The sequence below is a fragment of the Vagococcus allomyrinae genome (genome assembly GCF_017829975.1).
Lineage (GTDB): Bacteria > Bacillota > Bacilli > Lactobacillales > Vagococcaceae > Vagococcus_D > Vagococcus_D allomyrinae.
The window spans coordinates 115,344-173,014 of sequence record NZ_JAEEGA010000005.1 but is presented as its reverse complement, the minus strand read 5'-3'; the positions used below and the strand labels follow the sequence as shown (position 1 = coordinate 173,014).

Annotated in this window: 52 protein-coding genes and 1 pseudogene (1 of these 53 only partly in view); 37 read left to right on the top strand and 16 right to left on the bottom strand. The window is 40.4% G+C overall.

Features of this window, described 5'->3' with window-relative positions; genetic code table 11:
- The first annotated feature begins 96 nt into the window (after positions 1 to 96).
- From I6N95_RS09365 to I6N95_RS09345, 5 genes are all read left to right on the top strand, one after another.
- Entirely contained in the window at positions 97 to 1,329 is a 1,233-nt protein-coding gene (locus I6N95_RS09365; protein WP_209526945.1) for a cation:proton antiporter, read from the top strand.
- A 374-nt stretch (positions 1,330 to 1,703) separates the two neighbouring features.
- Positions 1,704 to 2,786, top strand: a complete 1,083-nt coding sequence (locus I6N95_RS09360; RefSeq protein WP_209526944.1) for a FecCD family ABC transporter permease — start codon at positions 1,704 to 1,706, stop codon at positions 2,784 to 2,786.
- 3 nt (positions 2,787 to 2,789) lie between these two features.
- Complete coding sequence (locus I6N95_RS09355) at positions 2,790 to 3,554, top strand: ABC transporter ATP-binding protein (RefSeq protein WP_209526942.1); 765 nt, start codon at positions 2,790 to 2,792, stop codon at positions 3,552 to 3,554.
- 25 nt (positions 3,555 to 3,579) lie between these two features.
- Positions 3,580 to 4,602: an ABC transporter substrate-binding protein gene (locus tag I6N95_RS09350; RefSeq protein WP_209526940.1), complete on the top strand. Its 1,023-nt coding sequence runs from the start codon at positions 3,580 to 3,582 to the stop codon at positions 4,600 to 4,602.
- A 50-nt stretch (positions 4,603 to 4,652) separates the two neighbouring features.
- Positions 4,653 to 4,979, top strand: a complete 327-nt coding sequence (locus I6N95_RS09345; RefSeq protein WP_209526939.1) for a MazG-like family protein — start codon at positions 4,653 to 4,655, stop codon at positions 4,977 to 4,979.
- Positions 4,980 to 5,022: 43 nt separating this feature from the next.
- On the opposite strand, the gene I6N95_RS09340 is transcribed toward I6N95_RS09345, so the two are convergent.
- From I6N95_RS09340 to iolA, 10 genes are all read right to left on the bottom strand, one after another.
- A complete protein-coding gene (locus I6N95_RS09340; RefSeq protein WP_209526936.1) occupies positions 5,023 to 5,433 on the bottom strand; it encodes a hypothetical protein in 411 nt (136 codons plus the stop codon).
- The gene (locus I6N95_RS27025) at positions 5,430 to 5,873 is read right to left on the bottom strand and encodes a LytTR family DNA-binding domain-containing protein (protein ID WP_209526934.1); all 444 of its coding nucleotides are present in this window, start codon (positions 5,871 to 5,873) and stop codon (positions 5,430 to 5,432) included. The genes I6N95_RS09340 and I6N95_RS27025 overlap by 4 nt, the downstream gene beginning before the upstream one ends.
- Before the next feature lie 133 nt (positions 5,874 to 6,006).
- Positions 6,007 to 6,861, bottom strand: coding sequence for a class II fructose-1,6-bisphosphate aldolase (fba, locus tag I6N95_RS09330; protein ID WP_209526932.1), 855 nt, complete (start codon positions 6,859 to 6,861; stop codon positions 6,007 to 6,009).
- A 19-nt stretch (positions 6,862 to 6,880) separates the two neighbouring features.
- Positions 6,881 to 7,891, bottom strand: a complete 1,011-nt coding sequence (gene iolG / locus I6N95_RS09325; RefSeq protein WP_209526931.1) for an inositol 2-dehydrogenase — start codon at positions 7,889 to 7,891, stop codon at positions 6,881 to 6,883.
- Positions 7,892 to 7,950: 59 nt separating this feature from the next.
- On the bottom strand, positions 7,951 to 8,844 hold the full coding sequence (gene iolE / locus I6N95_RS09320; protein WP_209526929.1) for a myo-inosose-2 dehydratase: 894 nt from the start codon (positions 8,842 to 8,844) through the stop codon (positions 7,951 to 7,953).
- Between the two features lie 38 nt (positions 8,845 to 8,882).
- Positions 8,883 to 9,905, bottom strand: a complete 1,023-nt coding sequence (gene iolG, locus I6N95_RS09315; RefSeq protein WP_209526927.1) for an inositol 2-dehydrogenase — start codon at positions 9,903 to 9,905, stop codon at positions 8,883 to 8,885.
- Between the two features lie 89 nt (positions 9,906 to 9,994).
- A complete protein-coding gene (gene iolD / locus I6N95_RS09310) occupies positions 9,995 to 11,911 on the bottom strand; it encodes a 3D-(3,5/4)-trihydroxycyclohexane-1,2-dione acylhydrolase (decyclizing) (protein WP_209526925.1) in 1,917 nt (638 codons plus the stop codon).
- A gap of 25 nt (positions 11,912 to 11,936) precedes the next feature.
- The gene (gene iolC / locus I6N95_RS09305) at positions 11,937 to 12,902 is read right to left on the bottom strand and encodes a 5-dehydro-2-deoxygluconokinase (protein WP_209526923.1); all 966 of its coding nucleotides are present in this window, start codon (positions 12,900 to 12,902) and stop codon (positions 11,937 to 11,939) included.
- Positions 12,903 to 12,935: 33 nt separating this feature from the next.
- On the bottom strand, positions 12,936 to 13,751 hold the full coding sequence (gene iolB, locus I6N95_RS09300) for a 5-deoxy-glucuronate isomerase (protein WP_209526921.1): 816 nt from the start codon (positions 13,749 to 13,751) through the stop codon (positions 12,936 to 12,938).
- A 59-nt stretch (positions 13,752 to 13,810) separates the two neighbouring features.
- Positions 13,811 to 15,271, bottom strand: coding sequence for a methylmalonate-semialdehyde dehydrogenase (iolA, locus tag I6N95_RS09295; protein ID WP_209526918.1), 1,461 nt, complete (start codon positions 15,269 to 15,271; stop codon positions 13,811 to 13,813).
- A 422-nt stretch (positions 15,272 to 15,693) separates the two neighbouring features.
- Between iolA and I6N95_RS09290 the strand changes: the two genes are divergently transcribed.
- The 12 genes from I6N95_RS09290 (at position 15,694) to I6N95_RS09235 (ending at position 29,577) form a co-directional block, all read left to right on the top strand.
- Complete coding sequence (locus I6N95_RS09290; protein WP_209526916.1) at positions 15,694 to 16,449, top strand: DeoR/GlpR family DNA-binding transcription regulator; 756 nt, start codon at positions 15,694 to 15,696, stop codon at positions 16,447 to 16,449.
- A 300-nt stretch (positions 16,450 to 16,749) separates the two neighbouring features.
- Positions 16,750 to 17,706: a substrate-binding domain-containing protein gene (locus tag I6N95_RS09285; RefSeq protein WP_209526914.1), complete on the top strand. Its 957-nt coding sequence runs from the start codon at positions 16,750 to 16,752 to the stop codon at positions 17,704 to 17,706.
- 36 nt (positions 17,707 to 17,742) lie between these two features.
- Positions 17,743 to 19,263 (top strand): sugar ABC transporter ATP-binding protein, encoded by a 1,521-nt coding sequence (locus I6N95_RS09280; RefSeq protein ID WP_209526912.1) that lies wholly within the window; start codon positions 17,743 to 17,745, stop codon positions 19,261 to 19,263.
- A gap of 17 nt (positions 19,264 to 19,280) precedes the next feature.
- Entirely contained in the window at positions 19,281 to 20,294 is a 1,014-nt protein-coding gene (locus tag I6N95_RS09275) for an ABC transporter permease (RefSeq protein WP_209526910.1), read from the top strand.
- Positions 20,295 to 20,387: 93 nt separating this feature from the next.
- Positions 20,388 to 20,777 (top strand): tautomerase family protein, encoded by a 390-nt coding sequence (locus I6N95_RS09270; protein ID WP_209526908.1) that lies wholly within the window; start codon positions 20,388 to 20,390, stop codon positions 20,775 to 20,777.
- A 455-nt stretch (positions 20,778 to 21,232) separates the two neighbouring features.
- Positions 21,233 to 21,757, top strand: coding sequence for a hypothetical protein (locus tag I6N95_RS09265; protein WP_209526906.1), 525 nt, complete (start codon positions 21,233 to 21,235; stop codon positions 21,755 to 21,757).
- A 540-nt stretch (positions 21,758 to 22,297) separates the two neighbouring features.
- Positions 22,298 to 23,851, top strand: a complete 1,554-nt coding sequence (locus tag I6N95_RS09260; RefSeq protein WP_209526903.1) for a PTS transporter subunit EIIC — start codon at positions 22,298 to 22,300, stop codon at positions 23,849 to 23,851.
- 70 nt (positions 23,852 to 23,921) lie between these two features.
- Positions 23,922 to 25,295, top strand: coding sequence for a class-II fumarase/aspartase family protein (locus I6N95_RS09255; protein ID WP_209526901.1), 1,374 nt, complete (start codon positions 23,922 to 23,924; stop codon positions 25,293 to 25,295).
- A gap of 15 nt (positions 25,296 to 25,310) precedes the next feature.
- The gene (locus I6N95_RS09250) at positions 25,311 to 26,072 is read left to right on the top strand and encodes a carbohydrate deacetylase (RefSeq protein ID WP_209526899.1); all 762 of its coding nucleotides are present in this window, start codon (positions 25,311 to 25,313) and stop codon (positions 26,070 to 26,072) included.
- A 69-nt stretch (positions 26,073 to 26,141) separates the two neighbouring features.
- Positions 26,142 to 27,332: an NAD(P)-dependent malic enzyme gene (locus I6N95_RS09245; protein ID WP_209526897.1), complete on the top strand. Its 1,191-nt coding sequence runs from the start codon at positions 26,142 to 26,144 to the stop codon at positions 27,330 to 27,332.
- A 66-nt stretch (positions 27,333 to 27,398) separates the two neighbouring features.
- Positions 27,399 to 28,766 (top strand): class II fumarate hydratase, encoded by a 1,368-nt coding sequence (gene fumC / locus I6N95_RS09240; RefSeq protein WP_209526895.1) that lies wholly within the window; start codon positions 27,399 to 27,401, stop codon positions 28,764 to 28,766.
- Between the two features lie 64 nt (positions 28,767 to 28,830).
- A complete protein-coding gene (locus I6N95_RS09235) occupies positions 28,831 to 29,577 on the top strand; it encodes a MurR/RpiR family transcriptional regulator (RefSeq protein WP_209526893.1) in 747 nt (248 codons plus the stop codon).
- A gap of 172 nt (positions 29,578 to 29,749) precedes the next feature.
- Here I6N95_RS09235 and nagE read toward each other — a convergent pair.
- The 3 genes and pseudogenes from nagE to I6N95_RS09215 form a co-directional block, all read right to left on the bottom strand.
- A pseudogene (gene nagE, locus I6N95_RS09225) lies at positions 29,750 to 31,776 on the bottom strand (N-acetylglucosamine-specific PTS transporter subunit IIBC).
- An 89-nt stretch (positions 31,777 to 31,865) separates the two neighbouring features.
- Positions 31,866 to 32,711: a PRD domain-containing protein gene (locus I6N95_RS09220; protein WP_209526887.1), complete on the bottom strand. Its 846-nt coding sequence runs from the start codon at positions 32,709 to 32,711 to the stop codon at positions 31,866 to 31,868.
- 328 nt (positions 32,712 to 33,039) lie between these two features.
- Complete coding sequence (locus tag I6N95_RS09215; RefSeq protein ID WP_209526885.1) at positions 33,040 to 33,489, bottom strand: GNAT family N-acetyltransferase; 450 nt, start codon at positions 33,487 to 33,489, stop codon at positions 33,040 to 33,042.
- A 109-nt stretch (positions 33,490 to 33,598) separates the two neighbouring features.
- On the opposite strand from I6N95_RS09215, the gene I6N95_RS09210 reads away from it, so the two are divergent.
- Together I6N95_RS09210 and murB are read left to right on the top strand one after the other, a co-directional pair.
- Positions 33,599 to 34,546, top strand: a complete 948-nt coding sequence (locus tag I6N95_RS09210) for a TraB/GumN family protein (RefSeq protein WP_209526883.1) — start codon at positions 33,599 to 33,601, stop codon at positions 34,544 to 34,546.
- Positions 34,547 to 34,784: 238 nt separating this feature from the next.
- Complete coding sequence (murB, locus tag I6N95_RS09205; protein WP_209526881.1) at positions 34,785 to 35,690, top strand: UDP-N-acetylmuramate dehydrogenase; 906 nt, start codon at positions 34,785 to 34,787, stop codon at positions 35,688 to 35,690.
- A 40-nt stretch (positions 35,691 to 35,730) separates the two neighbouring features.
- On the opposite strand, the gene chbG is transcribed toward murB, so the two are convergent.
- The 3 genes from chbG to I6N95_RS09190 form a co-directional block, all read right to left on the bottom strand.
- Positions 35,731 to 36,495, bottom strand: a complete 765-nt coding sequence (gene chbG, locus I6N95_RS09200) for a chitin disaccharide deacetylase (RefSeq protein ID WP_209526879.1) — start codon at positions 36,493 to 36,495, stop codon at positions 35,731 to 35,733.
- A gap of 67 nt (positions 36,496 to 36,562) precedes the next feature.
- A complete protein-coding gene (locus I6N95_RS09195; protein WP_209526877.1) occupies positions 36,563 to 37,171 on the bottom strand; it encodes an ECF transporter S component in 609 nt (202 codons plus the stop codon).
- Positions 37,172 to 37,277: 106 nt separating this feature from the next.
- Positions 37,278 to 38,285, bottom strand: a complete 1,008-nt coding sequence (locus I6N95_RS09190; RefSeq protein ID WP_209526875.1) for a YhdH/YhfP family quinone oxidoreductase — start codon at positions 38,283 to 38,285, stop codon at positions 37,278 to 37,280.
- A 248-nt stretch (positions 38,286 to 38,533) separates the two neighbouring features.
- Here I6N95_RS09190 and I6N95_RS09185 point away from each other — a divergent pair, with 248 nt between their 5' ends.
- The 18 genes from I6N95_RS09185 to I6N95_RS09100 all read left to right on the top strand — a co-directional run.
- Positions 38,534 to 39,076, top strand: coding sequence for a helix-turn-helix domain-containing protein (locus I6N95_RS09185; RefSeq protein WP_209526872.1), 543 nt, complete (start codon positions 38,534 to 38,536; stop codon positions 39,074 to 39,076).
- Between the two features lie 82 nt (positions 39,077 to 39,158).
- Positions 39,159 to 40,250, top strand: a complete 1,092-nt coding sequence (locus I6N95_RS09180; RefSeq protein WP_209526870.1) for an ABC transporter ATP-binding protein — start codon at positions 39,159 to 39,161, stop codon at positions 40,248 to 40,250.
- 2 nt (positions 40,251 to 40,252) lie between these two features.
- Positions 40,253 to 41,065: an ABC transporter permease gene (locus tag I6N95_RS09175; RefSeq protein WP_209526868.1), complete on the top strand. Its 813-nt coding sequence runs from the start codon at positions 40,253 to 40,255 to the stop codon at positions 41,063 to 41,065.
- Positions 41,062 to 41,889: an ABC transporter permease gene (locus I6N95_RS09170; RefSeq protein WP_209526865.1), complete on the top strand. Its 828-nt coding sequence runs from the start codon at positions 41,062 to 41,064 to the stop codon at positions 41,887 to 41,889. Before I6N95_RS09175 ends, I6N95_RS09170 begins: the two co-directional genes overlap by 4 nt.
- Entirely contained in the window at positions 41,886 to 42,959 is a 1,074-nt protein-coding gene (locus I6N95_RS09165) for an ABC transporter substrate-binding protein (RefSeq protein ID WP_209526863.1), read from the top strand. Before I6N95_RS09170 ends, I6N95_RS09165 begins: the two co-directional genes overlap by 4 nt.
- A 1,115-nt stretch (positions 42,960 to 44,074) precedes the next feature.
- Positions 44,075 to 45,847, top strand: coding sequence for an oleate hydratase (locus I6N95_RS09160; protein WP_209526861.1), 1,773 nt, complete (start codon positions 44,075 to 44,077; stop codon positions 45,845 to 45,847).
- A gap of 172 nt (positions 45,848 to 46,019) precedes the next feature.
- Entirely contained in the window at positions 46,020 to 47,438 is a 1,419-nt protein-coding gene (cls, locus tag I6N95_RS09155) for a cardiolipin synthase (RefSeq protein WP_209526859.1), read from the top strand.
- 56 nt (positions 47,439 to 47,494) lie between these two features.
- Entirely contained in the window at positions 47,495 to 47,650 is a 156-nt protein-coding gene (locus I6N95_RS09150) for a hypothetical protein (RefSeq protein ID WP_209526858.1), read from the top strand.
- A gap of 35 nt (positions 47,651 to 47,685) precedes the next feature.
- A complete protein-coding gene (locus I6N95_RS09145; protein ID WP_209526856.1) occupies positions 47,686 to 47,946 on the top strand; it encodes a hypothetical protein in 261 nt (86 codons plus the stop codon).
- Between the two features lie 96 nt (positions 47,947 to 48,042).
- Positions 48,043 to 48,549, top strand: coding sequence for an HdeD family acid-resistance protein (locus tag I6N95_RS09140; RefSeq protein ID WP_209526854.1), 507 nt, complete (start codon positions 48,043 to 48,045; stop codon positions 48,547 to 48,549).
- 66 nt (positions 48,550 to 48,615) lie between these two features.
- Entirely contained in the window at positions 48,616 to 49,626 is a 1,011-nt protein-coding gene (locus I6N95_RS09135; protein ID WP_209526852.1) for an AI-2E family transporter, read from the top strand.
- Positions 49,627 to 49,944: 318 nt separating this feature from the next.
- On the top strand, positions 49,945 to 51,378 hold the full coding sequence (locus I6N95_RS09130; protein WP_245249330.1) for an amino acid permease: 1,434 nt from the start codon (positions 49,945 to 49,947) through the stop codon (positions 51,376 to 51,378).
- Entirely contained in the window at positions 51,353 to 53,776 is a 2,424-nt protein-coding gene (locus I6N95_RS09125) for a YhgE/Pip domain-containing protein (protein ID WP_209526849.1), read from the top strand. Before I6N95_RS09130 ends, I6N95_RS09125 begins: the two co-directional genes overlap by 26 nt.
- Before the next feature lie 250 nt (positions 53,777 to 54,026).
- Positions 54,027 to 55,028 (top strand): choloylglycine hydrolase family protein, encoded by a 1,002-nt coding sequence (locus tag I6N95_RS09120; RefSeq protein WP_209526847.1) that lies wholly within the window; start codon positions 54,027 to 54,029, stop codon positions 55,026 to 55,028.
- Between the two features lie 19 nt (positions 55,029 to 55,047).
- Positions 55,048 to 56,397, top strand: a complete 1,350-nt coding sequence (gene gad / locus I6N95_RS09115; RefSeq protein WP_209526845.1) for a glutamate decarboxylase — start codon at positions 55,048 to 55,050, stop codon at positions 56,395 to 56,397.
- A 16-nt stretch (positions 56,398 to 56,413) separates the two neighbouring features.
- A complete protein-coding gene (locus I6N95_RS09110) occupies positions 56,414 to 57,076 on the top strand; it encodes a hypothetical protein (RefSeq protein ID WP_209526843.1) in 663 nt (220 codons plus the stop codon).
- 158 nt (positions 57,077 to 57,234) lie between these two features.
- Positions 57,235 to 57,498, top strand: a complete 264-nt coding sequence (locus tag I6N95_RS09105) for a hypothetical protein (RefSeq protein ID WP_209526841.1) — start codon at positions 57,235 to 57,237, stop codon at positions 57,496 to 57,498.
- 18 nt (positions 57,499 to 57,516) lie between these two features.
- On the top strand, positions 57,517 to 57,671 hold the beginning of the coding sequence (locus I6N95_RS09100) for a cupin domain-containing protein (protein ID WP_209526839.1). It continues 1,009 nt past the right edge of the window; the window shows 155 of its 1,164 coding nt (coding positions 1-155); it begins with the start codon at positions 57,517 to 57,519; the stop codon falls past the right edge of the window.

Genomic DNA, 57,671 nt, shown 5'->3' with positions numbered 1-57,671 from the left:
CTTCAGTTATTGCTTCTTTCAATTTTTACTTCACCGTCTTTTTGTGTGTTAACACCCTGTCTCCCTTACAATCCAATATATGGAGAGGAAGAGTCTATGAATTTTTTATTAACACTAGCGCTTATTTTGATTTTGACAAAATTAGCAGATAGCTTAGCTATCAAAGTAGGATTACCTTCAGTTTTAGGAAGCTTACTTGTTGGGATTTTAGTTGGTCCCGCAGTCTTCGGCATTGTCCAGCAAAGCGAGGGCATTCACTTATTTGCTGAAATAGGCGTGATTCTTCTCATGTTCTTGGCAGGTTTGGAGTGTGATTTGAAAACCCTTAAAAAGTACTTTACGCCCTCACTAATCGTCGGTTTGTTAGGAGTATTTGTTCCTTTTGTTAGTTTTTATATTGCCTCAACTATTATGGGATTTTCAACCATGTCGGCCTTATTTATTGGGTTGATTTTTGGTGCTACGTCCCTGAGTATTACGATTCAAGTGTTAAAGGAACTGCACTATGTTAAAACGAAAGAAGGAGCTCTTGTTATTGGGGCAGTTGTTTTAGATGATATTATTGTCATCATCTTGCTCAACATCGTTTTAAACAGTTCAGTCTCAGCAGGAGAAAGTAAACCATTGTGGGTGATGTTAGTCAGCAATGTTTTGTTCTTTATCTTTATCTTTGCATTTCACAAGTTACTGATGCCACCAATCTTGAAGTTATTTAAGAAAATGAAGGCTCCAGAACGTAATTTAGGTTTAGGTTTAGCCCTGTGTTTCGGTTTTAGTTACTTAGCAGCTTTTATTGGCATGTCAGACATTATTGGCGCCTTTTTCGCTGGAGTTATTATCTCTCAAACAAATATCGGCCACATGTTAGAACGAAAAGTTGAAAGCTTAACTTTATCATTGTTTGCACCTGTATTCTTTGTAAGTATTGGCTTAAATGTCAGTTTTTCAAGTTTAAGTTCAAACATCGCGTTAATTGTTATTTTTAGCGTATTAGCGGTTATTACGAAGTTTGTCGGGGGCTATATGGGCGCCAGAGCAAGTCGCTTTGATCGGGATAGTAGTGCGATTGTTGGTACCAGTTTAATTTCACGTGGTGAGATGGCTTTGATTTTAGTAAGTCTGGGGTTAGAAAGTAAGCTGATATCTTTGGATATCTATGGCGCACTTGTTCTGGTCGTGATCATTACCACTATCTTGGCTCCAGTTATCCTGAAAACACTTATTCAACGAGTTGTTGCCAAGCGCGAAGCCAATGGTTTACCATCGACATCCCTTGATAGCCATGAAGCAGAACATGCCTCTGAACCAGAAGCTAGCTCGACTATGTAGTATCGTTATAAGAAACATGCTTTACGTCCTTAGCTCATTACACGTAACGATATAAGGAGATAAAACATCAAAAAATTATAATGCTTGGCGTTTTGAAAGAGTTTATCTCTAACAGAAACACCCTTAGCCACAAAAAGAGCACTTTTCCTTTGGGAAAGGTGCTCTTTTTGCGACTCACCTGAGTTGTCAAGTTTTAGGTTACTCTTAGTCTTCATATGTGTGAGAAACAGCACCATAAAGTTGCTTTTTCTGAAAATGAGAAGAAAATGAGGGAAAGTTTAAAAATTTGATTGTGTTATCTGTAACTTTCCCTTATAATTGAGAATGATTATCAGTATCAATTAGTAAATGGTGAAAATATATGGAGGCAAGTTATGGGAAATAGCCATGGAATTAGGTTTTTACAAAAAAGTAATTGGTATTATCTTTTTTTAGCGTTATTAGTGCTGGGAATTAGTTTATCAGCGGTCTATTCCATCTCGGTTGGCCAAGTGATGATTCCCTTTAGCGAATCGTGGAACATCATGATTTATAAATTATCTGGCGGTTTGTTGGGTTCAGTGGAACATCTGGCTAGTCAAGCATCGGTTAATATTATTTGGCAGCTGCGCTTTCCCCGAGTGATTTTTGCCTTATTAATTGGCATGGGATTGGCCGTCAGTGGAACAGTCTTACAAGCGGTTGTTCAAAATCCAATTGCTGATCCTTATATTTTGGGTATTTCGTCTGGAGCATCATTAGGTGCCACGTTTGCTATTTTAATCGGTTTAGGGACGGATGCTATTTTTTCCCAATTTGGAGTGGCTTTTGGTGCTTTCGCAGGAGCACTGGCAGCTTCGGTAGCTGTTCTAGTAATCGCCAGTGTTGGTGGAAGAATTACCTCGGTAAAACTGATTTTATCAGGTACCGTAATCAGTGCGTTATGTAGCTCATTTTCCAGTTTAATCATCTTTTTTGCCAATAACGCAGAAGGGATTAAAACCGTTACCTTTTGGTCAATGGGCAGCTTGGCGTCTGCCAGTTGGCAAAAAATTCCCATATTAGCGGTGGTCGTGATTTTAGGCTGTGGATTGTTTCTATTTCAGCACCGAATTTTAAACACCATGCTATTAGGAGATGAAGCGGCAATTACCTTAGGGATTGATTTAGGTAAGTATCGTCGAATTTACATGATGATGACCGCTCTTTTAACGGGAACGATTGTGGCATATGCAGGGATGATTGGCTTTGTGGGCTTGATAATCCCGCATATAACCCGTGGTTTTATTGGGTCGGATCATCGTCGTTTGATGCCAGTTGTGTTGTTGATTGGTTCGTTATTTCTGATTTGGTCGGACATCTTGTCACGAACGTTGATTACTTCAGTGGAATTGCCAATCGGGATCATCACCTCAGTGATTGGAGCGCCACTCTTTATTTACATGATCATCAAAAAATCTTATAATTTTGGAGGCTAGCAAATGGAACTAACTGTAGACGCAATAAATGTGAAAATTGGGCCACGCCGTATTGTGAAAGATTTACATTTGCACGTAAAGCCAGGCCAATTTGTTGGCATCATCGGTGCCAATGGCTGTGGGAAATCAACCTTGCTCAAAAGTATTTATAAGAGTTTACCAGCAAGTGGTGGCACGGTTTTTTTAAATCAGTTGGACGTTTTAAAGGCCCCAGCTAAAAAAGTGTCACAAAAGTTAGGGGTTGTTGGTCAATTCAATGAGATGAGTTTTGATTTAACGGTGATGCAAATGGTTTTACTAGGGCGAACACCACATAAAGGTTTGCTGGAACAAGATACTAGCAAAGATTTGGCGATTGTGGAAGATGCTTTGACACGAACCAATTTATTGGACTATAAGGACCGTAGTTTCTTGGCTTTATCAGGGGGAGAAAAGCAACGGGTGGTTTTGGCACGAACAATTGCCCAACAACCGGAGTTTATGATTTTAGATGAACCGACCAACCACTTAGATATTCGTTATCAATTGGAAATTTTAAATTGTGTCAAAGGTTTGGGAATTACCGTGTTAGCCGCTCTTCATGATTTGGAAATGGCAGCGGAATATTGTGACTATATCTATGCTATGAAAGACGGGGCAGTGCATACTCAGGGAACGCCAGAAGAGGTCTTTAATTCAGAAACCATTGAAGCGTTATACGATGTAAAGTGTCAAACCTTTACAAACCCGATTACCGGGCATTTAAATTTTGTCTATCATATTAAATAATTGGCTTAGCCAGGGGAGACTATCAATGAAAAAGAAATTATTAGCGGCAGCTATTTTAATTAGTTTAATCACCTTAAGTGCCTGTGGTAGCACTGAGAAAAAAACGGAAAGCAGCACGTCTGACAAGGCTGCGGCTTATCCAGTGACCATCAAAAATTACGGTCGAGCAGAAGCCACGGCAGAATGGAAAGACGTTGATCAAACCTTTGACAAGGCACCTGAACGGGTCGTTGCCAATACCCGTCCAGCAGCTGAGTTATTGTTACATCTAGGGTTAAAAGATAAAATAGTTGGGGTTGGAGCCGTATTTGGTGAACCAGATAAAGAAGTTGAAAAAGAGTTTGATCAATTACACTCTTTAGGCGAAGAATATATTAGCAAGGAGATCGCCTTAGGCGAAGATCCAGATTTAATATTTGGTCGTGGTGGCTTGTTCGATAATGCTGAATGGGGAAATGGAACGGTAAATACCTTAAACGAGATGGGCATGAAAACCTTTGTTTTGGCATCATCAGTAACTGGCGGGACATATGAATCGGTTTATGACGACATTGAGAACTTAGGCAATTTATTCGGCGTTCAAGATCAGGCAGAGGCGTTTTCAACGAAACTGAAAACCCGTCAAAAAGCGATTCAAGACAGCTTATCAACAATTAAAGAAGAAAAAGACTTTGCTTTATTATTTATTACAGATCCAAATGAGGTCTCTGTTTATGGGGCGAAAGACGAAACCTTCTTTAACGACTTATTTAAGATGGTCAAACTCAATAATGTTTATGCTGAAACTGAAGGAGATATCAGCATCGAGGCGTTGATTGAAACGGATCCAGAAGTTCTGATTATTCCTGACTGGACCACAACAGGTGGGGTTTCACCAGAAGAAGTTAAAGACGCTTTGTATAGCAATGCAAAACTTTCCAGTTTACAAGCCATTAAAAACAAACAAATTTATGCAGTGGATTATAACTACATGTTTGGTTATGGCTATATCGGCATTGAAGGCATGGAATTGTTGGCCAAAGAAATGTATCCAGCTGAATTTAAATAAGCCCCCGCTAACTATGCTAGAATAGAAGCATAGTTGGAAGGAGGTTTACGATGGAAGAATTACTTGCTGCAGTGAATCAGTTTAGAGATGAGCGCAATTGGCGCCAGTTTCACAATCCCAAAGATTTGAGTTTGTCATTGTCTCTGGAAGCCTCAGAACTACTGGAAAATTTCCAGTGGAAGACCAGTGAAGAAGCGGTTGCCACGACGTTGCCTAATATCAAAGAAGAACTAGCTGATGTCTTTATCTATGGTATGATGTTAGCGACGGATTTAGATCTGGACCTTTCTGAGATTATTTTAGCCAAGTTGGTTAAAAATGCTGAGAAATACCCAATTGAAGCTAGCAAAGGTCATAAAGGAAAAGACGGTATATGATAAAAAGAGCGACGAGAGTAATTTTAGAACTCTCGTCGCTCTTTTATTTAAGCAGTTTGTTTAAATGCGCCACATCACGATTATTTAATCGTTTGGCGTAGACGTAAAAGCCAAGAACATGCCCGATAAGTGAGAGCACTAGCATCCCGAGAGTCCAAGGGAAGATGCGTGTGAACATTTCTGGTGACAACAGCCAAACAGTTGCCAATCCTCCTACCAGATTTAAACTAGCTGAAATGATGATATTGGCGGTGGCGGGCAAGGTGAAATAACTCCATAAGCTGGTGTAAAGCACACCGAATAATAGAGCAGCAATCACTGCAATGCCGATGATTCGCCAAAGGAATAAAAGGTTAGGTTCCATCGACTGGGTAAAAAGACTAAGCAGTAAGGTTACCCAAATAATGGTGATGCTGAAGACCTGAAAAAATTGGTTTTTAAGTGTTTGATTCATAAAAAATTCCTCCTAAATTGTTTGAGATAATGGCGGCTGACATAATATTTTAGCTGGTTGGGCAGATGCAATTCAATGCGAGCATTGCTGGCTGAGACAAATTGTGTGACATGGTCTAAGTTAACCATCACTTGATTGTTGATTTGCATGACCCGAGTATTTGCGAGCGCCTCATTTACACTTTTGAGTCGTTGGTTTAACAAAAACATGGCACCGTCTAAGGTTTGAACGTTGCACATAGATCCTTCTGTTTCAATTGCCACGACTTGTTGCAATTCTAATTTTACGTGACGATCATTTTTAGCGTTAATGACAGTCAGTTGTTTTCGCTGGCTTAGGGCCCGCTCCATCTCTTGCCAGCTTGTTTGCTTATCTGGGTGAGTGGTGATTTTTGTCGTATCTCTTGCTTGTTCGCTATCGGTTGTAAAAAATAATTTCACGTGCTCTCCTCCTCGAAAATAACTATACCATGGGGACTTTGATCAGAGCGATCTTTTTTAGTTAGGATGCATAAAAAGGTCAGTTTGTTGCAAAAAAAGAAGCTTATCAGCGATAAGCTTCTTTTTTCAGTATTTAGGCTTTTCCAGCTGAGCCGAAAAGTCTGATTTTTTCACTGACAACATCTGAAATAGCAACAGTGGCTGGCGCCAATAACAAGCGTGGTTCGTGGTTCTTGGGAGCAGAAGCTAAAGACTCTTTAAGCGATTGAAACCATGCTTGATTAGCCTCGGTATTAATGTTTATTTTAGCATGTCCCAATTGTATTGCTTTTGTTAGATCAGCTTCAGGAATACCAGAAGCGCCATGGAGAACTAGTGGGATGCGACATTCTTCAGCGATCTCCGCCATTTCAGTGAAGCCCAGTTGAGGTTTGCCGACATATTCCCCGTGAACCGATCCCAGAGCGGCTGCTAGAGCATCAATCCCTGTTTCTTGGACTAGGCGCAAGCAGTCTGCTAGCCCAGCGTATTGAATCCCTGAGATTAAACCATCTTCATTGCCGCCAACCGTTCCAACTTCTGCTTCAACGGAGACACCATTTTTTTTAGCATAGTCAGTGACGATTTTTGTCAGACGGATATTGTCAGAAAGGGATTCATGAGACCCATCGAACATCACGGAAGAAAAGCCTGCGTCAATCGCTGCTAGACAGCTTTCTACTGATTGTCCGTGATCTAGGTGAAGGACGACAGGAACTGTAATCTCCAGCCGTGACATGGTTTCTTTGACGGCCAGAACAATCCAGTCAAAGCCACCTAAAAAATCAATAAGCCGATCAGAAGCCGCCACAATTACTGGCGATTGATTAAGTTGGGCGGCTTTCAAGATAGCTTCAATCCACTGGACGCTGTTGATGTTAAATTGTCCAACCGCGTAGTGCTCTGCTCGTGCCTTGATTAAGACGTCCTTTAAAGTGACAAATGCCATAGAACTTCCTCTAATCTTTCTATTGGATTTTTTTAACAGCAACTGGGCGTCCGGTTGTCAATGATTCTTTAGCGGCAGCTGCGATTCGTTGAGCCATAATGCCGTCTTCAAAAGTACAAGGGACAGCCGAGTCAGTTTGAATAGCCGTGAAAAATTGTTGCACTTCATCGATGTAGGCATGATTATACCGCTCTAAGAAGAAGTGAAGTGGTTGGTCTTCACTAACAGACTCATTAGATGAAAACTTCACGCGGGTTTCTGTTTCATTGGCACTTTCTGCACTGCCTTTTGAGCCGAAGGCTTCAATACGTTGATCGTAGCCGTAAACGGCTTGCCGGCTGTTATCAATAATCCCTAGAGCACCACTTTCAAAAGTTAATTGAATGAGGGCGGTGTCTATATCACCGACAGTCGCGATATCAGGATTGACTAATGCTGCGCCTGTCGCGTAGACTTCTTTTACTTCGCCAGCCACAAAGCGAGCCATATCAAAATCATGAATGGTCATGTCCATAAAGATACCACCAGAGCTTTTTACATAATCGAGAGTGGGTGGCTCTGGGTCACGGGAGGTAATGCGCAAAATATGGAGCTCCCCGATTTTGCCCGTCTCTACATAATTTTTCACCCGAGCGTAATTTTGATCGAATCGTCGATTAAAGCCAACTTGCATCTGAACGCCTGCTTCTTTGACAGCCTGATAGGCAGCCATGGTTTCCTCATCAGAAAAACTGATCGGTTTTTCACAGAAGATATGTTTGTTAGCAGCAGCGGAACGCTTGATTAAGTCCACATGAGTGTCAGTTGGTGAGCAAATAAAGACGACCTCAATCTCTGAATCAGAGAAAATCTCATTTGGATCTGTTACTAAGTGGGGGATGTGTAGCTTGTCTGCCCATTCTTGAGCGCGTTCGGCGAATGGATCGGCAATGGTTTTGACGCTAACACCGTCCATTCGCAACATGTTTTCAACATGTAATTTTCCGATTCTACCGGCACCTACCACACCTACTGTTATTGTGTTTGTCATGCTGTTTCCTCCTTCTATTTGGCGGAGTCAGTCTCCGTTATATTACCTCAGGGAGCCAGTTAAATCGCCCAAGTGCCTTTAATGTAGTTCCGAGCTTTAATGGCGTATTCCAATGGATTAGCTAATGCTGGGTCTTGCTCAGCTTCAACTACGACCCATCCTTCATACTGGCTGGCGTCGATGGCCTCACAAATAGGTTTAAAGTCAATCATGCCGTCGCCTGGGACGGTAAAGACGCCTTTTCTAACGCCAGTCAGAAAACTGTCCGCCTCTGCCACCACTTCTTTTGCCACATCCTCGCGAATATCTTTAAAATGAATGTGTTTAATTCGTTTTTGATGAGCTTGGTAAATAGCCAAAGGGTCCTCGCCTGAGAATACTAAGTGGCCTGTATCAAATAATAGGGAGACTTTGTCCGGGTGAGTTTCGGCCATTAAACGATCGATCTCTGCTGTTGTTTGGACGCCAGTTCCCATATGATGATGGTAGACAATCGCCATGCCCTTCTCGGCTGCTAAGTCACCAAGCTTTTCTAACCCCTCAGTTAAGCGTTGCCACTCTTCCTCAGTGAAGACCGGTTTTTTTGTGAAAACAGGTAAATCTTGTCCTTGAATGCTATGTCCCTGTTCTGAGACGACGATCACTTTAGCTCCCATCGCATGAAGGAAGTCACGGTGTTTAATAAAAGCGCCAGCCGTCTCTTCAAATGGTTGAGTGGTTAAAAAAGCACTGAACCAAGCACTGGCTACTTCCAAATGTCGTAAGGTTAAATAAGGGCGTAAAACATCAGGATCTTTCGGATATTTATTGCCGATCTCAGTGCCAGTGAACCCAGCTAGCGCCATTTCACTGATACATTGTTCAAAAGAATTTTCTTTTCCTAGTTCCGGCATATCATCATTGGTCCAAGCAATCGGTGCAATTGCCAGTTTAATCCGTGAAGCAGTTGTCATAAGTTTTCCTCCTCGTAGTGCTACTATCAATTCAACAGTTAGTCTATTTCAACAATTTCATTTGTCTCGAAAGATTGTTGACAAGCCGCGGCAATTTTCGTTGCCTGTAAGCCGTCAACTCCCGAGATAGGAGTGGGTAAATCTTCAATAATACTGGTGGCGAAAGCCTTCATTTCAGTGAGAAAGGCTTGACCAAAACGTTCAGGGAAATTTTGACTTGTGGGACGAACCACGCCTTGCTCGTTATAAAGAGTTACCAAATTTTTCTCAGGAGCGGCGCCAATTCGCAACATGCCTTTTGTCCCGATGAGTTCTGTCTCAACATGATAGCCGTGAGCTGCGTTACGCCCCGTCACTAGTAGTGCCATGCTGTGATCACTTAATTGCATCATCGCTGTGCCCGTCTCCAGCTCATTCACTTGATCCAACTCTGGGTAAGCAGCGTTTTTGCCTAGAGCCCAAACCCGGTTAATCTCTTGCTGACTAAACCAACGAATTAAGTCGATATCATGAATGGCCATATCAGCAAAAATACCTCCGCTGTTGCTGTTAGCTGCGAATTTTACAAAGCTTTCCATACCGCTACTAGGGTCAATGCCATAACACCTAATAACGGTTAGTTCGCCTAATTCTCCTGCATCTACCAGCTGTTTGGCATATTGATAAGAGTCGTCGAAGCGTCTCATAAATCCCAGCATAAACTTTTGGTGCGGATGGGTGTTAATCACAGCCAGCGTTTGATCAATTTCAGCTAGTGAGAGACCGATCGGCTTTTCGCAAAAGACATGGAGGCCCGCCTCTAATGCCAATTGAATCTGTTGGCAATGAAAACCAGAAGGTGAGACGATGACAATGGCGTCCAGATTAGGACTTGCCAACATGTCTTGATAGTCCAAATAAGTTTCTTTTACATCCAAGAGAGCTTGTGCGGTGGTTAATTCGTCTTGATTTAGACTACAGATTGCCACTAAATCCATCTCAGGAATATTTTTAGCAATATTGGTGGCATGAGTCATGCCTAATCGTCCAAGTCCAACCAGACCAATTCTAATGTTTGACATAGGGTGACCTCCTTGTGAAATATGAAGCATCAGTTTCTTAGTTGCGGTCGTAAAAACCCCAAATAATTAAGTGAGGTTTTTACGGAGTCTCAATATTTTTTTGCTCGTTTAAGGCTAGCAGTTTTCTCTTGAAAGGCTGTTTGAATACTTTCTTTTTCAGCGACTTCTGCTACACCGACATGCCACCAAGCATCGTAGCCATCAGTCATCGTTTTAGGCAACACTTTGATGTCAATCAAGGTGGAAACCTGTTGTTTTTCAGCGTCGGCTAAGGCAGCTTTTAGCTCTGCATAAGTGTGAACCTCATAGGTTTTAGCCCCATAACCAGCTGCGACTTGAGCGTAGTTAATGACCATCGGCTGATTGGTGTCAACATCTTTTAGCTCTGTGTAAAAACTACCACTGCCATTGCTCATTTGTAAGTTATTAATACAACCGTAACCCGCGTTATCAAAGAGTAAGACGTTAATTTTTTGATGGTACTGAAGACTGGTAACCAGCTCCGTATGCAACATCATAAAACTGCCATCGCCAACCATGGCATAAACTTCTGTCGTAGGATGAGCTAACTTAGCGCCTAAGGCTCCAGCAATTTCATACCCCATGCAGGAATAACCGTATTCCACATGGTAGGTATTTGGTTCCGAACTTTGCCAAACTCTCTGTAAATCACCAGGAAGAGAGCCAGCAGATCCGACAATCACACTGTTTTGAGGAATCAGCTCATTGATCATGATCAATGCCTTGGTTTGAGTCATTTCAGTGTTTAGCGCATCAGCGTAAGCGATGAAGTCTGTTTGCGTAAAATGACCTGCAACTTCAGGTGTAAATTGTTCCCGATTAAAAGTAATATCTGCCAAACGTTGGCGCTCTATGCGCCATTCTTCTTGATAAAGGGCTAACTGATCGCCGTAAGCGGACAGGTAGTTCCCCAAATGTTTGTCCAATAATTCAAGGGTCGCCTTGGCATCACCGACGACTTGAAAGGCATCCAGCTTGTAAGCTTGGGTCCGACTGACGTTAATATTAACAAAGGAGGCTGTCTCGAAATTGAAAACTGACTTTGAACCAGTGGTAAAATCAGTATAACGGGTGCCGATTCCGATAATTAAGTCGGCCTTGGCCGCGGCTTTATTAGCCGCAAGATTACCCGTTACCCCAAGACCGCCGAGATTGTTCTTGAAAGATGACTCAACGGTTGATTTTCCGGCCTGTGTTTCGACTAAGGGAATCTGATGTTTTTCGGAAAGACTCATCAAGATATCGCGAGCCCCTGAATATTTAGCACCGCCCCCTACTACAATCAGCGGATAGTGACTGTCTTTTAATGCCTTGATCAGGCCCTTTAGTTCCCGTTCTGTAGGTGTGGAGCGATCCAAATAATGAACTCGTTCCTCAAAGAAGCTAATTGGGTAGTCGTAGGCTTCGCCTTCGACATCTTGTGACAAGCAGATCGTGACTGGACCAGAGGTTTCTGGATTAGTCAACACGTCAAAGGCGTGAATCAAACTAGACATTAGTTGTTCCGGTCGGGTGATCCGATCCCAGTAACGGGAGACCGGTTTTAAGGCATCATTGGTTGTAATCCCCCCACTGTGAGCCTGTTCAATTTGTTGTAGCACAGGATCAGGCTGTCTCGTTGCAAAGGTATCTCCCGGCAAGAGTAGCACAGGCAAGTTATTGGCTAAAGCCGTTCCGGCAGCAGGAACGAGGTTTGCCGCTCCTGGGCCGACGGAAGTGGTCACAGCGTAAATCTTCCGTCGTAATTGTTCTTTGCCATAAGCGATGGCAGCCAAGGCCATGCTTTGCTCGTTTTTGCCTTGGTAAATCTTCAAGTGGCCTGGATTTTGCTCCAAGGCTTGGCCGATGCCGAGAACATTACCATGGCCGAAGATGTTAAAGACACCTTCAACAAAGGGCGTTTTTTCCCCATCGATTTCAATATATTGCTGTTGGATAAAGTTGATTAAAGCTTGAGCCGTCGTTAAGCGAATCGTTTTTTCCATAATAACGTCCTTTCTGCAGTTACAATTAGTTCTGGTCCTGCTCCGCAATCAAGGCTTCAATTTCCAGAGCGGTGGGCATGGCTTCAGAGGAGCTGTGTTTACTGACCACAATCGCTGCCGAAGCGCTACCATATTTAAGTGCTGTTTCGATGCCTTTGCCGCTATTTAAGGCATACAGAAAAGCGGCCGCATAGGAATCGCCTGCACCAAAAGTTTTTAAGACTTTGGTTTTATAAGCTTTGCCTCGATAAGTATCCCCTTCTTTAGTATACGCATAGGAACCTTCAACTCCGTGTTTAATCACAATCAGTTCTGGTTGATGCTTAAATAGCTGGGCAATCGTGACATCATTTGCTCCATTCTCGCTATTTTCCATCATATCATACTCATCTCGTGTTCCGATAACGATGTCTGACTGTTGGGCCACCAAAGAATAGTAGATGGCGGTTTCGTCTTTAGTTTGCCAAGTATACGGGCGATAATCCAATTCAAAGACGATTTTGATCCCATTTTTACGGGCTAAGGTCACGGCTTTTAGAGTTGCCTCCCGTGAAGGGCTTTGGGCTAAGGCTGTGCCTGAGATGACCAATGAATGACTTTCTTTGAGATAGTCTTCGTCGATTTCATCAGGTCTTAAATATAAATCGGCGACTTGTTCGCGATACATTAAAATACTGCATTCCTCTGGGCTCAAGATTTCAGTAAAAGCCAAACCAGTTTTATGTCCTTCTTGATCAACGATCATATTACTTGTGTCGACACCTGCTTTAGCCATGTAGTGCTCGATAAAACGGCCGTGTTGATCATCAGGAATCTTGCCAATAAACCCAACCTTAAGTCCTAATTTAGCCGAACCAATGGCAATGTTCGCGGGTGAACCTCCAACGTATTTTGAGAATGTCATGGTTTCTTCCATGGGACGGTTGTATTCAACCGCGTTTAAATCAACACAAGCGCGACCTAAGGCAATCACATCGTATTTTTTTTGCATGAGTTTCTCCTTCTTTCTAAGTCTCAGTGAGGCTTATCTGTTTAAAATCCATTCATGATCGGGATCGTTGTGAAATTGCCACTTGCGAACAGGCCCAGCCATGATATTTAAGTAATAGCTCGTATAACCATCAGGTACGCCAACAGGATGATACCCTTTTGGCACAGCAACCACACTGCCGTTTTCAACACTCATGGTTTCATCCAATGAGCGGTCATCTGTGTAAACCCGTTGGAAGACAAAACCTTGTGGCGGATTTATTTCATGATAGTAGGTTTCTTCCAAGAGAGACTCTTCAGGCAGATTGTCTTGGTCGTGTTTATGAGGTGGGTAGCTTGAAAAATTACCACCTTCAGTATAAACTTCCACAACTAATAAGCGGTCTGCGATAGTGGAAGAGTCAGGTAAAATATTGTGAACCAGACGTTGATTGTTTAGGATGCCACGGGCTTCAGTAGTATTGTCCTTAGCAGGAATAAAGGTCAGTTCTTTTGTGACAGTCGTCGGTGAATAGCAAAGGATCACCTTTGCTTTTGTTTGACTGGTTACCGTAAACTGACTTTCCCTTGGCAGGTAAACACTATCGGTTGGCACCTTGTCAAAAACGGATTCTCGAGTGCCGATATCGGTAAACTGTTGGTCACCAGAAGTGAGGGTTGCCTTACCTGTCAAAATGACCGCGCAACATTCAAATTCAGTTAAAGTTTCCTGATAGCTGCCTCCGGCGGTTAGTTCAATCAATTTTAATTCGATATAGGCCAGCGGGGCATTGGTTTTAGTTATTTCTTGTAATAAAGTCACCCCAGGACTAAGTGCTTGTGGGTGTTGAGGGTATAAAAGCTTGCTCATGTCAAAGGAACTCCTTTTAGATTATTTGTTGAGAATGGGGGTTGCCCCCATTCAGAGTCTTAAATAGATGCTTTAGGATATCTAGCGGTCACCACTTTTTTGCGGGTATAGAAATCGACGCCGTCTTTGCCATTGGCGTGCAAGGTTCCGTAGAAAGAAGATTTCCATCCTGAAAATGGGAAGAAGGCCATCGGCGCCGGAACCCCTAGGTTAATTCCCAACATGCCCGCATCGATAGTTTCTCTAAAATAGCGAATGGCGGCGGCGTTATTTGTAAAGAGGCAAGCCCCATTGGCAAATTCAGATTTATTCGCCGTTGCGATGGCTTCTTTTAAGTCTTTAACACGAATGATTGACAGCAACGGTGCAAAGACTTCCTCTTGCCAAATCGTCATTTCCGTTGTCACATGGTCAAAAATAGTCGGTCCAACGAAAAAGCCTTCAGAAGGAATGTTTTCGCGGCCATCAGCTAATAATGTCGCCCCTTCAGCAATCCCTTTTTCAATGTAATCAAAAGTTCGCGTTTGGTTTTCTTTGCGAATGACTGGCCCCAAGAAGACGCCATCGTCCAGGCCGTTGCCCATTTTGACTTGCTTGATTTCCTTAACTAATTTGGCAATAAACGCGTCAGCAATGTCTTCCTCGACAGTTACCACAGCGGCAGCCATACAGCGTTCGCCAGCCGAACCAAAAGCTGCCCCAATAATATTAGTGACCGTATCGTCTAAATCGGCATCCTTCAGGACGATGCTGTGGTTTTTGGCACCTGTTAGAGATTGGACGCGTTTTAAATGCTGGCTGCCTTTTTTGTAGATATACTCCCCGACAGCTTTGGAACCAACAAAGGAAATCGCTTTTATTTCAGGATGTTCCAGTATACCGTTGACAATATCATGAGCCCCATAAACCACATTAAAGACCCCTTTAGGTAAGCCAGCCTCTGTAAATAGCTCAACTAACTTTTCTGTTAACAAAGGCGTTCGTTCAGAAGGTTTTAGAATAAAACTATTCCCACAAGCGATCGCCATCGGAAACATCCAACAAGGAACCATCATCGGGAAATTGAAGGGGGTAATGCCACCAACAATCCCAATCGGGTAACGGTAGTTAACAGCTTCAACATCTGTCGCAATTGAAGAAAGTGAATCTCCCATCATTAAGGATGGCGCACCTGCCGCAAATTCGACATTTTCTAACCCTCTCTGAACTTCACCTAAGGCTTCTTTCGTATTTTTGCCATTTTCAATCGTAATTAGCCGGGCTAGTTCTTCGGCGTTTTTGGCAATTAATTGTTGGAAACTAAAGAGAATTCGCGCTCTTCTTGGAACAGCCACCTCTTTCCATAATTCAAAGGCCGTTGCAGCGGCTTGCGTGGCGGCTTCTAAATCTTCTTTGGTAGACAAGGGAACTTGGCAAATAATTTCACCAGTGGCTGGATTAAGCACATCTTCGTAGACTGTTGTAGCACTGGCCACCCATTCACCGTTGATATAGTTCTTTAACTTTCTTGGTTCCGTCATATCATTTCCTCCTTGAACAGCTTTCTAAATCCATGAGCTCCGACAACTAGTAGTCCATTGGGGAGAGATGTCAATTTAGAAAACTAGGCTTATTTTTAGATAACAACAAAAGAGGTTTTGGTTCTCTTTTGGTCATGTCTTGGTTACATGTTATCGCTAAAAAGGGAAATAGTCAATCTTTTTTTCTAAGATGATTGTAACATTTTTATGATTACTTCACTAGGTAAAATCGGCCTAAAAGAAAGGAATCGGGTTGTGTTGGTTGAGTTATAAAGAAAGGACAATAGCCCCTCAAGAATTATCAATTGATTAACTCTTGGTCATGTGTTATATTTTATACGTGTTAAAAGTGAAACAAGCTTAGAGTGAAAAAGACACTAAACAGGGGAATAAGCTGATAAAAAAAGGAAAGGAGGCAGAGTATGAAAGTTCAACGAATTCATGAAATTGAATCCTACGTCAAACGCCAAGGCGCTGCGTCTTTAAATGAGTTATGTGAGGCATTTGACGTGTCAAAAAATACAATCAGAAGAGATACTAACTATCTAATAAAAAAAGGGTTGTTTGAAAAAGTTTACGGTGGGGTTGTGCTTAAAGAGGACAACTTAGTCTCATTTGAGAACCGTCAAATAAAAAACCAAGAGGAAAAGCGATTGATTGGTAAAGAAGCGGCCAAGTTAATTGAAGAGGATGACTTGATTTATGTCGATTCAGGTACGACCACTAAGTATCTCATGGAGTTTGTGCCACCGGATATGAGTTTCACCGTGGTGACCAATAATTTGGATGTGATCAATACGGCAGCTCAATTGGAAAATATTCAACTGCTAGTTGTCGGCAGCAAATACAAACGTAAAACCCGCTCCTTTATTGAGATGCAGAATCATCAAATTTTGCAAAATTTTAACATTAATAAAGCTTTTATGGCGGCAACGGGCTTAACCTTACAAAATGGTCTGACGAACTCAGATATGTTGGAAACTCAAATAAAGAAAGTGATTTGTGAGAAGGCCAGTCAGATTTACGTGATGGTTGATGCTAGTAAATTTGGTCATTCCACCTTGTTGACCTATGCTCAGTTAGATGAGATTGATGCAATTATTAGTGGTGGAGCGATTAGCAAAGAATATCTCAGCTATTTTAAACAACAAAATATTGATTTACATACTGCTTATTGATTGTTCAATAGGCAGTTTTTTTCACTAACAAATGCATAAAATCTATTTGTTTAATAAAGGAGTTTAGTGTGAGTTAGTGAAAAAAATAAAAATATCTCTTGACTATCACTCAAAATGCAACTAAAATGTAATCAATACTTACTCATTATGTTAGCAAGCAGATGAGACAGACGTCAGTTTGCTTATTACCTAACTAAATATGTAAGAGCTTACTTTTGGGAGGGAAGAGACGTGTTGTGAAAAGTGATCTGAAACAGCATTTGAAGATGTAAGTTAACAAAAATTTAGGAGGAACAGTCAATGAAAAAAATAGTCAAGTTTATTGGTGTTTTGTTTGTAAGCCTTTTCTTGGTAGCGTGTGGATCAAATGAAAAAGATGCAGGAGATAATTCAAAAGAGCAAATCGGTTATGCCATCAACAACTTGAACGATACCTTTCAAACGTACATTTTGGACGCTGCCAAAGCGAGTGCTAAGGAAAATGACTATGGCATTCGTGTTGAAAATGCTAAAGAAGATTTAATCGCACAACAAGATCAGGTCAATACTCTTATTCAAAATGGAGTTAAGGCGTTAGTCGTCGTACCGGTTGACACAAGCGCCATGGAGCCTATTACGAAGGCTGCTCAGGAAGCGAAGATTCCTTTGGTTTATGTTAACCGTAACCCTTATGCCGGTAAAGAAAAAGACATGCCAAAAGACGTTTATTATGTCGGCTCAGAAGAAATTACCGCAGGCATCATGCAGATGGAATTTGTTGGCAAAGAGTTAGATGGTGAAGGAAAGATTGCTGTTTTAATGGGCATCTTAGGCAATGAAGGTGCGATGAAACGTACTGAAGGCGTAGAAGAAACGATGAAAGATCAGTTCCCTAAGATGGAGATCCTCAATAAAGAAACGGCGGAATGGCAGAGAGATAAAGCTTTAGCTGTTGCTGAGAACTGGATTTCTACTTATGGAAAAGATCTTAAAGCGATCGTCGCTAATAACGATGAAATGGCTTTAGGAGCTGTGCAAGCTGCTAAGAAAAATAATCGATCAGACATTATTATCACAGGGGTAGACGCTATTCCAGATGCGTTAGATGCTGTTGAAAATGGTGAGTTAGCGGCAACGGTTTTCCAAGATGCTGTCGGTCAGGGCTCTGGTGCTATCACTATTTTGTCAGAAGCACTCGGCGGTAAAGCACCGAAAGATCAAGTTACTTACGTCCCATTCAAGTTAATTACCAGTGAAAATGTCAGTGAGTTTAAATAACCTATTAGCTGATAGGCGTGAAAAGAGGGATGATAAATGAGTCATGATGATTATATGTTAGTGTTGGAAAACATGAGCAAAGAGTTTCCAGGTGTGAAAGCCTTAGACAACGTCCAATTAAAAATTAAACCAGGCGAAGTCCACGCCTTGATGGGAGAAAATGGTGCCGGTAAATCGACTTTGATGAAATGCATTATTGGGATGTATACCCCTACTTCAGGAAAGATTTGGTTCAATGGGAAATACATCACCAATTACACGATTATTCAAGCCTTAAACATGGGAATTTCAATGATTCATCAAGAACTGAGTCCGGTCATGGAAAAAAGTGTTATGGAAAATATATGGCTGGGACGAGAACCTAAAAATAAACTAGGGTTGATCGATCATAAAGAAATGTATCAGATGACCTTGGATGTGCTAGAACGAGTCAACGTTAACATCAATCCTAAGCGTTTGATGAAAGAATTGACTGTTGCCAATATGCAGATGATAGAGATGGCCAAAGCCATCTCCTACGACGCCAAAGTCATCATCATGGATGAACCAACCTCGTCTTTAACTGAGCGGGAAATAAAACAGTTATATAAAATTATTCGGCAGCTGAAAGAAGAAGGGCGAAGTATCATCTATATTTCTCATAAGCTCGATGAAATTCGTGAAGTTTGCGATCAATTAACTATCTTCCGCGATGGCAAATACATTACTCAGCGAGCAGTAGCTGAGACCACCGAACAGGAAATGATTAATTTAATGGTAGGCCGTGATATTGATCAGCTCTTTCCTAAAGGGAAAACGGAAATTGGCGAGGTTAAATTTTCAGTGGAAAACCTGTCTAACGGCAAAGATTTTTTTGATATCACCTTTGATGTCAAAGAAGGGGAAATCCTAGGGTTTGCTGGTTTAGTTGGCGCGGGTCGTTCTGAAGTGATGGAAGCCATTTTTGGTGTAAGAAGTAAGACCTCAGGAAATATTCGTTTAAATGGTCAGCCCTTAGTCATTAAAACAGCCGCAGATGCCGTTAAAAATAAATTGGCATTTTTGACGGAAGATCGTCGTAAAACGGGCATTTTTCCAATGTTATCCGTTAGTTATAACATTGTGTCCAGTTCAATCGAGTCATTTAAAAATAAAGCAGGTTTGTTGAATAATAAACGGCTAGATGATGAAGCCATGAATTATATCGACACACTAAATGTTAAAACCCCTTCCTATAAAACGGCCATTCGTAATTTAAGTGGAGGGAATCAACAAAAAGTGCTAATTGCCAAATGGTTACTGACTAAACCAGATGTCTTGATTTTGGATGAGCCGACACGAGGCATTGATGTAGGAGCTAAAGCAGAAATTCATCGCAATATCTCGACGATGGCTTACACGGGGAAAAGCATTATTATGGTGTCGTCTGAGTTGCCAGAAATACTGGGAATGAGTGACCGGATTGTGGTTATGCATGAAGGTCGTATTACAGGTATTTTAGACAATAAAAATTTAACTCAAGAAGATATCATGCTGTATGCCAGTGGCATAAAAAATGATTTTTCTGAAAAAAGCTAAAGTGGAGGGCATAATAAATGGAAGAAAGTAATAAAGCGCTGATGAAACAAAACTCACAATTAACCCGCAAGGAATTTATTCAGAAATATTTAATTATTTTTGTGTTAATTGCCATGTTTGTTGTTTTAACAGGGATGAACAGTAATTTTTTAACTTTAAACAATATTTTAAACCTATTGACCCAAACGTCAATTTACGGTATTTTAGCTCTTGGTTTATTTATTGCCTTAGTTTCCAAAGGCATTGATTTATCAGTTGGTTCAACCTTAGCCTTTGCTGGGATTATGGTGGGAACTATTAGTCAAACGAAAGATGCAGTGGACAAGATCTTTCCTTCTTTAGGACAGTCTCCTTTAATTGTGACCATCGTGTTAGCGTTAATCATTGGTGGTGTCATCGGGTTGATTAACGGTTCACTGATTGCCTATACAGGAATTCCACCCTTTATCGCCACCTTAGGAACCCAAATCGCCGTTCGTGGCGCGGCATTGATGGTTTCAAACGGTAAACCTGTTAGTAATATTAACCCGCAAATTAATTTGTTAGGAGATCGCCTCTTTGGCTTTTTGCCAGTTCCCGTTCTGATTTATATTGCAGTCATTATTTTTATGGCTGTTTTGATGAATTATACCTCATTTGGGAAGAGTATTTATGCCATCGGCGGCAATATCGAAGCAGCAGAAATCTCTGGTATTAAAGTGAAACGTAATATCGTCTTGGTTTATGTGATATCAGGTGTCTTAGCAGGAATCTCATCCTTGATTTATATCGGGCGGACAGGCGGTTCCATTCAACCAGCAGCTGGTACCATGTATGAAACAACAGCGATTGCCGCTGCTACCATTGGTGGAACGAGCCATAGTGGCGGGATAGGAACGGTTTGGGGCGTTGTTGTCGGGGCTCTGATTTTGGGAACACTAACCAATGGTTTCACATTATTAGGTATCGATGCCTATGTGCAACAAATTATTCAAGGGCTGATTATTGTCGGCGCTGTTGTCTTAGATATGAGAAAAAATAGAAAAGCTTAGAGATGAGAACATCACGAAAGAGGGCGAAAGTGGCCTTCTTTTGTTGGTGTTTCTCGCTTTTATAAGTTTAGAAACTTTTAGGAGTGTGCAGGTATGCCAATGATTCATTTTGATGTCTATAAAGGAAGAACGCCTAAAGAAATTGTCCACTTGTTGAAGGTGGCCCACGAAGTCTTTGTGGAAGTCCTGGAGATTCCGGAAGGTGATCGTTATCAAATTGTCACACAACACGAGCCATATGAAATGATTATTCAAGATACGGGACTAGGGTTTAGCCGCAGCGAGCAAGTTGTTGTGATTTCCGTCTTTAGTAAAGAGCGAACTGAAGGGCAAAAGAAACGATTGTATCGTCAATTAACGGACGCCTTGCAGGCGAAATGTGGCATTTCACCGCAAGACGTGATGATCTCGTTCTTTATTAACCATGAGGCTGACTGGAGTTTTGGATTTGGTCGGGCTCAGTTTTTAACAGGGGAATTGTAAAAGCGGAAGTTAAATATATCTTCTAAACTAATCGGACAGATAGTTCCAGAATCATAAGGATTATTTAGTCGCAACGTTGCCATATTAAGTGGTGGATTATGTCATAAACGAGTAAAGCCCCTTATCACAAGGGGTTTTTGTTTTGGAGAGTGTTGGAGATAGGCAAGGTAACTGCAGATAGCAAAGGTCTGTCGTCAGTTTAGTTTGTGGATGCTTCTTCAATGGTACCTACCGTTGAAGAAGCCATATTAAATAAAGAGGCAAGTGACAGATATACAATCTGGAACTTTTTTTAAAAAGTATTCAACCACGAGGGGGACGGACTACTTGGGATAATCGTATTTATGCTGACTTTTCGATTAAATAACGATCCATATTAGAAAAAATCTATAAAATAAAGATCAACTGTTGTATACTTAATCCGCTGTATTTATTTTAAAGGTGGTGCGAATAGATTGAAAAATAGATGGATTTGGATAGGAATTATAATGATAGTGATAATTGGAGTGGGAGGGAAACTCTATATGGATAAAAGAGCAAAAGAAAAACAACAAGAAGACTTACATGATATACAAGTAGATTTAGCTTATTATATATTTAATAATTATCAGCTTTATACAGTAGATGTCGAAAAAGATAAGAAATTAAATCAAGAATATAATCATGGAAATGGAACGTTGACTACTGCTGATTTTTTAAGGGAATCAGATGAATTAAAGGAATATTCAAAGGTTGAAAAAATAGAATTCACAGGCTTTTCAGTGGGACCGATGAATAATTTAGAAGTCCATTATACGATAAATGATGTGATTAATAAGGAAACGTCATTGGATACCATCTCAGCTGAAACGAATAAATTTCTCTATGGCATTGGAGAGCATTCTGGTGAAGGTCCCTATTATTTAGAAAAGAAAAAAAATGCTACCAATTTGTCTATTCCTGATGATTTAGTGGTCTATTATCATGGAGGAATTGATTAATGGATCAAAATAAGAAACTATTTCAAAATGTTAGATAACTTTTAAAACATAGAATTACATAGCTCGGAGTCAGAGTAACTGACAAAACCACGAATGAAAAGGATATGTCGATTTTAATCTGGTCTATTATTTTTTATAATCTGGGTGCAGTAAGATAGTTAAGTTTGTTTGGAAAACAATGTTTTTAGTGTAATAACCCAAGTCTTTAGTATCTGTTTTAACATCCGCAGCTTAATTTTTCAACTCTGTTACAGGCATGCTTACTCGATTTTTCTTTTTGACTTATACTTACGTCTGTGTGAAAGCAAGTGATTTTTTCGGTATAAAATTTAATGTCGTCCCTAAGTCAACACGGTTATCCATGTTGGCTTTTTTAGATGATCACTTTTCTAAAATGACCCAGGTCATTTTCTCTGACCTATGTCAGTCGAAATAAATTGATAACGCTTTTTCTTTATTATGCTTTAATGCTAAGATATGGCTATCAATTAAAAGTCCAACCTGTTAACTCAGATGAGGCTGTGGAAAAGGAGTTTGAGAATGAGTAAAAAAGGGAAATTTGGTGATTCGCTTCAAAAGTTTGGGCGAACGCTGTTGTTGCCAATTGGTGTTTTAGCACCTGTCGGCATGATTTTAGGAATCAGCGGGGCATTGGTTCAGCCTTACATGATTGAGCGGTTTGCTTTTTTAGGAAATGACAGTGTTAATGCAATTCTCTTGAGCATTCGTACCATTGCTAGTGCTATTTTTGATAATATTCCCTTATTGTTTGCCATGGGTGTGGCTTATGGCATGAGCAAGCGGGATAAAGGGATTTCGGTTTTTGCAGCAACGGCGGGCTATTTAACCCTGATTGTGACCATGAATGTCTGGTTGACCTTAACGGGCAACATGGCAGATCCAGAAGTCATGACTCAACTGGGACAGATTAGCGTCTTGGGGATTCAAACGATGAACATCAGTGCGGCAGGTGGGATTGTCACTGGTTTAGTGGCAGCTTGGGCGACGGATAAGTTTTATAATTTGGAATTGCCAACAGCATTTGCCTTCTTTTCTGGTAAAAAATCAGTGCCGATTATTACGATTGGTGTGATGATTGGCATCGGGCTGATCTTGCCCTTTATCTGGTCCTTTTTTGTCAGTGTGTTGATGCGCTTGTCTGTGGTTTTTTTAAGTGTTGTTGGGCCATTCTTTACTGCCGCAGGCGAACGTTTATTTATTCCGTTTGGCTTACACCACGTGTGGAATGTCCTCTTTAGGTTTACGGAAGCTGGCGGTACTTATGTAATTGACGGTGAAACCTTTGTTGGGGTCGTACCAGCGATGAACGAGGTGCTCTTTAATCAAGGTCCAAACAGTGAATACTGGGCAATGATGCCAGATTTGTCTCGTTTTATGGCTCAGCAACAAATGTTAGTAACCCTGTTCTTATTCCCAGCGATTGCCTTGGCGATGTATCGGACAGCGAAAGTTGAAAATCGTCCTGTGGTTAAGTCGATGTTAATTACGATGGTCTTAACGGCGATGCTGGGCAATGTCACAGAGCCTTTGGAGTTTACGTTCGTCTTTTTAGCGCCATTGTTGTACGTACTATACGCTTGTATTGTCGGGGTCGGCGCTGTGCTGTTATCACTGGCAGGGGTGGCCATTGGTTATATTCGCGGAACGATTTTTGATTTTGCAATCTTTGGTTTGTTGTACGAGAAGTCTAATTGGATCTTCTTAGTGATCATCGGTGTAGTCTTGGCTGTTATTACCTACTTTATTTTTTACTGGGCGATTGTTAAATTTGACATTAAAACACCTGGCCGAGAAGAAGAGCAAAGCTTAGACAATACCTTGATTAAGGAGAAACGGTATGGTGAAATTGCCGATATTGTGGTGGCTGCTTTAGGTGGGAAGGACAACATTACCTCAGTTGAGAATTGCATCACCCGTTTGCGGATTGATGTGACAGATGTCAACGTCATCAATAAAGACTTATTGCAGACGTCCGGTTGTACCGGGTTCTTTTTCCCAGCTGCTAAACACATTCACATCGTCTACGGTCCTTTAGTGGAATTTGTGCGAAACGCAGTCGATGAAAAACTATAAACAATGTATAAGAAAAGCAGGTTCGAGGGATCCCTCGAACCTGACTGGTTAACTATAGGAGGAAATACAGATGAGAGCATTATACGATTCAAAAAGCAAAACGATGGATGATCGAGGAATAAAGGCCTTATTTAGCCAAGAGGCAAAATACAATGCCTGGTTGCTCTTTGAGTCAGCCCTTGCTCAAGCCCAAGCGGAAGCAGGGTTTATTCCCGAACAAGCCGCCAAAGATATTGCCGAAGCGGCGAAGATTGACAACATTGATTTTGAAGAGATGGACCGAATTTACCGCCAAATTGGCCATGGCTTTGTGCCCTTTTTAAAAGTATTGGTAAAGGCTTGTCCAGAGGAAAGCGGCAAATACGTCCATTACGGCATTACCACGCAAAATATTCAACAAAGCTCACAGCTGTATATGGTGAAAAATGTTCACCATAAGTACATGCATATTTTAGGGGAGATTATCGCCAATTTAAGCCAACTAGCAGAGGATAATAAAGAGGCTGTTATGGCTGGACGGACTCATGGTCGTCATGCGATTCCGATTACCTATGGCTATAAAGTCTCTGTGTGGCTCAGCGATTTTATTGAGTGTTACGAACGGATGCAAGAAGTCGAGAAGCGGATGTTTAAAATTATGATGGGCGGCGCTGTGGGAACCTTTAGCTCCATGCCGGAAGTCGGTCCACAAGTTCAAGAACGGGTAGCCGAACTAACGGGGATGTATTCCATGGAAGTGCCCTCACGAAATTTAAGCACCCACAAAGTAGAATACATGATGAACTTGGCTTTAATGGCCAATATCTGCCATAAAATTGGCGAAGAAGTCTACAGTACAACCTTAGAAGAAATTGCCGAAGTGTCAGAAGGGTTCAGCAAAGGGACCGTGGGCAGTAGCACCATGCCGCATAAAATCAACCCGAAATTAGCCAAAGGGATTATTGCTAACTCTCAGAAGCTCTATGCTTTGCCAGGGGTCGGTATGTATTCAGCAGTCCGTCCCTATGAAGGCGATAGCAGTTCTTATATGTTGTTTGACGGTATTTTGGAAGAGGCCTTGGAATTGACGACGGAAGTTTTATTGCGTTGTGAAGAACTAACCCGAACCATCGTCCCTCATAAAGAGCGGATGTTGCACAATGTCAGACGCAATAAAGGCTTGGATAATAGTGAGTATGTCATGATGAAATTGTCGGAAAAACTAGGCAAAGATCAAGCCCACTCTTTGATGTATGAGATCGCCATGAAGACGGCTGATGAAGGGGAAGATTTCTATACGAATTTAATGGCTAACCCATTGATCGCCAGCGAGTTTTCAGAAGAGGAAGTCAAAGGTATGATTGACCCGCGGAACTATATTGGGTTATCGGTGGAACTAGCGGAAAAAGAAGCCGCCCGTGGTCGACTGGTGGCAGCGGCAATCGCTAAAGCTTACCCTAATTAAGAAAAGGTGGTCAACATGACAAAATTAGTCATCAATGCCGATGATTTCGGCTATTCCCCTGGGGTGAATTATGGCATCATCGACAGCCATCAACAAGGGGTGCTAACGTCGACGACTTTAATGGCCAATATGCCGGGATTTGAGCATGCTGTGGCATTGAGTCACGCTACTCCCACTCTCGGCATTGGCGTTCATTTGTCCATGACCTGTGGAAGTCCAGTTTTAGGGAATGTGGAAGATTTGCTGCAAAAGAACGGTCAATTTAAATCATTAGCGGAACTAAAAGCGGCCCCTGATGACGTCAACTTAGATCAGCTATACGCAGAATGGGATGGGCAAATTAACAAGGTCAAGGAAGCGGGAATTCGACCGACTCATTTGGATTCTCATCACTACACCCATTCTTATGGAAATAACAGTCAGGTCATGGAGACTTTGGCAACGAGACACGGCTTGCCCTTGCGCAATTGTTTTGAGGTTAGGGAAAAATTAAAAGATCCTTCTCTAGCGCCAGCTTTGGCCTTTTGGAATCTTTTTAATTATCCCAGCATGAAAGATGTTTCGCTACCTTATGAGCGTGTCAAAGACCAGTTATTTGAGATCATTCAGAAAGATGGGGTGAGTTTTGGCCATCCAGGTTATGTGGATGCCAGATTGTGGTTAGGCTCTAGTTTTCATATAGCGCGCACCCGTGAAATTGAATTATTGTGTGATCCAGCCTTAAAAGAATTGTTAAAGGTACTCAATTACCAACTATGTTGTTATAATGAGTTATAGAAAGAGTCATGATCCTCTTCTAATGAAGAGGATTTTTTTGGGAGAAAAAAAGTGATAGGAGCTGGAAAAATGGACGTAAAAGCAGCGGCATTGAAGTTACACTCAGAGCACAAAGGAAAAATTTCGATTGAAAGTAAAGTATCAGTTAAAACCAATGAGGATTTAGCTTTGGCTTATACACCTGGCGTAGCGGAACCATGTAAGGTGATTGCGGAGCACCCAGAAGCGGTCTATGATTATACGGCGAAAGGCAATTTAGTCGGCTTGATCTCCGACGGCTCAGCGGTTTTAGGGATGGGCAATATCGGGCCAGAAGCGGCGATTCCTGTCATGGAAGGCAAGTCGATTTTATTTAAAGGATTTGCCAATATTGACACGATGCCTTTGTGTTTGGCAACCCAAGACACAGCGGAAATCATTAAAACAGTTCAATATTTAGCCCCATCTTTTGGCGGCATTAATCTGGAAGATATCTCATCACCGCGCTGTTTTGAAATTGAAAAAGTCTTAGATGAAACCTTGGATATTCCGGTTTTTCATGACGATCAACACGGCACAGCGATTGTTGTAGCGGCTGGGGTGATCAATGGCTTGAAGTTGGTCGGCAAGGATTTGTCGAAAATTAAGGTGGTTTTAAATGGCCCTGGCGCAGCCGGTACGGCAATTATCAAGATGCTTTTATCCATGGGCGTAACTCAGGCATTGATCTGTGACGAACACGGCATTTTAGCTGAGAATCGCCAAGGCCCACTAGATGACCATAAGCGAGAGCTGGCTATCTTAACTAATCCAGCCAATCTTCAAGGGGATTTAGGGACAGCGATTGTCGGGGCCGATGTTTTTGTCGGGGTTTCTGTAGCTGATGTGTTAACAGCGGAGATGGTTCAACAAATGGCGGCAGAGCCGATTGTTTTTGCTATGGCTAACCCAGTACCGGAAATCATGTATGAGGTAGCCAAAGCCAATGGAGTGAAAGTCATGGGCACTGGTCGCTCGGATTTTCCAAATCAAATCAACAATGTGTTGGCGTTTCCTGGAATTTTTAGAGGGGCCTTAGATGTCCGCGCCACAACCATTAACAAAGAAATGAAAATTGCCGCCGCTGAAGGCATTGCGGCTTTAATCGCTTCTGCTGATTTGCGGGAAGACTACATTATTCCCAGTCCTTTTGATCCGCGGGTGGTGGAGCAGGTGGCCGAGTATGTGTCCCAAGCAGCAGTTGCTACTGGCGTCAATCGTATACCACAAGAGAGACTATGACAATGCGGCAAGCTAATCGTGTGATCTGTGTGGCTTATTTTACGAGAGGTATAGGAGGAGAAGTGAATGACAGAGTATCGAATTGAAAGAGACTCCATGGGCGAGGTGCAGGTGCCAGTTGCGGCTTTATGGGGAGCCCAAACCCAGCGCAGTTTGGAAAATTTTGAGATTGGCCAGGAAAAGATGCCCATGGCCTTAGTCAAAGGTTTAATCGCCTTGAAAAAAGCCTGTGCGCAAGCTAATCTGGCGGAAGGCAAGTTAACCGCAGCTCAAGGACAGGCCATTGTGGGAGCTTGTGACAGTTTATTATCAAGCGATGAGTACGATCGTCAGTTTCCCCTTTGTTTATGGCAAACAGGCAGTGGCACTCAGACAAATATGAACGTTAACGAAGTGATTGCCAACTTAGCCAATCAACAGACGGCTCAAGGAATTCATCCAAACGATCATGTCAATATGTCTCAAAGTTCTAACGATGTTTTTCCAACCGCGATGCACATTGCGGCTTATCATCAGTTGCAACAAGGGTTAGTGCCGGAGATGAAACAGTGGCTGACTTTGTTAAAAGAGATGACAGTCAGCCATCAAGCTGTTCTGAAAATCGGTCGCACTCATTTACAAGATGCCACGCCCTTAACATTTGGTCAAGAAATCAGCGGGTGGCAAGGGATGATCGAAAACAGTTTGAAGGCGTTGACCGACAGTAGTCGCAGTTTATTGCCTTTGGCGATTGGCGGTACGGCAGTCGGAACGGGGATCAATGCTTCCCAAGAATTTGGTCAAAGAGTGAGCCAAAACTTAGCTAGTGCTTATGGGTATGAGTTTAGTAGCGACCCCAATAAATTTTTTGCCTTAACCAGCCATCAACCACTGTCATACGTTCACGGTAGCTTGCGCAGTTTGGCTAGTGACTTAATGAAAATCGCCAACGATATTCGTTGGCTAGCCAGTGGGCCACGTTGCGGCATTGGGGAAATAACAATTCCAAGTAATGAGCCAGGCAGTTCCATCATGCCAGGCAAAGTCAATCCCACTCAAGCAGAGGCGTTGACGATGATTGTCGCCCAAGTCATGGGAAATGATATGACGATTCAAGTGGCGGCTAGCCAAGGTAATTTTGAATTAAATGTTTTTAAGCCAGTGATTATCTACAATTATTTACAGACAGTCACCTTATTGACGGATGGAATGCGCTCATTTAGAGAGAAATGCCTCGTAGGATTAAGACCTAATCAAGAAGTGATGGGGCGATTATTAAGTGAGTCACTGATGCTTGTCACCGCCTTAAGTCCTTATATTGGCTATGAAAAAAGTGCGGAAATTGCCAAAAAGGCCTCTGTCGAAGGCACAACCTTAACAGAAGCGGCCTTGGCTTTAGGCTACGCTACGGCAAGTGAGTTAGAGGAGTGGTTGGACCCACGGCAGATGTTATAACAGCAGACGTCCCCCTTTTTTCCGTGCTATACTAGTGATAATAAATGAAATGAGGGATGAGCAAATGATTGATTTTTTAAGTAGTTATGGTGAATTGACGGTCAGTGAAAAAAAGGCCCTCACCTATATTATGGCCCATACCGAAGAAATTCCCTATTTGAATATCAATGATTTGGCTCAAGAAGCCTTTGTTTCGAAGACCGTTATTATCAATTTAACTCAGAAGTTAGGTTACAGTGGGTATAAAGAATTAAAATTTCATATTAACAGTGCGATTCGCCAGCAAAAACAAACGGAAGTTGGCGAGCGGGTTTCCACCCGAGAAAACCTCAGTCGCAGTATCGACAAAACGTTCTCCTTAGTTATTGATGAACAAGTCGCTGCCTGTGCCAACTTAATGCTGAACGCCAATAATATTTTTATTATGGCTCGCGGCACAAGTAAACCAGTCGGCTATTATTTGGAGCACTTGCTTTTTTCAATGGGGATGCACTGTATCTTTATTAAAGATTACAATTTATCGGAGTCCTTTACGAATCTAGTGACGGACAACGATGTGGTGATTTTGATGTCACTATCAGGCAACACTAAAAAAATCATTGAAACAGCCAAACAAGTTCACTTGAAAAAAGCTCAAATCATCAGCATGACCTCTTTTCAGTCGAATACCCTAGCCAGTTACGCGGATCAACAACTATACTGCCACACGGAAGACTTAGATACGAAACGAGATGACACGATTTCGCGGATTGGTTTTTTCTTGTTGGTGGATTTGTTAGTGGGGACTTTAAAGGAATTGCGTCATCAATAGGAGTTAAGTCAATCAAGGCCCAAGAGACTGCTATGTTTCTTGGGCCTTGATATATGGTGGAACTATGGAGCCCTCAGTGGGCCGTTGTCAACACCAGTTGGTTAGACGTCACTAAAAAACACAGAGCGCTCGTGGAAGTTTCCCCCCACGAGCGCTCTGTGTTTTGATATATCTAGACTTCGACGGTTAACACTTCTTCTGAAGCGTTGACGGTTTTTTCAGTCACATCAGCCATTTTTTTAACAGCGTCCATATTTGTGATGACCACAACGATGGTTGAAGTTGTGTCAGTTTTCGCCAACTCATCTAAATCCATGTTGGCCATTTTTGTTTCAGGTGTCACGGTTTGACCTTCTTTAACGAAGATTTCAAAAGGTGCTCCTTTTAATTCAACAGTATCAATCCCCATGTGGACTAAAATTTCTAAGCCGCTATCAGTGGTCATTGTAATGGCATGTTTGGTTGGGAACACGCTGACGATCTTTCCTTTGACTGGTGCGAAAACCTCTGATGAAGCAGGTTGAACAGCAAAGCCGTCACCTAACATTTTCTCTGAAAAAACATTGTCTTCGACCTTGTTGATTGGAATTAGATTCCCTTTTGCAACTGCGTGAAACGCAGTTTTGTTATCTTTTTTTAGAAATTTAAACATGCATTGTTCCTCCGATATGTTATAAAATAGTATAGTCCAATTATACCATAGTTCTTAAGTGTTGAAAGTCTTTTGAGAGATCTTAATAATTCTTATTTTTTAAGTTTACTCATTTCATCGGCTACAAATTGAACTTCTGTGCCGACGATTACTTGAATATTTGTCTCGTCAATTTTCTTGACGCCAGGGACATTGGTTGACTTGATTTTGGCTTCGTCCACCTTATCCATGTCTTTGACCACAAGTCGCAAGCGAGTTGTACAGTTATCGATAGAGACAACATTGTCATTGCCGCCTAAGCCATCAAAAATACGAGTGGCCATAGCAGTAAATTTATTACCACCTTCAGCAATTTGTTCTTCGATTTCTTCTTCAAGGGTTGTTTCTTCCCGACCTGGTGTCATTAAGTTAAATTTCTTAATAGCAAAATCAAAGGTAAAGAAGTACAGAGCGGCCATGACGATCCCTTGAACTAACAACATCCACGGTTGATTGGCAATGGGGTTACGTAAGCTGAGCACGAAATCCACAAGCCCAGCGCTGAAGGCAAAGCCAGCTGTCCAGTGGAATAGGGCAGAGATTAACAACGACACCCCAGTTAAAACAGCATGTAGCACATATAAAGGCCAAGCTACAAACATAAATGAGAATTCTAAAGGTTCAGTAATTCCGGTAAAGAAAGCGGCAAAACCAGCGGCAATCATCAATGAAGCTGTTGCTTTTTTCTTTTCTGGACGCGCGTTACGGTAAATCGCGTAACCACCAGCAGGTAAACCAAACATCATCACTGGGAAAAAGCCAGCTTGATACATTCCTGTGATCCCTTTTGTGCCTTCACCAGAAAGGAATTTACCAATATCATTAATACCAGCAACATCGAACCAGAACACAGAGTTTAAGGCATGGTGTAAACCAGTTGGAATTAACAAACGGTTAAAGAAGCCGTAAAGACCAGCCCCAATTGCTCCCATACTGGAAATCCCCGTACCAAATGAAACTAAACCAGCATAAACAACCGGCCAGATAAACAATAAAATAACTGAAACAACCAACATGGCCAAAGAGGTCATAATAGGTACCAGACGCTTGCCGCTAAAGAATGACAAGGCCATTGGCAATTGAACGTGACTGAAACGATTGTACATGGCGGAAGCCACTAAACCAGATAAGATCCCGATAAAGGCATTGTCGATTTTACTAAAAGCGACGTTGACTTCTTCAAGAGGAATTCCTTTCATGGCGCCAACCGTTCCCGATGCTAACAATGTTGTGACGACTAGAAAGGCGACCAGTCCACTAAGAGCCGCTGCCCCATCTTTGTCTTTGGACATTCCCAAGGCTAAACCAACAGCAAACAAGACTGGCAAGTGGTCAATAATCGCCCCACCAGCTTTCACTAAGAAGACTGACACAAAATTGGGATCTCCCATCCCTGTCATAATATTCGGATCAATCCAATAACCAATCCCCATCATGATCGCAGCTGCAGGTAATACGGCTACCGGCAACATCAACGATCTACCCATTCTTTGTAAGTATGCTTTCATAATACTTACCTCCTAAAATTTTTTTATAGTTCAAGCTCTTTAATAAGGAAAAATAAATAAGATCACTAAAAGAGCTGAATATACTTTTTTTAGTTATGGGCCCGGCCAAGTTGATCAGACAAGCGTTCGATATGCAAGGTGATATAACCTAACTCCTCTCCTGGAATTGTTAAGCCATAATCAACTTTGGTCATTCGAGCAACCTTTTCGGCAACCGCATAACTGCGTTGATACTTCGTTTTAACTAATTGAAAGACGTCGTCGTCCATGGAGTGGAATTTACTTTGGTAAACCCGTTCCACAACGTAACGCAAATGAACCACAAGGCGCGAATAATTCAAGCCCATGCTCATTTTTGAAAAGTCCACATCAAGTTCTTCGGCAATGGTGGTAACCATGGCAGAGATAATCGTGACTTCTCGGATACTTTTGTTGGTAGTCGATTGACCAGAACTGGCACTGTGAAAATGGATGGCGATATAGGCCGCTTCATCGATGGTAAAGTCTAAGGAAAATTTTTCCCGCAAATAATTGACGGCCCATTCTGCTGCCCGAAATTCATCAGGGTAGAGAATTTGAATTTCATTTAACAGTTTATTCTGAATGATAATCCCATCCCGAATCCGGTCAATGGCAAACGCAATGTGATCGGCTAAAATTGAGTGGATGTGTTCGTTAAATTTAGTGTTTAACATCTCTTCTGCTTTGTCGATGATTTCCTCAGAAGCGATAAAATACTCTGGATCGATGCTTTGCAGCAATTGTTCCATTTTACTTTTCGTTTCAGTGGCCACATATTCGCGTTCAATTTGATTTCGTGGGACGAGGTCGTTTTGCTTCTTACTAAAGCCGATCCCTTTTCCAGTTACAATCTTATCTTGCCCATTATCTGAGACCAACACGGCGTTTTGATTAAATACTTTGATTATTTTCATCTTTTTCCCCCCTGCTTCATTAAAAATAGGCATGGAAAAAGATGACGTAAGTAATCACGCATATCCTTTTTCCATGCCTAGTATTATCTAGTCACATGAACATTATTATTTCGATTTCTAATACATCATACATTGGGAAAGAAAAAAACGCAACCAAAAAGTTTAAAAGAAGGAGAAAATGCTGTTAAAAAGTCCGTTTATTAGCAAAAATCCCTAATTCAACAGTAGATTGTGGATAACTGTCAGTTTTAAACAGCTGATTGTGGATAACTCTGTGGATATGTGTATAAGTCGAAAGTTTGTTCGCCGAACAGCCGGCATTTTTTGCTTAAACAGAGCTGGCTAAAATAATCAAACCTTTCTCCACAGAAAAACCGTTTTTCTCGTAAAATACTTGGGCCGGAAAATCTTGCTGAGTATTTAAGATGAGCGCTGAATGCTGACGTAAGCGACATTCTGCTTTAATGTGAGCCATTAATTTAGAACCAACTCCTTGACGATGATGATCAGTATCTATGAAGAATTCATCGATATAGTACTCCATACCGCCGATCCATGGTTTTGAAAATCCGATACTGACGCCGACGATGGTTGTTCCCCTTTTAGCCACATAACCCATAAAATAGTTGTTAATAAGGTGGTTGTGGAAAAACTCAAAAATAGGTTGAGTTGAGTGCCATGATTCATTCCAAGGCGGTTGTGCATAAACCTTTTGATATAAGGCAACACAATCGGCGATCATGCTGGAATCAAAAGTATGACACGTGATATCAGTCATTCTGTTCATCTCCTTTGTTTAGGTATTTTGCTGAATGCTAGTTTGTGGTTATGTTATGATAATAACATACTGATTAAAAATAGGAACTATTTATGGAAGGAAGTTACGAATGAAAAAAACGAAATTAAAGCAGTGGTTGTGGCTAGTCGGAGTAGTAGCCATTTTGTTAGTAGGCTGTCAAAATAAGCCGACAGCTATAAAAAGTTCAACGACCTCAACAACTTCTTCAACAGCAGCAGCGGAAGAAGTGACGGTAGATTGGCCTTTTTACGAAATTAAGAAGGAGGGGCAAGTGGTAGGACATATCTTAGGGACCATGCACATTGGCCAAAAAGAAATGTATCCTTTCCCGGAGGTCATTTTGACATCGTTGAAAAATAGCCAACTGCTTTTAACAGAGGTGAAGATGGCTGACTTGGAAGCACCTGACCCAGAGTTGATGATGGCGGTGATGCAAGGGGACAAGCCCATTACAGAGGGAATGAATGAGGAAAGTCTGCGTATTTTCCGAGAGCGTTTAAAAGAATACGGCTTCGAAGAAGAGGCGATCAAAATGCTCAATCGTCTGGGGGTTGATCAGTTTTTACAAACTAAATACATCTCACCAATCGCAGCCACCTATGGGGTTGACATGCAGTTGTACGGCAAGGCTAAAAATATCTCAACGCTAAAAAATGAAGGCTTGGAAACTGTTGAAGAACAGTACGATATCTTGCTAGAAGCTTATAAAGAACCGGCGGATGTTAATGAGTGGGTAGCGACGATTCCTTCACTTAAAGAAGGCAAAGACTCCACAGATAAACTAGTCAAAGACTATATTGCCGGAGAGGTCTTTAAGTATTTTGAAGAAGAGGCGTCAGATCAGGAGATGAATGCCGCGCAACAGGCGTTGCTGATCGATCAGCGCAATGCCAATTGGCTGAAAGTACTGCCTAATTATTTGGAAGAATCAGGTGTTTTTATAGCAGTTGGAGCGGGGCATTTACCTACAGACAAAGGAATCTTACACTTACTGGAAGCTGCTGGTTATCAAACGACAAAAGTCTCTTTTAACTAGTGAGTTCCTATTAAATAATGGCGATCAGTCGTTAAACTTCCAGCTAAAGAGAAGCTGAAAGCACCACTCTTCGCTCATCATTATATTGATAATCCGGAACTATCTGTTCGGATTATTTTACGGGATGTAGATAGTTAGTGAAAAATTATACTTTTATTAAATACCGCAAGTGAGACTAGTCTTATCCCAGTGTCTCATGATAGAATGTAAAAGATAGTGAATTGAAAGGACTAGAGTCGTGAATATAGAAAAAATTAAGGCAGATTTGCCAACAATCAAGATGCTGTTTGAAGAGCCACTCTCTCGTTACACGTTTACCAAGACTGGCGGACCAGCCGATGTCTTGTTATTCCCTAAAACAAAAGAAGAAGTGAAAGCTATTGTGAATTATTGCCTAGGGGAGGCTCACCCCTGGCTGGTTTTAGGCAATGCCAGTAACTTAATCGTTCGCGATGGAGGAATAGCAGGCTTTGTCTTAATGTTAGCCGAGATGAAGGACATTGCCTTAGTCGATCAAAAAATCATCGTGGAGGCAGGGGCAAAATTAATCGATACGACGTATTTTGCTCTGGAACAAGGATTAACCGGCCTCGAATTTGCCTGTGGCATACCAGGGAGTATCGGCGGTGCTATCTACATGAATGCCGGAGCTTATGGCGGTGAAGTTGTGGATGTGTTTGAATCCGTTGAAGTTATTTGGGAAGACGGTAGTTTTGAACGTTTAACCAAAGAGCAGATGGACTTCTCCTATCGTCATAGTGTGATGCAAAAGCGTAAGGGTGTAGTTTTGGAAGTAACCTTTGCCTTAGTGCCAGGCGACAAAGAGCAGATTTCAGCTAAGATGAACGAACTGACGGCTTTGCGTGAAGCGAAGCAACCGTTAGAGTACCCGTCATGTGGCAGTGTGTTTAAGCGGCCAGAAGGGCATTTTACGGGCAAGCTGATTCAAGACGCAGGTCTTCAAGGCTTGACTTGGGGCGGTGCACAAATCTCAACCAAACATGCGGGCTTTATTGTTAATATCAATCAAGCCACAGCGACAGATTATGTGGAATTGATCCAACACATCCAAGCCGTGATCTTCGAAAAATTCCAAGTGAAATTGGAAGCAGAAGTTCGGATTATCGGACGAGAAAAACCATAAAAACAAGCACCTAACCCGTCGGGTTAGGTGCTTGTTTAGTTTACAACTCTTTAAAACTGATTAATTCAATTCCAAGTCGTTCAATCTCCGCCTTGGTTTCCGCTGAGTTAAGCACGTCCAATTCAGTGATGCGTTCGTTTAAATAAGACGTTCGTTTCAGCAATTCAGAGTCTAAGTAAGCCGGATGGCACATGATTTCCCAGGTTTCATCAATCATTGGTAAGGATTCAAAGAAATTAATCGCTACCTTCTCTTCATAGAAATCACTTGAGAAATAATCAGCCCGTTTTAACGCCTTAAGACTGTCTTCAGCAGCAGTAGTTTCTTCAGTTGTCCAGCCCCAACAAGGATGAAAACGCACGCCTAAGTCGTATTCGTGAGCTAGCTGAGCATAGATGGGGAAGACTAAGGGTAACATATGTAAATGGTGATGAGAATCGATATGACTAGGAGTAATGCCATGTTTTATGGCTGTATCTAGTTGATTTTTCCATTCAGCGTAAATCTCATCTGAGGGAACGCTTGTGGCCTTTGTCCAGTAGTGATAAGGCTGAAACTCGCCATTTTCTTGAACCAAATTCGCTACAGTTTCAACGGACAAAGTAGGTCGTCCTAAGTCAATCGTCAAGTGAATGCCAACATCCAGATCGGGATGTTTTTTTGCTAATTCATAAGCATGTTGACTGCCAGGCATGGTAGTTAACAAGGTTGTAGCCGTAACAATCCCGTCTGTAAAACTGTCGATGATGCCGTGATTAACCCCTTTTGAATAACCGAAGTCATCGGCATTAACAATTAATTTCATGTCATGTTGCTCCTTTACTTAATGGAGATAACTCAAGCATTTATGGGATATAAGTGCTTGAGTTATCTTAGATTCTTGTTTCTGGCGTTAATTTAGTCGCTGCAAAAAGGGCTCTGACGATTAATGGCGTAATGATGACCGCCGCAATAATTTCAGGAATTCCATTTGTGCCAACGACAACTAGCAGGACTGAAAATAAACCAGACGAGGTTGTGCCGTATGCCTCAGCCACCGGGCCAGTATAGAGCAATCCCATTAAGCCAAGAACCAGTACTGTGTTTGTTAAAGTTCCTAAAGCGGCCGCGACGATGGTCGGCAGATAAAACTGCTTCGTTCGTTTGTAAAGAACTGTAAAGACGAGTCCTGAGACGAGCCCAACTAGGACCCGTGGTAAAACCGAAACGATCGGGTTGGTGAAAATTAAAGTATCCAAGGGTGTTGTCGGTGCTGTCCAAGCTCTAATCATCGTCATTACGCCCCAAATCAAGCCGATAAACATGCCGTCTTTCGTGCCCAAGGTGATAGCGGCCACAATAACCGTAATATGGATAATCGTTAAGCTCGTTGCTAGTAACGGAATATAGCCGAGAAAAGGCACCATCGATTGTACGATGATGATAGCAATTAAAATCCCGCGAATCGTCAGACGGTAAGCTTTGCTTTTAGTATCTGTCATGATTTCTCCCCATTTCTTAAAAACGTCTATCAAAGTATTGTTTCTATAATATGAAGATAGGGGACTAAAGTCAAGTTAAAAAACCAAGAAGAGAAGCCCAACAGATTTATGGTGAAACGCGAACTAGATTACGCCCAGTCATCGTGCCAGCCAGCAATTGTTGGAAAGCTATTGGCAGCTCTTCAAGAACAATTTCGTTTTTGGCAAACTGTTGAATCTCAGCAGGCATCATATCTGTGGCTAAGCGATTCCAAATATATAAGCGGCGTTCATTGGAAATATTGACCGAATCAATGCCTAAAATATTAATTCCCCGCAGAATATAAGGTAGTACCGTTGAAGAAAAGGCAATCCCACCAGCATTTCCGCAGAGAGAAATACTGCCGTCATAAGCAATCTGAGGGATGATCATTTCCAGTTGGTGACCGCCAACCGTGTCCAGTACAAAATTGTAGACTTGTTTCATCAGGGGACGTTGTTTATCCGGCGAAATATCGTCAGCCGCGACCACTGCCTTAACCCCTAACTCTGAAAAATAGGCAGCAGACTGTTTCTTTTTACGGGAAAGTGCGGTGATGTTATCATAACCAAGGGTCTTTAGTATCCCGATAGCGAGGCTACCAACCCCACCAGAAGCACCAGTTACCAGAATTTCAGCCTCTTTATTTTGCCGTAAGCCTTGTTTTTCCAGGGCGTTTACTGACAAAGCCGCCGTCAAACCAGCAGTTCCTAAGATCATGGCATCCTTTAGACTCAAACCACTAGGCAAGGGAATTACCCATTCAGCCGGCACACGAGCTACTTCACTATACCCGCCAGAATGGCTGACACCGAGACCGTAGCCCGTTACCAGAACAGCTTGTCCTAGTTTAAAATTTGAGCTCCCTGCCTCAATGATTGTTCCACTTAAATCAATTCCTGGGATAATGGGGTACTGGCGGACGACGCCAGAGGTTTCCTGACTAGCCAAAGCGTCTTTAAAGTTAACGCTCGAATAAGCCACTTTAATGACGACTTCACCAGCAGATAATTCTGCTAGTTCTGTTTGGCGACAAGTGGCAAGCACTGCCCCCTCTTGATTTTTTTCTAACCATAAAGCATTAAAATTTTTCATCATTAAGCTCCTTTAGTAGAAATCTTGCAAGCCATGTAGCTAAACTCACAAATGTCAGTTCATAGATTTATTTGACATACTTTCAGTATAGGAAAGATATTAAAAAAAAGCGACTAAATTCTAGTTTTTCTCTTGAAATTTTCTTGAGATGCCTGTATACTTGCAATTGTTTGTAAACATAAAGTTTACTTATATAAAACTTTTATCTTTTGAGTTTACTTATACTATACTTTCGGAAGAGGGACAACATGGACATAGGCAGTAAAATAAAAAATTTACGGATACAAAAAAATTTGACGCAAGAAGAACTTGGAGAGCGAACTGATTTGACAAAAGGTTACATCAGTCAACTGGAACGCAATCTAAGTTCACCTTCAATGGATTCTTTTTTTAATATCTTAGAAGTATTAGGGACGACCCCTCGCGACTTCTTTAATGAAGAAGCCAAAGATCAGAAAGTGGTTTATGACGAAAGTGATCGGACGATTTATTTTGATGAAGAAAAACAGTATCAGGTGGAATGGTTAGTGCCTGACTCCAATGAAAACGAGATGGAGCCGATCTTTTTAACCATGGAAAAAGCCGGTGAATTCAAAGAATTTGCTCCATCCCTTTCAGACACCTTTGGGTATGTCTTGGAAGGTGAAGTTTGTGTGGAAATTGGCTTGCGTCGTTACTTTGCCAAAGAAGGTGAAACGATCTATTATCGGGCAACTGATAGCCATCAAATAAAAAATAATCATTCAGGACAAAGTCGCCTGTTGATTGTGGCGACCGATTCATATTTGTAAAAAATAACAATGAGCCGTTAAAAAATTGCCTGAGTTATTGGGGAATCAGCGAAGTAACGGACAGTAAAAAAGGGTGGGAGATATGGCACAACACATTATTACATTTGACAACGTTCAAAAGGTATACGACGATACCGTCGTCTTAAAAAATGTCAGTTTTGAAATCGAACAAGGAAAATTTTACACTTTATTAGGCCCTTCAGGTTGTGGTAAAACGACGATCTTGCGACTGATTGCCGGCTTTATTGAAGCGGATCAAGGAGATATTCGCTTAGAGGGAAAGCGGGTTAATGACATTCCAGCTAATAAGCGTAAAGTCAATACGGTCTTTCAGGATTACGCCTTATTTCCCCATTTAAATGTCTTTGACAATGTGGCTTTTGGCTTAACGATTAAGAAAATGCCTAAAATGGAAATTGAAAAAAAGGTTAAAGACGTCTTGCGAATGGTTCAGTTATCAGGTTTTGAAGACCGGGAAATCAGTGAGATGTCCGGAGGGCAGCGCCAACGTGTGGCCATCGCTCGGGCTCTTGCCAATGAACCAGAGGTCCTGCTCCTTGATGAGCCCTTATCTGCTCTTGATTTAAAGTTGCGGACCGACATGCAATACGAATTACGTGAGCTGCAACAACGACTTGGGATCACCTTTATTTTTGTCACTCACGATCAAGAGGAAGCCTTGGCCATGAGCGATGAGATTTTCGTCTTAAACAAAGGGGAAATTATTCAAAGCGGCACACCAGTTGATATTTACGATGAACCAATTAACCGTTTTGTGGCCGATTTTATTGGTGAAAGTAATATTGTTGACGGTTTGATGGTAGAAGATAACGTGGTTCAGTTTGTCGGTCATCAGTTTGAATGTGTAGATGGTGGCATGCGTCCCAATGAGCCGATTGAAGTGATGATTCGGCCAGAAGACATGAGTCTGACAACGGTTGAAAAAGGGAAATTGATCATTAAAGTTGACAGCCAATTGTTTCGCGGTGTCCATTATGAAATTGTTGGTTATGACGCTGAAGGCAATGAGTGGGTGGTTCATTCCACACGTAAAGCGATAGAAGGGACGGAAGTTGGGCTGTTCTTTGAGCCAGAAGACATTCACGTCATGCGCTTTAATGAATCAGAAGAGGACTTTGACGCTCGCTTAGAGAGCTATGAAGAGGAGGTCTAATCGTGGCATCAACTAGAAGAATTTATTCCATTCCTTATATGCTGTGGTTGGGGCTGTTTGTGATTGCCCCAGTGATGTTGATTATCTATCAGTCCTTTAAAGGGATAGACGGCAATTATACGCTAGAAAATTATCGCATTTATTTCTCCTCTTCGACCTACTTAATGATGACTCTTAACTCGGTGTTGTACGCCTTTATCATCACGGCCATGGTTTTATTGGTGAGTTACCCAGCAGCCTACTTTTTAAACCAGTTAAAACACAAGCAGCTCTGGTTGATGCTGATCATCTTGCCGACATGGGTTAATTTGTTATTAAAAGCCTACGCCTTTATTGGGATTTTTAGTGCTCATGGCAGCGTGAATCAGTTTTTAGACTTTGTGGGAATTGGCAGTAAACAGATTCTGTTCACTGATTTTAGTTTTATTTTTGTGGCGGCCTACATTGAAATCCCCTTTATGATCATGCCGATTTTTAATGCCTTAGAGGAGATGAACCCATCGCTGATCAGTGCCAGTCGAGATCTAGGAGCCAACTCTTTGGAAACTTTCCGCAGAGTGATTTTTCCTTTGTCGTTAAACGGTGTGAAGAGCGGTGTTCAGGCTGTGTTTATTCCGTCGTTGAGCCTTTTTATGCTCACTCGTTTAATTGGCGGCAACCGTGTAATCACCTTAGGAACAGCCATTGAAGAGCACTTTTTAGTGACTCAAAACTGGGGCATGGGTTCCACCATTGGTGTGATTTTGATTATTGCCATGGTCTTGATCATGTTGGTCACAGGTGAGAAGAAGAAAAGAGGAGGACGGACGAAATGAAGAAAAAATTTATCTGGTCGCGTCTCTACTTAGTTTTTGTTTTTGTCTTGTTATACTTACCGATCTTTTACCTGATTTTTTATTCCTTTAATGCAGGTGGTAGTATGACCAGTTTTACCGGTTTTACTCTGGAGCATTACGCCGCGGTTTTTGAAGATAAGCGGTTGATAGGGATTGTCTTGAATACCTTTATGCTGGCCTTTTTATCGGCTTTAATCGCCACGACCATCGGCACTTTTGGGGCCATGATGATCTATTACACTCGCAAGCGAAAAAGCCGCAATGTTCTCATGAGTCTAAACAACATCTTAATGGTCTCGCCGGATGTTATTATTGGAGCCAGTTTTCTGATCTTCTTTACCATGTTGGGCCTAAGTCTAGGGTTTTCTTCTGTTCTATTATCTCATGTGGCTTTTAGTATTCCCATTGTCGTTTTGATGGTTCTGCCAAAATTACAGGAGATGAACGATTCGATGATCGATGCCGCTCGCGACTTAGGGGCCAATAATTGGACGGTGATTCGCAAAGTTATTTTACCATTTATTACACCAGGCATTATTGCCGGTTATTTTATGGCCTTTACCTATTCACTGGATGATTTTGCCGTAACCTTTTTTGTCACAGGTAATGGCTTTTCGACTTTATCAGTTGAAATCTATTCCCGTGCCCGTCAAGGTGTCAGTTTGGAAATCAATGCCTTAAGTGCATTGCTGTTTCTGTTTTCATTGTTTTTGGTGATTGGTTATTACTTTATTAGCCAAGGAAATTTATCGAAAAATCAAAAACGCCATCGAAAAGAACACACGGCGGTGAGCGAGCTATGAGAAATTTAAAACCATTGCTAATCGGAATTGTGGCCATTGTGGTCGTCTTATTTGTGGCTAATCGTCAATTGGAAAAAGCTCAGGGGTTTTCTGGTGCTAACACCTTAACAATCTACAATTGGGGAGATTATATCGACCCAGATTTATTAAAACAATTTGAAAAAGAAACAGGCTATAAAGTCAGCTATGAAACTTTTGATTCCAATGAAGCCATGTTTACTAAGATCCAACAAGGGGGGACGGCTTATGATTTGACGATTCCCAGCGAGTACATGATTCAGAAGATGATGAAGGAAAAGATGTTGATCAAGTTGGATTACACTAAAATCAAAGGAATCGAAAATATCGATCCGCGCTTTCTAGACTTGGAATTCGACCCGGAAAACGCTTATTCCATACCTTATTTTTGGGGAACCTTGGGCATCATCTATAACGATAAATTTATCGCTGAATCAAAGGTGCAAGAGTGGGATGATCTTTGGCGGCCGGAACTGAAAAACAACTTGATGTTGATTGACGGTGCTCGGGAAGTCATAGGCCTCGCTTTAAACAGCAACGGTCACTCCCTTAATAGCAAGAACATGACTGAGCTAACCGAAGCGGCTGAAAAGCTTCAAGGCTTAACGCCTAACGTCAAAGCGATAGTGGCAGACGAGATTAAGATGTATATGATTAACGAAGAAAGTGCAGCAGCTGTCTCTTTTTCTGGTGAAGCAGCAGAGATGTTGGACAATAACGAACATCTGCATTACGTTATCCCTAGTCAAGGAACCAATTTGTGGTTTGATAATATTGTGATTCCTAAAACTGCCAAAAATGTTGAAGGGGCTTATGCCTTTATCAATTTTATGCTAGAACCTGAAAATGCCGCTCAAAATGCCGAATATATCGGCTATTCCACCCCTAACGAAAAAGCCATGGCACTGTTGCCTGATGAGATTACAGAAGATGAGCAGTTTTATCCCAGTGATGAAACCATGGCGAACTTAGAAGTTTATGAAGATCTGGGCCCTGAGTTTTTAGGAATTTACAATGATTTGTTTTTGGAGTTTAAGATGCATCGGAAGTAGTACGAGAACTGAGAGAGTGGCGTGAAAATAACAACGATCAGAAAGAGATAAATGACTATTTTTACTGTCATTTATGAGTGAGATACTAATTTTCTACCCAAAATGGATATAACATATAATATTAATAGCTTTATATTACTGGCTATGTTATCTGAAAGTGAACGGTTACTTTTAGTGAAGGGCGTTTGTAATTGGGAGAAGGTTGCTAGTTAAAAAAAGGGCTGTCGCATAATTAGATTCTTAATTATGCGACAGCTTTTTTGCTTTGATGTGAGGTGTTTCTTGAGCCTGATCCAATATAAGTTAATTTCCTTACGACAAGGTTGATAAAAAATAGCTGTTTTAAAAATGATCAATTTATTCAAGGAATCTCTATCTGGAACTGTTTAATAGGCGTAAGAAGGCTGTATTTAAGAGAAGAAATTTAATGATCGATTTCGTTAATTACTTGAGTAAATTTTTAAGTTAAAGAGAGTAGATAATCCAGCTGATTCGTAAAAAATGTCTTTTAATCCGACAGTAATCACATATTCATTCCACTAAACAGAAGTAAAATAAAGTTAACTGGTAGTGATTAAGGTTAAATCAATTCATATCATGATGAACTAAGTTATTAATTAAAGACTAAGAAAGTCAAGAGAGTAGGAGGTAATTCTTATGTGGACCGTATTTTGGATATTTATTGTGGTGATTTCTCTAACAGGGTTAGTCACAGCAATAAATAATATGAAAAAGAAATAAAGTCCGCACATTGTAGGACAAACGTTCAAATTGATGAGCTTATTAACGCTTGATTAATACTAGAGCTATTCAGATATGTGTAGGACCTTATACTACAGAATAAAATTATTTAAACTAGGAGGAAATGAATGATCGGTAGTTGAAATGTAAAGAAGGGTCAAAAATTTTAAAAGATGCATTTATACAGCAACATCCATAAAAAACCTTTAACTAACCTAACTATTAGTGGCCAAAATACAGATAAGTAAGACATCCAAAAAATCTGATCAATTACCTTTACTAGATTGGTCATAAATGTAGTTGGCAAGCTAACCTTACATTATTCAAGTTAATTAAGTAATAAATGATAAAAATAAAAAAAGAGGTGGTACACAATGTATAGAAGTAATGGAAATTATGAAGCATTTGCTCGTCCCCAAAAACCTAAAAAAGCAGATGAAGTATCAGCGTATTTAATCGGTTCAGGTTTAGCCTCATTGGCAGCGGCTGTATTTTTAATTAGAGATGGCCAAGTTGAAGGAGATAGAATTCACATTCTAGAGGAATTACCTATCACGGGTGGTTCATTAGATGGGATTGATAAACCCGACCACGGATTTGTTATTCGAGGAGGCCGAGAAATGGAGAGTCACTTTGAGTGTTTGTGGGATCTATTCCGCTCAATCCCTTCATTAGAAGTGGCAGATGCTTCAGTCTTGGATGAATTTTATTGGATTAATAAAGAAGATCCAAATTCGTCAGAATGCCGAATTATTCATGAAAAAGGTAAGCAATATCCAAGTGATGGCAAATTATTGTTAAGTGAAAAAGCCATTAAAGAAATACTTGCGCTATGCTTGAAGAAAGAGGAACAACTAGAGGATAAAAAAATTACAGATGTTTTTAGTGAAGAATTCTTAGGGTCTAATTTTTGGACGTATTGGTGCACGATGTTCGCCTTTGAAGAATGGCACTCCGCCATGGAAATGCGTCGTTACTTAATGCGATTCATTCATCATATCGATGCTTTGACCGATTTTTCTTCCTTAAAATTTACTAAATATAACCAATACGAATCTTTAGTCTTACCCTTGCTAAATTATTTGGAAAGTCATGGCGTCCACTTTAAATATGACACAAGAGTCGATAACGTCATTGTCTCAGTACAAGGGGAGCAAAAAGTAGCCAAGCAATTAATCTTAACTATTGCAGGGGAACAGGAAGAAGTTGAATTAACTGAAAATGACTTAGTTTTTGTTACGAATGGTTCGATCACAGAAAGTTCTACTTATGGTAATAATACAACCCCAGCTCCACCGACAAAAGAATTGGGAGGCAGTTGGACCTTATGGAAACGATTAGCTGAACAAGATTCAGCTTTTGGCAAACCAGAAAAATTTTACGATAATATTCCAGCTAATAGCTGGTTCGTATCGGCAACAGTCACAACCTTAGATGTCAAAATCGCCCCATATATTGAGAAGATCAGTAAACGTGATCCATATGCTGGAAAAGTAGTTACTGGTGGTATTGTGCATGCAAAGGATTCCAATTGGAAAATGAGCTACACACTTAACAGACAACCTCATTTTAAAAAACAACCGAAAGATCAATTGGTTGTATGGGTCTACGCGCTTATCTCTAATACAGAAGGTAATTACATCAAGAAACCAATCACGGAATGTACCGGAAATGAAATTGCTGAAGAATGGTTGTATCATATGGGCGTACCAATAGACCAAATTAAATCTTTGGCAGCAGAATCATGTAATGTTGTTCCATGTTACATGCCGTATATCACGTCCTACTTTATGCCACGGGCGATTGGAGATCGACCACTGGTTGTTCCTGAAGGCTCAAAAAACTTGGCCTTCATCGGTAATTTTGCTGAAACCGAACGTGATACAGTCTTTACTACAGAATACTCGGTCAGAACAGCAATGGAAGCAGTTTACACCTTTTTAGACATTGATCGTGGTGTTCCAGAAGTATTTGCTACTTCTTATGACATTAGAATGTTATTAAAAGCGTCTTATTACTTAAACGATAAAAAAACCATCAAAGAAGTAAAAGTTCCCCTATTAGCGAACATCATTGAAAAACATGAATTAAAAAAAATTCAAGGTACTTTTATTGAAGAATTATTAGAAGACGCAAAATTATTATAAGAAATCAATAGAATTAATCAGTGTTAACTTGTCTTTACGAGTTGTTCAAAAGCATAGTAAAGACAAGTTTTAATTAATGGTTAATAGAGAGTTAACTGTGAATAATATTTAGCCGATGGTTAGATCAGCCATTGGCAATAGCGTAGTGAAAGATAATGAGGAGAGTCAAGTTATGAGCGTCTATTTAGTGTTGTTGTATGGGGTGAGCCTTATTTGCTCGTTGTATTTAATTATGTATAGAGACCGTTCAACATTTATTACCTTATTTTGGTTACTCGTTTTATTTTCAATGCCATTGATTGGAATAGTTCTGTTTCTCTTCTTTGGAAAAGGCATCGATCGAAAAAAACATCAAATAAATCGAGATAGGACAATTCGTCACTTTTCCGACTTGCCAGTGCAAGATGGAGTAGAAGAAACAGCTGCAAAGTTGATTGATCAGTCCTTAAGCGCTACCAACATGCTCGCCAACCTCACGAAAGATCCGTGGTCTTACTTTAATGATGTGGAGTTATTGACAGATGGCAAAAAGAAATTTGCTGTCTTAAAAGAGGATTTAAGGCAAGCAGAACAGACTATTTACATAGAATATTATGCCTTTATAACAGATAATATCGGTAAAAAAATAGTGAAAATCTTAACCGAAAAAGCCAACGAAGGTGTAGAAGTGTTTCTGCTCTATGACAAGCTAGGATCCAAAGGAACTGAAGCCACTTATTTTCACCCACTAATTGAAGCGGGAGGAAAAGTAACTTCTTTTGTCACCTCTCAAAAGTTAGCGACACCTTTCGGGGCTAATTACCATGACCATCATAAAATTGTGGTCATTGATGGTAGCATTGGGTTTATTGGTGGATTTAATGTCGCAGATCAATACTTAAATAAAACAAAAAAGTTTGGCTATTGGCGAGATACGCATGTCAGAATTCTAGGACCAGTTGCGAACGTATTACAACGTCAATTTTTAATCAATTGGAATCTATCCGTGCCAGAAAAGAATAGACTGAGCTATAAACCAGTGCAATTCTCAGAAAAAATGGGGGATGCAACCATTCAAATCGTATCCAGTAATCCAATTGAAAGCAACCAAGAAATAAAATTAACCTTTATCAAGCTAATTACCTCTGCCAAGAAACGCATCTGGATTCAAACCCCCTACTTCATACCAGACGATTCAGTTATGGATGCGTTAAAGATAGCCAAGAAATCAGGAGTAGACGTTAAAATTATGATTCCCGACAAACCAGATCATCCCTTTGTCTACCGAGCAACAGAGTACTATTCTCAATTGATGATGAGAGCGGGTGTTGATGTCTACTTGTATACGGGTGGTTTTTTACATTCGAAAATACTTGTCATGGATGACTCAGTTAGCGTAGTAGGTTCTGCAAATCAAGACATTCGGAGTTACAAATTAAATTTTGAAGCAAGCGCAGTTATTATTAACAAAAGATTGAACGAACAAATTAGTTGTGCCTTCAAGGGTGACATTGAGAAATCTAAAAAGTTAACAGAAAAAACCATTGCCGAAACAGGTTTGTGGACAGTGTTTAAGCAGAAGTTGTTCAGGTTACTATCACCTATTATGTAAGAAATTAATAAATAATAGATTGTAAAGGTAAAGGAGTTTAATAGAGGAGGCATAGTGTGAAAACAGAGAGAAGCGGTCTTGAGAAAAACAGAGAGTCTAAAGAAAGAGCGAAAAAAAAGCAAGCTTTTGAAAAAGAAATAGACACAAATGAAGTGTTAGTAGCAAAAGAAAAAGGAAAAAAGGAACTTAAAAAAAGCAAAAACTTAAGTTAAGGACAACTCAAATGAAATAAAAAGGAGAAAGAGGTATGCATGAGATTATCGCAACTAGATGTAAGTATTTTGATGTATTTGACTCAGATAAAATTATTGAAGTATTAGTGAAGACTGGCGATATCTTCCCAGTTGCAACAGTGATTGCTTATATTGAATTAGGGGATATCTTTTACATTTCTGGTTCGGATGAAAAGATACTAGTACGAAATGCTTATCCATTGTTTAAGTCATCGTATGTTTACTCTAATCCAAATCCGTTATTAGACAAGTTAGGCTCATTACCCTCATTTTAACGGCAATTCATAATCGCCATTAGCTAACTTTTGCATTAAAAATGGGGTCTGGTTTTATTAACTAGACTTACTATAAGAATATTAGGAGGAAATATCATGGAAATAACAAAAAAGGATTTTAAATTCGGCTATTTCGCTTTAGGCTTACTTTTTTTATTAGTATCATTTTACACTTTTTCAAATCCATCCATTAATTTAGTATCAATCATTGTTGTATTTGGAGCATTAGCAATCTATAAGGGTGTCATAGAGCTAATAGCAAACGCCAAAATCAAACAAGTAAAAGGAATAATTGTAGGTGCTGTAGATATTATTATCGGTCTATATTTGCTAATGCATATCTTGTTAGGTCTTATTTTATTGCCTTATGTGTTTGCTATTTGGTTTACAGTAGATTCGATTATATTATTAAGCAGTCACACCCGGAGTGGGCAAGAAAAAAACGGTGTATACTGGCTATTACTGGTTTTGGATATACTAGGAATTGCAGTGGGAGTTGCGCTATTTTTTGACCCAATCGTTTCATCTTTAACGCTTAGTTTATTAGTAAGTATTTATATCCTATTAGCGGGGATAAATTATTTACTTTCTTCTTTCAGATAGATAGGGAGAAAAGCCTCATTCTCAATGTTAATCATCTAGGGAATGGTGTATTTAGGAGGGGTGTAGATGACTTATTATCAAAAGATAACCCAAAATATTGTGTTAAGAAGGCTGCTTGTTCTTTTAGCTGTCATAATCTGTTTGTTTTTTTTAAGAAGTTTATTATCAGTGTTTTTATTAACCTTTATAGTTACTTATTTAATAAACCGGTTAGTTAAGAGGCTGAAGTTGGTGATGAATCTTTCATCAACGTTTATTACTGTGTGCTTTTACTTATTGCTTGTTGTTGGGGTTATCTGGGCATTGAGTAAGTCGATTCCATTAATATCCTATCAAAGTTTACAACTTTATAATAGTTTGGAACATTTTTACACACAACAAGGCACAGATAGTGGAGAAACGAAGCAACTGTTATTTCAATACGTGAGCAAGTTGTTACCTTATATAAAAAGTCAATCTCATTTATTGGTTTCTTCTTTGAAAAATGTAGTGGCGATGGCCGTAACTCTTGGTATGTCATTCATATTAAGTTTTTTCTTTATGATAGAAAAAGAAAAGATTACCACATTTTCGTCTACTTTTTTGAGTGGTAAGACTGCTTGGTTTTTTTCGGATATCGCTTACTTTGGAAAAAAATTTATTACAACTTTTGGCGTTGTGATTGAAGCACAGGTGATTATTGCCATTGTTAATACCTGCCTTACTTCAATTGCACTATATTTCCTTAAGTTTCCTCACTTATTAAGTTTGATGATGATGGTTTTCTTATTCAGTTTTATACCAGTGGCTGGGGTAGTTCTGTCTTGTATTCCCTTATCGCTAATAGCCTATTACAATGGGGGGCTGGTGGATGTGGTGTATATTCTGCTCGTCATTTTGGCAGTCCATATGCTAGAGTCATATGTGTTAAATCCCAAATTAATGTCAAGTAGGACAAAGCTACCCATATTCTTTACGTTTCTTATTTTGCTGATTAGCGAGCACTACTTTCAAATTTGGGGATTAGTATTTGGAATCCCTTTATTTATTTTCATTTTAGATGTGATAGGAGTGAAGAAAAATGAAGCAGAGGCATGACGGAAAAATTAAGGGAAACCGATAAGTCAAATGATTCCTGATTGTTAGGCAATAGAAAGTGACAATCACAATCAGCTCGCTAGATTGAGAGGTTATCTTAGAAAAAGGCTAATATTATTGAGAGCACTGTTCAAAGATTTCTCTATCGGCGGAGTCTTCGAGTAGTGCTTAGACGTGATAGGAGCTTTTTGTTGTCGATAAGACTCTTGATTAAAATTGTCGTGTAATAAGTCAGTATGTCAGCCATTTAGGATAGAAATCTGGCTTAAACTTGAATTTGTAAAGAAAAAATACATTAACAGAAAGGAGAACATGAATATGACCAGTCAAAAAAATAAAATGACAAGATTTGGTTTTTTTGCAATGACCGCTTCATTATTTATTACAGTCTATGAATATCCAACATTTGCCTCTTCCGGAAAAACTTTAATTTTTTTCTTATTATTATGTGGGGTATGTTGGTTTTTACCAGTTGCCCTTGGCTCTGCTGAATTGGCAACAATTAAAGGCTATCAAGAAGGAGGGATTTATAGTTGGGTGGGCAAGCCACTGGGAACAAAGTTTGGTTTTGCGGCAATTTTCTTTCAGTGGTTTCAAATCACAGTAGGATTTGTTACGATGATATATTTTATTATTGGGACTCTCTCAGATGTCTTAGGTATTCCAGAACTAAATAAAATTCCAACATTAAAATTTGTGACAGTGGTTGTGATTTTCTGGTTATTAACCTTATTACAACTAAAGGGAACACGAATAACCGAGAAATTAGCTAAATATGGGTTTACGATTGGTATCGTACTACCCGTTTTTATTATGTTAGCGTTGGCTATTCGTTATTTTATGGCAGGACATGCCATATCGACTAACTTTACTAACAGCCATTTTTTACCAGACAAAACCAATATAGCTGCCCTCGTTTCATTTGTTTTAGCTTATATGGGAGTGGAGGCCTCTGCGCCTCATATTACAGAGTTAGAGAACCCCAAGAAAAACTATCCGCTCATTATGTTTGCTCTAGTTATCATAGGAGTTGTTTTAAGTACTATTGGAGGTAGCGTTGTATCAATGGTGTTACATGGTACAATCTCTTCTAATCAAGGTGTAGTAGACACCTTCCAAGCATTAATTTCGCCAGGGAAAAATACGTTTTTAGTGATTGTCTTGGGAATACTAGTCTCTTTTGGTGTAATGGCTCAAGTTAGCTCATGGATTGTGAGTCCTACTGAGGGATTGCGGTTTGTCGCATCGAAAGGTTTATTACCAGAAAAATATAAACAAGTAAATAAATATGGTGTACCAGTTCCCTTACTGATTGTTCAAGGGGTGATTGTAACGATTTGGGCAGCCGTTTTGACCTTTGGTTCAGGAAGTTCAGGTGGCAATGTTGCATTTGAAACAGCAATTTCCTTGACTGTTATTATCTATTTAAGTGCTTATATTTTGTTTTTCCTCGCTTACTTTGTCGTTATTTTCAAGAAACAATCACTACCAAGAGATTATCAAGTTCCCGGTGGAGTTATTGGTAAATCACTAGTGGCTGGGCTTGGCCTGTTAGTATCGATTGCAGCCATAGTCACAGCTTTTATGGTACCAGACACCATGACAAAAGCCGAAGGGAAAACTTACATTGTCACCTTAGCGGTTAGTTTTATCGTCACCCTAGCTATCCCATTTGTTTTTTACCAACTATATGGCAGGAAACACCAAAGGAAGGAGACAACTTCTGATGAAAATGACATTACAGGAGTTTAAAAGTCTTTTTAAAAACAAAATTTTACTTATTTCAGTCATCGCGATTATTTTTATCCCTATTCTGTATTCTTCAATTTTTGATAAGTCAGTTTGGGATCCTTATGGACGTTCAAAAGATCTACCAGTCGCAGTTGTTAATGAGGATAAACCAACAGAACTCATGGGACAAAAACTTGATGTTGGTCAACAAGTTGTGGCCAATTTGAAAAAAAATAAACAGTTAGATTGGCATTTTGTTAGTAAAGAAGAAGCTCAAAAAGGCATGAAAGACCTTAAATATTACATGATCGTCACCATCACAGAGGATTTTTCTAAAAATGCAGCGAGCGTCATTAATAAAGAGCCCCGAAAAATGGAATTAATCTATACAACCAATGATTCATTAAATTATATTGCAGATGAAATGTCTACTGTTGGTGCAACGGCCTTAGAATCGCAAATAAGAGAACAAGTGGTAGCAGCCTACGCAAGCGCCATTGTCGATGTCGGTGAAAAATTGGTTGTCGCTCTAGGTGAAGCTGCCGATGGAGCAGGACAATTGTCAAAAGGGAGCGGACAGCTAGAAACAGGACTCAAACAATACACAACAGGGGTTGGTCAAGCTGACGAAGGCTCTAATCAACTAGTAGAGGGAACTGGAGAGTTAGCAGCAAGTATCGGACCATTAGCCTCAGGCGTCAACCAACTCGATAGTGGTGCCAGAGAGTTAAATAATGCAATCGGCACGGTTAGCCAAGCTTTGGTTCCCGTTCAAAACAATGTCAGTACAATCGATGCCAGCTTGCTTGAATTATCAAATGGCGCACAAGGCTTGGCTAATACATTAGCCGACTTTGAAAATAATTTAGATCCAGGAACTAAGCAACTACTGGATCAAGATTTACAACAAATTAGGCAAGAGATAGATTCGATTATCTTTAATCAACATCAGTTATCAGATATGGCCAACGAAGCGCTGATGGTCTCTCAACAAGCAACTGTAGTCAGTGGTAGCTTGAATCAAGTTGGTGGAGAGGTTACCAAAGTCCAAACCGACATAGATTCTTATGTTGCGGCAATTATTGCAGATACAGAGATTCCGATTGAGCAACAAGCAACGGTTGTTGGGGCAATCACAGCGAAAATGAATGCCGTTTTAGACCAGCAATTAGCATCAGCTAGCACCGAAATCAATGCTTCATTAGACGTGCTATCCAATGATTTAGCACTGTTAAGTGGCCGTGCGAACGAACTAGCAGGTTCAGCCTCAGTTGTGAGCAATGTCGCAACTGCGATGTCGGCTTCGGCCCAACAATTGAATCAATCTGTAGAGAATATTCAAGCGGGAACGAATGGACTAGCGCAGTTGCTGAACCAAGTCCCTCATTCAGGTAATGCAGCATCTATAAGTGCGGATTTACAAGGTCTCAGTGGGGAGTTGAGATTAGCGGCTCAGGATTTACCTAAAGCGCTGGCAGGTGTTAAGCAATTGGCTACGGGGAGCAACCAACTAGCGACAGGCTTAGACCAGCTGCAAGGGAAAATCCCAACCTTGGCTAATGGTGTGACTCAATTAAACACGGGTGCCGACCAATTAGATGCCGGTTTAAACAAACTAGCAAAAAATTCTCCAAGCTTAATGAGTGGGGTTGGCCAGTTAGAAAGTGGCGCCAAAGAACTTGCATCAGCTTTAAGTGAAGGAGAGCTAGAAGGGAAAGACCTTAAGATAACAAAACAAAATATCGACCACTTTGCAGCGCCAACTAAATTAAAGAACAATGAGTACAGTAAAGTGGCGAATTATGGGGAGGCTTTAGCACCGTATATCATGTCTTTAGCTTTATTTGTCGGATCGATGCTTTTTAACTTTGTTTATCCAATCCGCAAAGTTTCCATGAATAATCAGTCCAGTAGAGACTGGTGGTTGAGCAAGGTTTCTCTAGGTTTTGTCGTCTCAAGCATAATGGCAATCGTTCAAGCGAGTATTATGTTGATGATTGGATTAGACGTGGATAGTCTGGTCAGTTTCTATTTAACCGCCTTTGTAACTGCTTGGAGTTATATGGCAATTATCATGTTCTTGGCGATGACCTTTGATAATCCAGGAAGATTTGTTGCCATGATTTTATTGGTCCTTCAGCTTGGTGGAGCAGGTGGTACCTTCCCAGTCCAACTACAATCGAATTTTTTCAAAGTAATCCATCCCTATTTACCGATGTCTTATTCGGTCTACGCCTTTAGGCAAGCTATTTCAGGTGGAATAGGTAAACCATTATTTATCAAGAGTATCCTGATTTTAAGTATTTTATTTATTGTTTTTGTGGCACTTTTGCGGTATTCCATGCATATTTTGCAGAAAAAGCATCTAGAGAACGTCTCTGTTTTAAATAATAACCAAGAATTACAGGCATTAGAATAAATGTCAGAGGTTACTAGTGTCAAATAGAAAAGGGACGAAAAGGTCATAACTAGCAGTATATTCAGCTCCGTCTTATACCTAAATCGACACTAATCAGGAATTTCCAGCCTACATTCTTAAAATTGTCGCGAAATAAGTCAATTTTAAGAATGTATTGGAATAAAAAAGATTTAAGATATTAAGTATAGTAATGAATCGCTTGAAGAGGAGATTCATTAGTTATAAAGACCTATAGAGAGGATAAACTGAAATGTGCACAAGTATTTTTACGACGACCAAAGATGGGAAATATATCTTATCTCGTACAATGGATTTTTCTTTTCCGCTAGAGGCCACACCCATATATATTCCTCAAAATTATGAATGGAGGTCTGCTGTTAATCAAAAGCCTTTTAAAACAAACTTTGGTTTTATTGGCGCTGGTCGATTGTTAGGTGATGCTTATTTTATGGCAGATGGCGTCAATGAACATGGCTTATCTGTAGCGGAATTGTACTTGCCAGGTGAAGCCAAGTATCAGGACTATGAGGAGAGCAGTAAGCTCAATATGGCTCCTCATGAAGTGATTTTATGGATGCTGGGTAATTTAACATCCGTATTAGATTTAGAAAAGCAAGTTGGGAAGATAAACATTGTTGAAGCTGTTGCTCCGATATTAAATATCATTACCCCACTGCACTGGATTATCACTGATAGTGATGGACGTTGTGTGGTCATTGAACCCACGCAGAAAAAATTAAAAATCAAACAAAATCCGATTGGTGTCATGACAAATACTCCTTTGCTAGAATGGCATATTGAAAATTTAAGAAACTTCTTAAATGTGAGGCCTAAGCAACTTGAAGCTGTGAAATATGGTGATTATATTGCCACCCCATTTTCTCAAGGGACTGGTACATCGGGGTTACCTGGTGGTTATACGCCTCCTGAACGTTTTGTACGTGCCGCTTTTTTTAAAGAGTATAGTCAAGAAGCGGCAAATGAAGTAGCAGGCGTAAATAGCTCCCAGCATATTTTAAATACCGTCCGCATCCCTAAAGGAATTGTAGTCACGGATTCAGATGAAGAGGATTATTCGCTCTATTCTGCTTCAATGGTAAATAATACCAAAACCTACTACTTTACCTCCTATGAGAACCATCAAATTTCAAAATTGGTTCTAGATAATGAGCTTCTAAATAAAGAAGCTCCGATTGTTTTTAAGTATCAAACCAATGAAGAAGCTTTTGATGTCTTAAATACTAAATTATAAATGGAAGAGAGGACTCAAAATGACCAAGGAACAAAATTTTCTTAAACAAAATTTACCAGAAAAAAAATTGTTAGATGAAGCGACAGATGCCGGAACGGCTTATGAAGTGATTAAAAGCTACCTCATTGATGAGGGGAATTCGCGCCAGAACTTGGCAACGTTTTGTCAAACCTACATGGATGACGAAGCCATCAAATTGATGTCAGAGACATTTGACAAAAATGCGATTGATAAATCCGAATACCCACGGACAGCCAAATTAGAATCTTATTGTGTTAATATTTTGGCTGATTTGTGGAATACCAAAGAAGATTTTATTGGAACCTCAACGGTTGGCTCTAGCGAAGCCTGTATGCTAGGAGGTATGGCGATGAAATTTAGGTGGCGGAAATTAGCGGCAGAGAAGGGGGTCGATATTAACAAACAAAAACCAAATTTAGTTATTTCTTCTGGTTATCAAGTATGTTGGGAAAAATTTGGTGTTTATTGGGATGTGGAATTGCGAGAGGTGCCAATTGACCCTGAACATTTAAGCTTAGACATGGACCATGTCTTCGATTATGTTGACGACTATACAATTGGAATCGTCGGTATCTTAGGTATTACCTATACTGGGAAATTTGATAATATTGAAGAATTGGACCGACGAGTGGAGCAGTATAACCAAGAAAAAAATGGTCATTTAGTTATTCACGTAGATGGCGCCAGTGGTGGGATGTTTGTCCCATTTACAGACCCAGATCTTGCTTGGGATTTCAGATTAAAAAATGTGGTGTCGATTAACACATCGGGCCACAAGTATGGATTAGTCTATCCAGGCGTTGGCTGGATTTTATGGAGAGATCGAAGCTATTTACCAGAAGAACTGATTTTCGAAGTCAGTTATTTAGGTGGCAACATGCCAACGATGGCGATTAACTTTTCCAGAGGCGCCAGTCAAATTATTGGCCAGTATTATAACTTCCTAAAACTAGGGAAAGAAGGGTATCGCCAAGTTCATATGGACACGCGGTATGTGGCGATGTACTTGGCCAAACAGGTTGAGGAAACGGGCCTATTTGACATCTATAATGATGGGGCTAATATCCCAATTGTCTGTTACACGCTTAAAAAAGACAAGGATTTATCATGGGATTTATACGATTTGGCTGATCGCTTATTGATGAAAGGTTGGCAAGTACCTGCTTATCCACTACCTGCCAATCTGACTCAGACTATTATCCAACGATTTGTTTGCCGAGCTGATTTAACATTACCAATGGCCAAAGAACTAGTTCAAGATTTTAAAGAAGCGATCAATGAATTAAATGAAATGAAGATTATCAAAACAGTACCAAGAAAAAGTAAAACTCAAGGGTTTACACACTAAAAGAGGAGAGATTATGATGAAAGCAAAATATATGACAGGATTAGCAGTGACAGTTTTATTGACAGTAGGAATTTTAGGAGCATGTTCTAAAGAAGAAACAAAAGGAAAAATTGAAGACGGAGAAGTTACCGAAATGTCGACGTCTTTATCAGACGGTGGCGAATTAATGGAGCAAAATATAGATTTAAAAGATGATGGTAGCTTCAAAGAAATTGTCACAGGGAAAAATGATCCGAAAGTTAAGTTAGAAGTAACCTACAAAACTGACTATAAAGACGATAGCTGGGATGATGTGCAGTTGGAAATTGACAAAGTCAAAGTTGTAGAAGTAGACAAGTATACAGACGAAAATAACGAAGACTTCAAAGGTTTAGTTTCCATGCACTATACATTGGAAAATAAAGGCGGGGATGACATTCATTTAAAACCTAATGAGGCAGCTTTGGTGCTTGAAGATGGTACTCACATTAAAGCTGAACATTTTGCTGATTACTGGGATGATGTCTTTACAAAAGACAAGAAAAAAGACGGCTTTATCTACTTTAAATTCGATAAAGCAAACGAAATTGATTCTATTAAAGAGATGAACCTAAAATTTGAGGGTCGTCATAAAGACAGCGATAAAGACAAAGTAGATCATGAATATGTTGTTAACTTGCCACTAACACCTGCTAGTTAATAGCTGTTAATCGAAATAAGAGATGTGAGGTAGTGGTGATAGACCTTCACATTCTTTCTAATGAATAGTTAGAGCAGACTAGAAAATGCTATAAAAGTACGAAACTGGTTAAATTTGAGAAATCTTATTTTAATGGATAAAAAGAGAGGAATATTAACATGACAATAGAAACTCAAGAACGCACAGCGTTAAATAAAATTGCTAAAACAGTTGACGATTTAGAAAGCACTTTAGAAAAGCTAAAAGGGAAAGACAACAAGGTAAAAGGTTGGTACGAACAAAAGAAAGCCGTTCACGAGATAAAAAAAATCTTGAGTGAAGCAACGAGTTACGATGAATTTGATTCAGCAGAATACCAGATTTTTATGGGTGAATACAATAGTTATATGTTTCCTGGTGAATACAATCAAACGATTTATTAAGAAAAGAGGGAAATCTGCATGAATGATGAAAATTTAAATCCATACAGAGAAAGTGATGGCAAAGGGTGGAAAGACCATGGCCCAAGAAATATTAATCGTGATAAAGAAAATCCTAATATTTTAGTCCCGCCTGCTACAGATCATGGTACTATGCCAAATTTAAGATTTAGCTA

What these genes read in the sequence shown, in the direction of transcription:
- I6N95_RS09365 (WP_209526945.1), top strand. Translation starts at nt 97, where the DNA reads ATGAATTTTTTATTAACACTAGCGCTTATTTTGATTTTGACAAAATTA.
- I6N95_RS09360 (WP_209526944.1), top strand. Translation starts at nt 1,704, where the DNA reads ATGGGAAATAGCCATGGAATTAGGTTTTTACAAAAAAGTAATTGGTAT.
- I6N95_RS09355 (WP_209526942.1), top strand. Translation starts at nt 2,790, where the DNA reads ATGGAACTAACTGTAGACGCAATAAATGTGAAAATTGGGCCACGCCGT.
- I6N95_RS09350 (WP_209526940.1), top strand. Translation starts at nt 3,580, where the DNA reads ATGAAAAAGAAATTATTAGCGGCAGCTATTTTAATTAGTTTAATCACC.
- I6N95_RS09345 (WP_209526939.1), top strand. Translation starts at nt 4,653, where the DNA reads ATGGAAGAATTACTTGCTGCAGTGAATCAGTTTAGAGATGAGCGCAAT.
- I6N95_RS09340 (WP_209526936.1), bottom strand. Translation starts at nt 5,433, where the DNA reads ATGAATCAAACACTTAAAAACCAATTTTTTCAGGTCTTCAGCATCACC.
- fba (WP_209526932.1), bottom strand. Translation starts at nt 6,861, where the DNA reads ATGGCATTTGTCACTTTAAAGGACGTCTTAATCAAGGCACGAGCAGAG.
- iolG (WP_209526931.1), bottom strand. Translation starts at nt 7,891, where the DNA reads ATGACAAACACAATAACAGTAGGTGTGGTAGGTGCCGGTAGAATCGGA.
- iolE (WP_209526929.1), bottom strand. Translation starts at nt 8,844, where the DNA reads ATGACAACTGCTTCACGGATTAAACTGGCAATTGCACCGATTGCTTGG.
- iolG (WP_209526927.1), bottom strand. Translation starts at nt 9,905, where the DNA reads ATGTCAAACATTAGAATTGGTCTGGTTGGACTTGGACGATTAGGCATG.
- iolD (WP_209526925.1), bottom strand. Translation starts at nt 11,911, where the DNA reads ATGGAAAAAACGATTCGCTTAACGACGGCTCAAGCTTTAATCAACTTT.
- iolC (WP_209526923.1), bottom strand. Translation starts at nt 12,902, where the DNA reads ATGCAAAAAAAATACGATGTGATTGCCTTAGGTCGCGCTTGTGTTGAT.
- iolB (WP_209526921.1), bottom strand. Translation starts at nt 13,751, where the DNA reads ATGAGCAAGCTTTTATACCCTCAACACCCACAAGCACTTAGTCCTGGG.
- iolA (WP_209526918.1), bottom strand. Translation starts at nt 15,271, where the DNA reads ATGACGGAACCAAGAAAGTTAAAGAACTATATCAACGGTGAATGGGTG.
- I6N95_RS09290 (WP_209526916.1), top strand. Translation starts at nt 15,694, where the DNA reads ATGAAAGTTCAACGAATTCATGAAATTGAATCCTACGTCAAACGCCAA.
- I6N95_RS09285 (WP_209526914.1), top strand. Translation starts at nt 16,750, where the DNA reads ATGAAAAAAATAGTCAAGTTTATTGGTGTTTTGTTTGTAAGCCTTTTC.
- I6N95_RS09280 (WP_209526912.1), top strand. Translation starts at nt 17,743, where the DNA reads ATGAGTCATGATGATTATATGTTAGTGTTGGAAAACATGAGCAAAGAG.
- I6N95_RS09275 (WP_209526910.1), top strand. Translation starts at nt 19,281, where the DNA reads ATGGAAGAAAGTAATAAAGCGCTGATGAAACAAAACTCACAATTAACC.
- I6N95_RS09270 (WP_209526908.1), top strand. Translation starts at nt 20,388, where the DNA reads ATGCCAATGATTCATTTTGATGTCTATAAAGGAAGAACGCCTAAAGAA.
- I6N95_RS09260 (WP_209526903.1), top strand. Translation starts at nt 22,298, where the DNA reads ATGAGTAAAAAAGGGAAATTTGGTGATTCGCTTCAAAAGTTTGGGCGA.
- I6N95_RS09255 (WP_209526901.1), top strand. Translation starts at nt 23,922, where the DNA reads ATGAGAGCATTATACGATTCAAAAAGCAAAACGATGGATGATCGAGGA.
- I6N95_RS09250 (WP_209526899.1), top strand. Translation starts at nt 25,311, where the DNA reads ATGACAAAATTAGTCATCAATGCCGATGATTTCGGCTATTCCCCTGGG.
- I6N95_RS09245 (WP_209526897.1), top strand. Translation starts at nt 26,142, where the DNA reads ATGGACGTAAAAGCAGCGGCATTGAAGTTACACTCAGAGCACAAAGGA.
- fumC (WP_209526895.1), top strand. Translation starts at nt 27,399, where the DNA reads ATGACAGAGTATCGAATTGAAAGAGACTCCATGGGCGAGGTGCAGGTG.
- I6N95_RS09235 (WP_209526893.1), top strand. Translation starts at nt 28,831, where the DNA reads ATGATTGATTTTTTAAGTAGTTATGGTGAATTGACGGTCAGTGAAAAA.
- I6N95_RS09220 (WP_209526887.1), bottom strand. Translation starts at nt 32,711, where the DNA reads ATGAAAATAATCAAAGTATTTAATCAAAACGCCGTGTTGGTCTCAGAT.
- I6N95_RS09215 (WP_209526885.1), bottom strand. Translation starts at nt 33,489, where the DNA reads ATGACTGATATCACGTGTCATACTTTTGATTCCAGCATGATCGCCGAT.
- I6N95_RS09210 (WP_209526883.1), top strand. Translation starts at nt 33,599, where the DNA reads ATGAAAAAAACGAAATTAAAGCAGTGGTTGTGGCTAGTCGGAGTAGTA.
- chbG (WP_209526879.1), bottom strand. Translation starts at nt 36,495, where the DNA reads ATGAAATTAATTGTTAATGCCGATGACTTCGGTTATTCAAAAGGGGTT.
- I6N95_RS09195 (WP_209526877.1), bottom strand. Translation starts at nt 37,171, where the DNA reads ATGACAGATACTAAAAGCAAAGCTTACCGTCTGACGATTCGCGGGATT.
- I6N95_RS09190 (WP_209526875.1), bottom strand. Translation starts at nt 38,285, where the DNA reads ATGAAAAATTTTAATGCTTTATGGTTAGAAAAAAATCAAGAGGGGGCA.
- I6N95_RS09185 (WP_209526872.1), top strand. Translation starts at nt 38,534, where the DNA reads ATGGACATAGGCAGTAAAATAAAAAATTTACGGATACAAAAAAATTTG.
- I6N95_RS09180 (WP_209526870.1), top strand. Translation starts at nt 39,159, where the DNA reads ATGGCACAACACATTATTACATTTGACAACGTTCAAAAGGTATACGAC.
- I6N95_RS09170 (WP_209526865.1), top strand. Translation starts at nt 41,062, where the DNA reads ATGAAGAAAAAATTTATCTGGTCGCGTCTCTACTTAGTTTTTGTTTTT.
- I6N95_RS09165 (WP_209526863.1), top strand. Translation starts at nt 41,886, where the DNA reads ATGAGAAATTTAAAACCATTGCTAATCGGAATTGTGGCCATTGTGGTC.
- I6N95_RS09160 (WP_209526861.1), top strand. Translation starts at nt 44,075, where the DNA reads ATGTATAGAAGTAATGGAAATTATGAAGCATTTGCTCGTCCCCAAAAA.
- cls (WP_209526859.1), top strand. Translation starts at nt 46,020, where the DNA reads ATGAGCGTCTATTTAGTGTTGTTGTATGGGGTGAGCCTTATTTGCTCG.
- I6N95_RS09145 (WP_209526856.1), top strand. Translation starts at nt 47,686, where the DNA reads ATGCATGAGATTATCGCAACTAGATGTAAGTATTTTGATGTATTTGAC.
- I6N95_RS09140 (WP_209526854.1), top strand. Translation starts at nt 48,043, where the DNA reads ATGGAAATAACAAAAAAGGATTTTAAATTCGGCTATTTCGCTTTAGGC.
- I6N95_RS09135 (WP_209526852.1), top strand. Translation starts at nt 48,616, where the DNA reads ATGACTTATTATCAAAAGATAACCCAAAATATTGTGTTAAGAAGGCTG.
- I6N95_RS09130 (WP_245249330.1), top strand. Translation starts at nt 49,945, where the DNA reads ATGACCAGTCAAAAAAATAAAATGACAAGATTTGGTTTTTTTGCAATG.
- I6N95_RS09125 (WP_209526849.1), top strand. Translation starts at nt 51,353, where the DNA reads ATGAAAATGACATTACAGGAGTTTAAAAGTCTTTTTAAAAACAAAATT.
- I6N95_RS09120 (WP_209526847.1), top strand. Translation starts at nt 54,027, where the DNA reads ATGTGCACAAGTATTTTTACGACGACCAAAGATGGGAAATATATCTTA.
- gad (WP_209526845.1), top strand. Translation starts at nt 55,048, where the DNA reads ATGACCAAGGAACAAAATTTTCTTAAACAAAATTTACCAGAAAAAAAA.
- I6N95_RS09110 (WP_209526843.1), top strand. Translation starts at nt 56,414, where the DNA reads ATGAAAGCAAAATATATGACAGGATTAGCAGTGACAGTTTTATTGACA.
- I6N95_RS09105 (WP_209526841.1), top strand. Translation starts at nt 57,235, where the DNA reads ATGACAATAGAAACTCAAGAACGCACAGCGTTAAATAAAATTGCTAAA.